52 protein-coding genes and 3 tRNA genes (1 of these 55 running past the window's edge) are annotated in these 56,372 nt (G+C 72.1%); 37 read left to right on the top strand and 18 right to left on the bottom strand.

Annotation, left to right across the window (positions count from 1 at the left end; genetic code table 11):
• From IEX22_RS12140 to IEX22_RS12120, 5 genes are all read left to right on the top strand, one after another.
• Positions 1-1,359, top strand: the 3' portion of a protein-coding gene (locus IEX22_RS12140) for an N-acyl-D-amino-acid deacylase family protein (RefSeq protein ID WP_188668671.1). Its footprint begins 309 nt before the window's first position; only the last 1,359 of its 1,668 coding nucleotides appear in the window; its start codon lies off the left edge, out of view; its stop codon occupies positions 1,357-1,359.
• Positions 1,352-2,032, top strand: coding sequence for a bifunctional 4-hydroxy-2-oxoglutarate aldolase/2-dehydro-3-deoxy-phosphogluconate aldolase (locus tag IEX22_RS12135; RefSeq protein ID WP_188668670.1), 681 nt, complete (start codon positions 1,352-1,354; stop codon positions 2,030-2,032). The genes IEX22_RS12140 and IEX22_RS12135 overlap by 8 nt, the downstream gene beginning before the upstream one ends.
• Entirely contained in the window at positions 2,032-3,423 is a 1,392-nt protein-coding gene (locus IEX22_RS12130; RefSeq protein WP_188668669.1) for a GntP family permease, read from the top strand. Before IEX22_RS12135 ends, IEX22_RS12130 begins: the two co-directional genes overlap by 1 nt.
• 73 nt (positions 3,424-3,496) lie before the next feature.
• On the top strand, positions 3,497-4,684 hold the full coding sequence (locus IEX22_RS12125; RefSeq protein ID WP_188668668.1) for an SDR family oxidoreductase: 1,188 nt from the start codon (positions 3,497-3,499) through the stop codon (positions 4,682-4,684).
• Between the two features lie 61 nt (positions 4,685-4,745).
• Positions 4,746-5,384, top strand: coding sequence for an alpha/beta hydrolase (locus IEX22_RS12120; protein ID WP_229659999.1), 639 nt, complete (start codon positions 4,746-4,748; stop codon positions 5,382-5,384).
• Between the two features lie 160 nt (positions 5,385-5,544).
• On the opposite strand, the gene IEX22_RS12115 is transcribed toward IEX22_RS12120, so the two are convergent.
• The 4 genes from IEX22_RS12115 to IEX22_RS12100 form a co-directional block, all read right to left on the bottom strand.
• The gene (locus IEX22_RS12115) at positions 5,545-6,300 is read right to left on the bottom strand and encodes a maleylpyruvate isomerase family mycothiol-dependent enzyme (RefSeq protein ID WP_188668667.1); all 756 of its coding nucleotides are present in this window, start codon (positions 6,298-6,300) and stop codon (positions 5,545-5,547) included.
• Positions 6,301-6,302: 2 nt separating this feature from the next.
• A complete protein-coding gene (locus IEX22_RS12110; RefSeq protein WP_188668666.1) occupies positions 6,303-7,145 on the bottom strand; it encodes a fumarylacetoacetate hydrolase family protein in 843 nt (280 codons plus the stop codon).
• A complete protein-coding gene (locus IEX22_RS12105; protein ID WP_188668665.1) occupies positions 7,142-8,272 on the bottom strand; it encodes a cupin domain-containing protein in 1,131 nt (376 codons plus the stop codon). The genes IEX22_RS12110 and IEX22_RS12105 overlap by 4 nt, the downstream gene beginning before the upstream one ends.
• A 193-nt stretch (positions 8,273-8,465) precedes the next feature.
• Complete coding sequence (locus IEX22_RS12100) at positions 8,466-9,248, bottom strand: IclR family transcriptional regulator (protein ID WP_229659998.1); 783 nt, start codon at positions 9,246-9,248, stop codon at positions 8,466-8,468.
• 64 nt (positions 9,249-9,312) lie between these two features.
• Here IEX22_RS12100 and IEX22_RS12095 point away from each other — a divergent pair, with 64 nt between their 5' ends.
• The 4 genes from IEX22_RS12095 (at position 9,313) to IEX22_RS12080 (ending at position 13,816) form a co-directional block, all read left to right on the top strand.
• Complete coding sequence (locus tag IEX22_RS12095; RefSeq protein WP_188668663.1) at positions 9,313-10,602, top strand: MFS transporter; 1,290 nt, start codon at positions 9,313-9,315, stop codon at positions 10,600-10,602.
• Positions 10,599-11,981 (top strand): FAD-dependent monooxygenase, encoded by a 1,383-nt coding sequence (locus IEX22_RS12090; RefSeq protein WP_188668662.1) that lies wholly within the window; start codon positions 10,599-10,601, stop codon positions 11,979-11,981. Before IEX22_RS12095 ends, IEX22_RS12090 begins: the two co-directional genes overlap by 4 nt.
• 201 nt (positions 11,982-12,182) lie before the next feature.
• The gene (locus tag IEX22_RS12085) at positions 12,183-13,064 is read left to right on the top strand and encodes a hypothetical protein (RefSeq protein ID WP_188668661.1); all 882 of its coding nucleotides are present in this window, start codon (positions 12,183-12,185) and stop codon (positions 13,062-13,064) included.
• Positions 13,061-13,816 carry an SDR family NAD(P)-dependent oxidoreductase gene (locus IEX22_RS12080; protein WP_188668660.1) on the top strand — a complete coding sequence of 252 codons (756 nt, stop codon included), beginning with the start codon at positions 13,061-13,063 and terminating at the stop codon, positions 13,814-13,816. Before IEX22_RS12085 ends, IEX22_RS12080 begins: the two co-directional genes overlap by 4 nt.
• Positions 13,817-13,938: 122 nt before the next feature.
• Here IEX22_RS12080 and IEX22_RS12075 read toward each other — a convergent pair whose 3' ends face one another.
• Entirely contained in the window at positions 13,939-15,249 is a 1,311-nt protein-coding gene (locus IEX22_RS12075) for a DUF445 domain-containing protein (protein WP_188668659.1), read from the bottom strand.
• 169 nt (positions 15,250-15,418) lie between these two features.
• Here IEX22_RS12075 and IEX22_RS12070 point away from each other — a divergent pair, with 169 nt between their 5' ends.
• The 4 genes from IEX22_RS12070 (at position 15,419) to IEX22_RS12055 (ending at position 19,897) form a co-directional block, all read left to right on the top strand.
• A complete protein-coding gene (locus IEX22_RS12070) occupies positions 15,419-15,868 on the top strand; it encodes a DUF4383 domain-containing protein (RefSeq protein ID WP_188668658.1) in 450 nt (149 codons plus the stop codon).
• 243 nt (positions 15,869-16,111) lie between these two features.
• A complete protein-coding gene (locus tag IEX22_RS12065; protein ID WP_188668657.1) occupies positions 16,112-17,002 on the top strand; it encodes a DUF4383 domain-containing protein in 891 nt (296 codons plus the stop codon).
• A 53-nt stretch (positions 17,003-17,055) separates the two neighbouring features.
• Positions 17,056-18,021: a glycerophosphodiester phosphodiesterase gene (locus IEX22_RS12060; RefSeq protein WP_229659997.1), complete on the top strand. Its 966-nt coding sequence runs from the start codon at positions 17,056-17,058 to the stop codon at positions 18,019-18,021.
• Between the two features lie 4 nt (positions 18,022-18,025).
• Positions 18,026-19,897 (top strand): glycoside hydrolase family 15 protein, encoded by a 1,872-nt coding sequence (locus IEX22_RS12055; RefSeq protein WP_188668656.1) that lies wholly within the window; start codon positions 18,026-18,028, stop codon positions 19,895-19,897.
• Positions 19,898-19,908: 11 nt separating this feature from the next.
• Here the strand turns inward: IEX22_RS12055 and IEX22_RS12050 are convergent, their stop codons facing one another.
• Positions 19,909-21,054, bottom strand: coding sequence for an acetate kinase (locus IEX22_RS12050; RefSeq protein WP_188668655.1), 1,146 nt, complete (start codon positions 21,052-21,054; stop codon positions 19,909-19,911).
• A 13-nt stretch (positions 21,055-21,067) separates the two neighbouring features.
• On the bottom strand, positions 21,068-23,167 hold the full coding sequence (gene pta, locus IEX22_RS12045) for a phosphate acetyltransferase (RefSeq protein WP_188668654.1): 2,100 nt from the start codon (positions 23,165-23,167) through the stop codon (positions 21,068-21,070).
• Positions 23,168-23,262: 95 nt separating this feature from the next.
• Here pta and IEX22_RS12040 point away from each other — a divergent pair, with 95 nt between their 5' ends.
• From IEX22_RS12040 to IEX22_RS12030, 3 genes are all read left to right on the top strand, one after another.
• The gene (locus IEX22_RS12040) at positions 23,263-23,601 is read left to right on the top strand and encodes a thiamine-binding protein (RefSeq protein WP_188668653.1); all 339 of its coding nucleotides are present in this window, start codon (positions 23,263-23,265) and stop codon (positions 23,599-23,601) included.
• Between the two features lie 45 nt (positions 23,602-23,646).
• Positions 23,647-24,504 carry a spermidine synthase gene (locus IEX22_RS12035; protein ID WP_188668652.1) on the top strand — a complete coding sequence of 286 codons (858 nt, stop codon included), beginning with the start codon at positions 23,647-23,649 and terminating at the stop codon, positions 24,502-24,504.
• 109 nt (positions 24,505-24,613) lie between these two features.
• A complete protein-coding gene (locus IEX22_RS12030) occupies positions 24,614-25,570 on the top strand; it encodes a zinc-binding dehydrogenase (protein ID WP_188668651.1) in 957 nt (318 codons plus the stop codon).
• A 43-nt stretch (positions 25,571-25,613) separates the two neighbouring features.
• Here the strand turns inward: IEX22_RS12030 and IEX22_RS12025 are convergent, their stop codons facing one another.
• Positions 25,614-26,528: a LysR family transcriptional regulator gene (locus IEX22_RS12025; protein ID WP_188668691.1), complete on the bottom strand. Its 915-nt coding sequence runs from the start codon at positions 26,526-26,528 to the stop codon at positions 25,614-25,616.
• 173 nt (positions 26,529-26,701) lie between these two features.
• On the opposite strand from IEX22_RS12025, the gene IEX22_RS12020 reads away from it, so the two are divergent.
• The 4 genes from IEX22_RS12020 to IEX22_RS12005 are packed head-to-tail and all read left to right on the top strand — an operon-like array spanning position 26,702 to position 30,342.
• Positions 26,702-28,084, top strand: a complete 1,383-nt coding sequence (locus IEX22_RS12020) for an MFS transporter (protein WP_188668650.1) — start codon at positions 26,702-26,704, stop codon at positions 28,082-28,084.
• On the top strand, positions 28,081-28,878 hold the full coding sequence (locus tag IEX22_RS12015; RefSeq protein WP_188668649.1) for a 3-hydroxybutyrate dehydrogenase: 798 nt from the start codon (positions 28,081-28,083) through the stop codon (positions 28,876-28,878). The genes IEX22_RS12020 and IEX22_RS12015 overlap by 4 nt, the downstream gene beginning before the upstream one ends.
• A gap of 50 nt (positions 28,879-28,928) precedes the next feature.
• Entirely contained in the window at positions 28,929-29,711 is a 783-nt protein-coding gene (locus tag IEX22_RS12010) for a CoA transferase subunit A (RefSeq protein ID WP_229660004.1), read from the top strand.
• A 1-nt stretch (position 29,712) separates the two neighbouring features.
• Positions 29,713-30,342, top strand: a complete 630-nt coding sequence (locus IEX22_RS12005) for a CoA transferase subunit B (RefSeq protein ID WP_188668647.1) — start codon at positions 29,713-29,715, stop codon at positions 30,340-30,342.
• A 75-nt stretch (positions 30,343-30,417) separates the two neighbouring features.
• On the opposite strand, the gene IEX22_RS12000 is transcribed toward IEX22_RS12005, so the two are convergent.
• Positions 30,418-31,923: an NCS2 family permease gene (locus tag IEX22_RS12000; protein ID WP_188668646.1), complete on the bottom strand. Its 1,506-nt coding sequence runs from the start codon at positions 31,921-31,923 to the stop codon at positions 30,418-30,420.
• A 181-nt stretch (positions 31,924-32,104) separates the two neighbouring features.
• On the opposite strand from IEX22_RS12000, the gene IEX22_RS11995 reads away from it, so the two are divergent.
• Positions 32,105-33,076 (top strand): universal stress protein, encoded by a 972-nt coding sequence (locus IEX22_RS11995; RefSeq protein ID WP_188668645.1) that lies wholly within the window; start codon positions 32,105-32,107, stop codon positions 33,074-33,076.
• Positions 33,077-33,112: 36 nt separating this feature from the next.
• On the opposite strand, the gene IEX22_RS11990 is transcribed toward IEX22_RS11995, so the two are convergent.
• From IEX22_RS11990 to IEX22_RS11970, 5 genes are all read right to left on the bottom strand, one after another.
• A complete protein-coding gene (locus IEX22_RS11990; protein ID WP_188668644.1) occupies positions 33,113-33,955 on the bottom strand; it encodes an ABC transporter permease subunit in 843 nt (280 codons plus the stop codon).
• Positions 33,952-35,118: an ABC transporter ATP-binding protein gene (locus IEX22_RS11985; RefSeq protein WP_188668643.1), complete on the bottom strand. Its 1,167-nt coding sequence runs from the start codon at positions 35,116-35,118 to the stop codon at positions 33,952-33,954. Before IEX22_RS11985 ends, IEX22_RS11990 begins: the two co-directional genes overlap by 4 nt.
• On the bottom strand, positions 35,115-35,915 hold the full coding sequence (locus tag IEX22_RS11980) for a TetR/AcrR family transcriptional regulator (RefSeq protein ID WP_229659996.1): 801 nt from the start codon (positions 35,913-35,915) through the stop codon (positions 35,115-35,117). The genes IEX22_RS11985 and IEX22_RS11980 overlap by 4 nt, the downstream gene beginning before the upstream one ends.
• Positions 35,916-36,006: 91 nt before the next feature.
• A complete protein-coding gene (locus IEX22_RS16030; RefSeq protein ID WP_188668642.1) occupies positions 36,007-37,644 on the bottom strand; it encodes a C40 family peptidase in 1,638 nt (545 codons plus the stop codon).
• Between the two features lie 252 nt (positions 37,645-37,896).
• The gene (locus tag IEX22_RS11970; RefSeq protein ID WP_188668689.1) at positions 37,897-38,250 is read right to left on the bottom strand and encodes a metallopeptidase family protein; all 354 of its coding nucleotides are present in this window, start codon (positions 38,248-38,250) and stop codon (positions 37,897-37,899) included.
• Positions 38,251-38,411: 161 nt separating this feature from the next.
• On the opposite strand from IEX22_RS11970, the gene IEX22_RS11965 reads away from it, so the two are divergent.
• The 5 genes from IEX22_RS11965 to IEX22_RS11945 all read left to right on the top strand — a co-directional run bounded on the left by IEX22_RS11965 (position 38,412) and on the right by IEX22_RS11945 (position 40,613).
• Positions 38,412-38,487, top strand: a tRNA-Glu gene (locus IEX22_RS11965).
• Positions 38,488-38,558: 71 nt separating this feature from the next.
• Positions 38,559-38,632, top strand: a tRNA-Asp gene (locus IEX22_RS11960).
• Between the two features lie 81 nt (positions 38,633-38,713).
• Positions 38,714-38,789, top strand: a tRNA-Phe gene (locus tag IEX22_RS11955).
• 103 nt (positions 38,790-38,892) lie between these two features.
• Positions 38,893-39,339 carry an RrF2 family transcriptional regulator gene (locus IEX22_RS11950; protein WP_188668641.1) on the top strand — a complete coding sequence of 149 codons (447 nt, stop codon included), beginning with the start codon at positions 38,893-38,895 and terminating at the stop codon, positions 39,337-39,339.
• A 65-nt stretch (positions 39,340-39,404) separates the two neighbouring features.
• Positions 39,405-40,613: a globin domain-containing protein gene (locus tag IEX22_RS11945; protein ID WP_188668640.1), complete on the top strand. Its 1,209-nt coding sequence runs from the start codon at positions 39,405-39,407 to the stop codon at positions 40,611-40,613.
• 94 nt (positions 40,614-40,707) lie between these two features.
• On the opposite strand, the gene IEX22_RS11940 is transcribed toward IEX22_RS11945, so the two are convergent.
• The gene (locus IEX22_RS11940; protein WP_188668639.1) at positions 40,708-41,733 is read right to left on the bottom strand and encodes an aldo/keto reductase; all 1,026 of its coding nucleotides are present in this window, start codon (positions 41,731-41,733) and stop codon (positions 40,708-40,710) included.
• A gap of 157 nt (positions 41,734-41,890) precedes the next feature.
• Here IEX22_RS11940 and IEX22_RS11935 point away from each other — a divergent pair, with 157 nt between their 5' ends.
• Positions 41,891-42,496, top strand: coding sequence for a TetR/AcrR family transcriptional regulator (locus IEX22_RS11935; protein WP_229659995.1), 606 nt, complete (start codon positions 41,891-41,893; stop codon positions 42,494-42,496).
• 86 nt (positions 42,497-42,582) lie between these two features.
• On the top strand, positions 42,583-43,026 hold the full coding sequence (locus IEX22_RS11930; protein ID WP_229659994.1) for an Asp23/Gls24 family envelope stress response protein: 444 nt from the start codon (positions 42,583-42,585) through the stop codon (positions 43,024-43,026).
• A 150-nt stretch (positions 43,027-43,176) separates the two neighbouring features.
• Here IEX22_RS11930 and IEX22_RS11925 read toward each other — a convergent pair whose 3' ends face one another.
• On the bottom strand, positions 43,177-44,865 hold the full coding sequence (locus tag IEX22_RS11925) for a glycoside hydrolase family 13 protein (RefSeq protein ID WP_229659993.1): 1,689 nt from the start codon (positions 44,863-44,865) through the stop codon (positions 43,177-43,179).
• 207 nt (positions 44,866-45,072) lie between these two features.
• Between IEX22_RS11925 and IEX22_RS11920 the strand changes: the two genes are divergently transcribed.
• The 5 genes from IEX22_RS11920 (at position 45,073) to IEX22_RS11900 (ending at position 49,896) form a co-directional block, all read left to right on the top strand.
• Positions 45,073-46,368 (top strand): ABC transporter substrate-binding protein, encoded by a 1,296-nt coding sequence (locus IEX22_RS11920; protein ID WP_188668638.1) that lies wholly within the window; start codon positions 45,073-45,075, stop codon positions 46,366-46,368.
• Positions 46,369-46,575: 207 nt separating this feature from the next.
• Positions 46,576-47,499 carry a carbohydrate ABC transporter permease gene (locus IEX22_RS11915; protein ID WP_229660002.1) on the top strand — a complete coding sequence of 308 codons (924 nt, stop codon included), beginning with the start codon at positions 46,576-46,578 and terminating at the stop codon, positions 47,497-47,499.
• Entirely contained in the window at positions 47,496-48,395 is a 900-nt protein-coding gene (locus tag IEX22_RS11910) for a carbohydrate ABC transporter permease (protein WP_188668636.1), read from the top strand. Before IEX22_RS11915 ends, IEX22_RS11910 begins: the two co-directional genes overlap by 4 nt.
• Before the next feature lie 22 nt (positions 48,396-48,417).
• Positions 48,418-48,687, top strand: a complete 270-nt coding sequence (locus IEX22_RS11905; RefSeq protein WP_188668635.1) for a hypothetical protein — start codon at positions 48,418-48,420, stop codon at positions 48,685-48,687.
• A gap of 48 nt (positions 48,688-48,735) precedes the next feature.
• Positions 48,736-49,896, top strand: coding sequence for a LacI family DNA-binding transcriptional regulator (locus tag IEX22_RS11900; protein WP_188668634.1), 1,161 nt, complete (start codon positions 48,736-48,738; stop codon positions 49,894-49,896).
• Positions 49,897-49,949: 53 nt separating this feature from the next.
• Here the strand turns inward: IEX22_RS11900 and IEX22_RS11895 are convergent, their stop codons facing one another.
• Positions 49,950-50,792 carry a DUF8083 family protein gene (locus IEX22_RS11895; RefSeq protein WP_188668633.1) on the bottom strand — a complete coding sequence of 281 codons (843 nt, stop codon included), beginning with the start codon at positions 50,790-50,792 and terminating at the stop codon, positions 49,950-49,952.
• Positions 50,793-50,813: 21 nt separating this feature from the next.
• Entirely contained in the window at positions 50,814-51,617 is an 804-nt protein-coding gene (locus IEX22_RS11890) for an exodeoxyribonuclease III (protein WP_188668632.1), read from the bottom strand.
• Positions 51,618-51,781: 164 nt separating this feature from the next.
• Between IEX22_RS11890 and IEX22_RS11885 the strand changes: the two genes are divergently transcribed.
• Genes IEX22_RS11885 through IEX22_RS11870 form a run of 4 tightly spaced genes read left to right on the top strand, consistent with a single transcriptional unit; the run spans position 51,782 to position 56,256 of the window.
• Positions 51,782-53,281, top strand: a complete 1,500-nt coding sequence (locus IEX22_RS11885) for a CoA-acylating methylmalonate-semialdehyde dehydrogenase (RefSeq protein WP_188668631.1) — start codon at positions 51,782-51,784, stop codon at positions 53,279-53,281.
• 2 nt (positions 53,282-53,283) lie between these two features.
• Positions 53,284-54,435: an enoyl-CoA hydratase/isomerase family protein gene (locus IEX22_RS11880; RefSeq protein ID WP_229659992.1), complete on the top strand. Its 1,152-nt coding sequence runs from the start codon at positions 53,284-53,286 to the stop codon at positions 54,433-54,435.
• On the top strand, positions 54,432-55,475 hold the full coding sequence (mmsB, locus tag IEX22_RS11875; protein WP_188668630.1) for a 3-hydroxyisobutyrate dehydrogenase: 1,044 nt from the start codon (positions 54,432-54,434) through the stop codon (positions 55,473-55,475). Before IEX22_RS11880 ends, mmsB begins: the two co-directional genes overlap by 4 nt.
• Before the next feature lie 4 nt (positions 55,476-55,479).
• Complete coding sequence (locus IEX22_RS11870) at positions 55,480-56,256, top strand: enoyl-CoA hydratase (protein WP_188668629.1); 777 nt, start codon at positions 55,480-55,482, stop codon at positions 56,254-56,256.
• The last annotated feature ends 116 nt before the right edge of the window (positions 56,257-56,372 follow it).

The raw sequence follows: 56,372 nt of genomic DNA, 5'->3' as shown, positions 1-56,372 counted from the left end.
CTCTCCTACGCGCCCGTCGACGACGCCACCCTGGCCGGGGTGCGCGAGAAGATCGCCGGCTGGAACGACGACCCGGACGGCTTCGACTGGTCCTGGCGCAGCGTCCGCGAGTACCTGGACCGCCTCGACCGGCCCGACGCGGACGGCGGCCGGATCGCCACGAACGCCGCCTACCTCGTGCCGCAGGGCACCGTCCGGGCCCTCGTCATGGGCTTCGACGCGGGCGACCCCACTGCCGAGCAGCTGGCCCGGATGCAGGACGTCGTGCGCACCGGAATGCTCGAGGGCGCCGTCGGCCTCTCCTCCGGCCTGACGTACACACCGGGCATGTACGCGAGCACCGCGGAACTCGGTGCGCTCTGCCGCACGGTCGCTGCGCTCGGCGGTTTTTACGTGCCGCACCACCGCTCGTACGGCAAGGGGGCGCTCGAGGCGTACGCCGAGATGATCGGGCTGAGCCGGGACACCGGCTGCGCCCTGCACCTGGCCCACGCGACGATGAACTTCGCGGAGAACGCCGGTCGCGCGCCCGACCTGCTTGCCCTGATCGACGCCGCGCTCGACGCCGGTGCCGACATCACCCTGGACACCTACCCGTACCTACCGGGGGCGACGACGCTCTCGGCGGTGCTGCCGAGCTGGTCCTCCGCCGGTGGGGTCGAGTCCACCCTGGTGCGGCTGGCCGACCCGGCTGCCCGGGACCGGATCCGGCAGGATCTCGAGGTGACCGGCTCGGACGGCTGCCACGGCGTCACCGCGGAGTGGGACACCATCGAGATCAGCGGCGTCCGGCACGCCGACCTGGAACCCTACGTCGGCCGGACCGTCGCGGCGATCGCCGCCGACGAGGGGCGGGAGCCGTTCGCCGTGTTCGCGGACATCCTGACCCGGGACCGATGCGGCACCGGCATCCTCCAGCACGTCGGCCACGAGGAGAACGTGCGGGCCATCATGGTCCACCGCGCCCACACCGGCGGCAGCGACGGCATCCTCGTCGGGGCCAAGCCGCACCCGCGGGCCTGGGGCACCTTCCCGCGCTACCTCGGTCACTACAGCCGGGACCTCGGCCTGATGGGCCTGGAGGAGACGGTCCACCACCTCACGGGCCGGCCCGCGGCACGGTTGCGGCTGGACCGCCGCGGCCTGGTCCGCGCCGGCTGGGCCGCGGACCTGGTCATCTTCGACCCCGACACCGTGGCCGACCGCGCCACCTTCGACGACCCGCGCCAGCCGGCCGCGGGCATCCACCACGTGCTGGTCAACGGCGTCGCCGCCGTCGACGACGGCCGACCCACGGGCGCCCGCGCCGGCCGCGCGCTGCGCCGCACCCCGAGAGGAACCGCACCCCGCGATGACTGATCAACCCCAGACCCCGGACCCGGGCGGCCTCACCGGCCTGCTCGCGGCGGACCGCACCCTCGCCGTCGTCCGCGCGAACCGGATCCCCGATGCGGCGGACCTGCTCGCCGCGCTCGCCGCCGGCGGCATCCGCATCCTCGAACTGACCTTCACCACCCCGGACGTGCTGAGGCACCTGCGAGTGGCCGCCGACGCCGCGGCCGCGCACGGCGCGCTCGTCGGCGCCGGCACCGTGCTGACCGCCGAGCAGGCGCGGGCCGCCGTCGAGGCGGGAGCCCGGTTCCTCGTCACCCCCGGCATCCGCCCGGAGGTGGCCGCCGTCGCCGTCGAGGCCGGCATCCCCGTCAGCCTCGGGGCGATGACCCCCACCGAGGTCGCCCGGTCCCTGGACCTCGGGTCCGAGATCGTCAAGATCTTCCCGGCCCGCACGCTCGGACCCGGTCACCTCAAGGACCTGCACGGTCCCTTCCCGGAAGCCCGGCTGCTGCCCTCGGGCGGGGTCGACGCGGGCAACGCGCGCGGCTGGCTCGACGCCGGCGCCTTCGCCGTGTGCAGCGGCACCTCCGTCGTGCCACCGGCCGCGGTCGAGGCCGCCGCCTGGACGGACATCACCGCTCGCGCCCGCGAGTTCACCACCGCCCTGACCACCCCCGCCACCGACGAGGAGAACTGATGGACGCGTTCATCACCTGGCTCCACCACGACACCGCCGGCCTGCTGCTGCTGGCCGCGGCCGGGATCGCCCTGCTGCTGTTCCTCATCATCAAGGTCAAGGTCGAGCCGTTCATCGCCCTGGTCGGCACCGGCGTCCTCGTGGCCCTGGCCGGCGGGGTGAGCATCGAACAGCTCGTCGGCACCCCCACCAAGAGCAGCGACGCCCTGATCGAGAAGGGCTTCGCCGGCATCCTCGGCCACATCACGCTCATCATCGGCCTCGGCACGGTGCTCGGCGCGATCCTCGAACGCTCCGGCGGCGCCAAGGTGCTGCTGGACCGGCTGGTGCGCATCTTCGGGGAGAAGGGCACCCCGCTGGCCATGGGCATCACCGGCTTCGTGCTCGGCATCCCGGTGTTCTTCGACATCGGCATCTTCGTGCTCGCCCCGCTGGTCTACGTCGCCGCCCGCCGCGGCGGCCGGTCCCTCGCGCTCTACGCGCTGCCGCTGCTCGCCGGCCTGTCCGTGACCCACGCGTTCCTGCCCCCGCACCCCGGACCGGTGGCCGCCGCCGGGCTGTTCGGCGTCGAGCTCGGCTGGCTGATCATCATGGGTCTGGCCTGCGGTATCCCCGCCTGGTTCGTCTCCGGCATCCTCTGGGGCACCTGGATCGGCAAGCGGGTGCACACCACCGTCCCCGAGGACATGGTCGTCGACGAGGAGACGGGGGCCACCGGCCGGGAGCCCGCGCTGGGCACCGTGCTGCTGGCGATCGGCCTTCCGATGATCCTCATCCTCGGCGGCACCTTCGGCAACGTCTTCGTGCCGGCCGGCCTCGGCCGCGACATCCTCATCTTCTTCGGCAACCCGGCGATCGCCCTGACCGTCGCGGTGCTGCTGGCGATGTGGCTGCTCGGCACCCGCCGGGGCATGGCCGCCTCCGATCTCGCCGAGCTGACGTCCAACGCACTCCGGCCGATCGGCATGATCATCCTCGTCGTCGGCGCGGGCGCCTTCTTCGGGGCGGTCCTGGCCGCGACCGGCGTCGGCAAGGCGGTGGCGGACAGCCTCGCCACGGCCGGCCTGCCGCTCATCCTCTCCGCGTACGTCATCTCCTGCGGGCTGCGGATCGCCCAGGGCTCGGCCACCGTCGCCATCGTGACCACGGGCGGCATCCTCGCGCCGTCGGTCGCCTCGGCCGGGTTCTCCCAGCCCGAGCTGGCGCTGATCGTCATCGCGATCTCGTCGGGCTCGATCATCGCCAGCCACGTCAACGACGGTGGGTTCTGGATCATCGCGAAGTACTTCAACATGTCGGTCAAGGACACCCTGAAGACGTGGACCGTGCTGGAGACGGTGCTCTCGGTGGTCGGGTTCGCCGCGGCGGGCCTGCTGTTCCTCGTCGTGTGACCGGTTCGCGCCGATCAACGCCGACCGCGGGCCGGGCAGGAATTTCCTGTCCGGCCCGCGGCCTGTACGAAGGGTGAATCCGACGAACGCGAGCCCCGACCCCACCAGCACCGACCCCACCAGCCCCGACCGAACCGGTACCGACCCGACCAGCCCCGACCCGACCAGCCCCGACCGAACCAGCACCGGCCCCGGACGGCGGACGGCCCTCGTCGTCGGTGCCAGCGGCATCACCGGCTCCGCCCTCGTGGAGCAGCTGACCGCGGACGGCTGGGAGGTCCTGGCCCTCTCCCGGCGGCCGGCCACCAGTCCGGGCGTGCGGGGCATCGCCGCCGACCTGCGGGACCCGGACAGCCTGCGGGCCGCGCTCGCTGCCGAGGCGCCGACCCATGTCTTCTTCACGGCCTGGCAGCGGATGCCCACCGAGGCCGAGAACATCGCCGTCAACGGCGGCATGGTCCGCGACCTGCTCGCCGCCCTCGCGCACGCCCCGGTGCAGCACGCCGCCCTCGTGACCGGGCTCAAGCACTACCTGGGTCCGTTCGAGGCCTACGGCGAAGGGACCATGCCGGACACGCCGTTCCACGAGGAGGAGCCCCGGCAGCCGACCCCGAACTTCTACTACGCGCAGGAGGACGAGCTGGTCGCCGCGGCCGGGCGGCAGGGCTTCACCTGGTCCGTGCACCGCTCCCACACCGTCATCGGCCACGCCGTCGGCAATGCCATGAACATCGGGCTGACGCTCGCGGTCCAGGCGACGCTCGCGAAGGAACTGGGCCTGCCGTTCGTGTTCCCGGGGAGCGAGACCCAGTGGAACGGCCTCACGGACATGACGGACGCCGGTGTCCTCGCCGAGCAGATGATCTGGGCCTCGACCGATCCGGCCGGGGCGGACGAGCCGTTCAACATCGTCAACGGGGACGTGTTCCGGTGGCGGTGGATGTGGCCGCGGCTGGCCGCTCACCTCGAGGTGCCGGCGGACCGGGTCGTCGGCTTCGCGGGCGAACCCCGGCCGCTCGAGCAGCAGATGGCCGCGTACGAGTCCGAGTGGCCCGCGATCGCGGCGAAGCACGGGCTGGTCGAGCCCGACATCTCCCGGCTGGCGTCGTGGTGGCACACGGACGCCGACCTCGGCCGCGACCTGGAGGTCGTGACCGACATGGGCAAGAGCCGGGCGGCCGGCTTCACCGGCTACCGACGCACCGAACAGGCCTTCGCAGACCTGTTCGCCCGCTACCGGGCGGACCGGCTGATCCCCTGATCGGGGGCGTCGCCGCTCGCTCGATCCGGTGACTCCCGGCGGCTCCGGCGATACTGGCGGCATGACGTCGACGATGCCGGGCGCCTTCTCCCGGCCGGAGAACGAACGCGCCGGCACCCATCTGCTGGTGATGCTGCACGGCTACGGCACCGGGGAGGAGCGGATGGAGTCCCTGTTCGCCACCCTGCCGGCCGGCGTCACCGCCGCCGCGCCGCGCGGCAGCCTGGACGTGGGCGGCGACGTCGGCTGGTACCTGCTGGACCCCGGCCTGCGCACCGACCAGGGGCAGGTGATCACCGCGGCCTCCGGCGTGCTCGCCTGGCTGGACGGCGTGCTCGCGACCGGGCCCTTCGCCAGTGTCAGCCTGTTCGGGTTCTCCCAGGGGATGGCGATGGCGACGATGCTGCTGCGACTGCGGCCCGGGCGATTCCGCTGCGTGATCGGCATCGGCGGGTTCGTCCCCGAGGTCGACCTGCTCGCCGTCACCGAGCCGCTGCCGACACGGACGCCCTATCTGTGGCAGCGCGGCACCGGCGACCGGGTGATCCACCCCGGCGCGCTGCGGTACACCCAGGAGTGGTTGGAGGAGAACACCGCGCTGACCCGGCGCGAGTTCGACGGCGTCCGGCACGTCATCACCCCGGCCATGATGATCGAGACCGACCTGTTCCTCCGGGAGCACGTGCTCGACGCGGGGTGAGACGGTGCAACGGCTACCGCGAGTGGTGCTGCTGTGACGCGAGTGTGCAGGCAATCGTCACACGGGCCCCTTCCGTACCACTCGCTGTAGCCATTGCACCGCCGGAGACGGCGACGGCCGCCCGGAACGAACCGGACGGCCGTCGAGCGGTGAGCGGGAACTAGATCCAGGCGGGCGCCGGCGCGGCGGCCGAGCCGTCCGCGAGCGTCACGCCGGACGACTCGCCGGCGGGGACGCGGCCGGAGGCCCAGCGCACCAGGTCCGGCAGCGAGCCGCCGACCTCGGCGGCCGCGCCGTCGTCGGTCGCACCGACGCGCTCGCCGTCGTGCGGGCCGCCGGTCACCGTCAGCACGTACGCGTCGCCGCGCTTGGCCCACACCCCGGTGATGTCGGTGAGCAGGCGACGCAGCACGTCGTCCGGCACATCGGTGAACCGGGCACCGTTGTCCAGGTCGATCGCGTGCAGCCACACCTCACGGGTGCGCATCCACACGGTCTCCGAGACGGGCACCGTGCGGCCCTGGGCGGTGCGGACCTGCGCGGACCACTTCGCGGCCGGCAGGTCGCGCCACTCGACGGACAGGTGCACCGCGGAGTGGTCGAACAGGTTGAGCAGGGCGATCGGCTGCAGGGTGGCCCCGAAGTCGATCTCCCGGTTCCGGTACTCCCTGTCCGGGTACATCGGGGTCTCCACCCCGGTCGCCGCCCACTCCACCAGCCGGGAGATCGCCCGGGCGTTGTAGCCGACGTGGGCGATGAGCTTGCGCCGGTTCCAGCCCGGCAGCAGGGACGGCTCGTCCATGTCCGCGTACGAGAGCTCCCCGAGCTTGCGGGCGAAGAACGCCGTGCCCCGTCGCGCGGTCAGCAGCTCGCCGCGGACCTTCTCGTCCGTGACCAGGTCGTGCCGGGCGACCATGCTCAGGCCCCCGCGGTGGCGGGCACCTGCGCGCGGGCGACGTTGACGAGCTCGCCGATGCCCTCGATGCCGGTCTTCACGGTCTGGCCGTCGGTGATGTACACCTCGGGGGTGCGGGCGCGGCCGACGCCGCCGGTGGTGCCCGTGAGGATCAGGTCGCCCGGGTTGAGGGTGATGATCTCGGAGATGTACGAGACGAGGAACTCGGGCCCGTGCACGAGGTCGCCGATCGAGCCGACCTGCATCTGCTGGCCGTCGACCTCGGTGGTGATTGCCGCGTCCGTCGCCAGCTCGTCGGGGGTGACGACGACGGGGCCGACCGGCGTGGAGGCCTCCCACATCTTGCCCTGCAGCCACTCCTTGGTGCGGAACTGGTAGGAGCGCATCGAGATGTCGTTGGCCACGGTGTACCCGGCGATGTACTCGCCGGCCTCGGCCTCGGAGACCCGGCGCGCCTTCTTGCCGATGACGACGGTCAGCTCGGCCTCCCAGTCGATCGCCGGGTCCGCCTCGGGCAGCTCGACGTCGTCGTACGGGCCGGTCAGCGTCTCGGCGAACTTCGCGAACAGGGTCGGGTACTCCGGCAGGTCGCGGCCCATCTCGGTGATGTGGGAGGCGTAGTTCAGGCCCACGCACAGCACCTTGGACGGTGCCGGGACGACGGCGGCCAGATCGGCACCCTCGACCGAGTGCTGGGCGCCCTGGGCCGCCGCGGCGATCTGCTCCCAGCCCTCCTGGGCGAACAGCTTCCCGAGGTCGGCGTACCCGTCGATCTCGACGAACACGTCCCCGTCCTGCCGGACGGCAATGGTTCCGGACGAGGTGCGCAGGGTCGCGAGCTTCACTTGCTGTCTCCTTCGATGTAGGTGCGGTTGAAGGCGAGGCGCTCGTAGATGGGGGCGTCGCCGAACGCGAAGAGGTCGAACTGGCTCTCCGCCTGGATGGACCACGCGGCCCACGACGGGACGACGATCATGTCACCCTTCTCCACCCGGTGGGTCTGCCCGTCGAGCACGAACGCGCCGGTGCCCTCGAAGACCTGGTAGACGGAGGAGCCCACCTCGCGGACGGTGCGGGTCTGCACGCCCGCGCGCAGCCGGTGGAACTCGGCGCGGATCGTCGGCATGACGTCCCCGCCCGTGGTCGGGTTGACGAAGCGGACGGCCGCGTGGCCCTGGCCGACGGTGGCCGGGTGGCCCTCGTCCTCGAGGGCGAGCTGTTCGGTCAGTGCCCGGTCCGTGTGCACCCACCGGTACGCGCCGATGGGGGAGTTCGTGGTGTTCTGCAGGCCCGAGAGCGGACGCAGACCGGGGTTGGCCCACAGCCGCTCCGAGCGGGAGATGTCCGGGGTGGCCTCGTCGGTGACGCGCTCGGTGCCGAACTCGAAGAAGCCGGCGTCCATGCCGTGCACGAACGGGATGTCCAGGCCGTCGATCCAGGCCATCGGCTGGTCGGTCTCGTTGTGGTGGCCGTGGAAGTTCCAGCCCGGGGTGAGCAGGAAGTCGCCGCGGGACATGCGCACCGGGTCGCCGTTGACGACGGTCCACACACCCTCGCCCTCGACGACGAAGCGGAACGCGTTCTGGGAGTGGCGGTGCTCCGGGGCCACCTCGTGGCCGCCCAGGTACTGGATGGCGGCCCAGAGGGTCGGCGTCGCGTAGGGCAGACCCTTCAGACCCGGGTTGGCCAGCGCGATGGCGCGCCGCTCACCGCCGCGGCCCACGGGCACGAGGTCGCCCGCACGCTCGGCGAGCGGCAGCAGGGTGTTCCAGCGCCACACGTGGGGGACGGCGGACGGGCTGGGCACCATGGGCATCAGCTCGTCGATCTGGGTCCACAGCGGGATCATGTTCTCTTTGGCCATGGTGGCGTACATCGCCTCGAGCTCGGCGGCCTCCTCGGGCGTCGGCTCGGTGGCGACCATGGCGTTGTGGGCACTCTCGTGCGTCGTGGCCTCGTCGAAGACGGACATCGTGACCTCCTGGTGGCTGGGGCAGCGGCTGCCGGGCTGCGTAGGGCTCGATGCAGCGAGAGCTCGGGGCGATGACCGGCCGACGGTGTCGGCCCTCGGCCACGTCGCTGTGGCGCGGGTCACCCGAGTCCTCTCGACTCTAGGCACACCGACGGCGAGGGGGAAAACCATTCTGCTATGTGGAACTCGGCCGTCACGCGTCCGGCTCGCCGAGGTCGGCCAGGTCCTCCTCCATGAGCCGGCGCCGCTCGAAGAGGATCCCGAGCACCGGCCGCTCCAGCAGCCGCTCGAACCGGGAGCTGGGGGCCGAGAGGTGCAGGGAGGCGACGGCGCGTCCGCCGGGTCCGCGCACCGGCACGCCGAGGGCGCTCACCCCCGGCTCGGTCGCCTCGACGTTGGCGGCGAAGCCCTTCTCCCGGATCGTCGCCAGCTCGCGCACCAGGTCCGCCAGCGCCGGTTCGTCCAGGGCGTCGCCGCTCGTCTCGGCGCCGGGCGAGGTGAACAGCCGTCGGACGGTGGCGTCGTCGAGCTCGGCCAGCAGCACCTTCCCCCCGGACGTCAGGTGTGCCGGCAGCACGGCGCCGCGCCTGTCGCCCACACGCAGCACGTTGCCGGACTCCACGGTGAACAGGAATCGGGACTTCGTGCCGCTGCGCACGCTGAGGTTGACCGTCTCCCCGGTGTCGGCGCACAGCGCCTCCATCTGCGGCGTGCACAGGACGCGCAGCCGACGGTTCCAGTTGCCGGTCACCGGCCCAGCCCCCATGGACGGCCCGGGCAGGTACTGGCGCGATTCGTCCTGCACGGCGAACCCGCGGTACACCAGCATCGCCATCAGCCGGTGCGCCGTCGACGGGGCGATCTGCAGCTCCTCGGCGGCGTCCTTGAGCCGCAGCCGGCCGTTGTCCCGCAGCAGCTGCAGCATCCGCAGCGTGTTGTCCACCGACGTCAGCGCGTAGGCGGGGCGAACCTGCAACGGGGAATTCTGCACAGCAGAATGTTATCCCGCTCTCGTCGGTGTGACGCGCACCATGGAGGACATGTCCCACACCACTCCCGCGTCGACGACGGTGTCGCACGCTCCGGCGCCGCGCACCTTCGGCCGGCGGTCCCTGGTCGCGGTGATCATCTGCTGGCTGCTCGTCGTGTTCGACGGGTACGACCTGATCGTCTACGGCACCGTGCAGAACGAGCTGATCGCCAGGACCGGCTGGGGGCTGAACGCCGCCTCCGCCGGCACGATCGGCTCTCTCGCCTTCGTCGGCATGATGATCGGCGCCGTGTTCGCCGGCCGCATGTCCGACACCTGGGGGCGCAAGCGCACCATCCTCGGCTGCGCCATCGTCTTCTCCCTGTTCACCGTGCTGTGCGCCTTCGCCCCGAATGCGCCGGTCTTCGGCGCCCTGCGGCTGCTCGCCGGCATCGGGCTCGGCGGCCTGGTGCCGACCGCCAACGCCCTGGCCGCCGAGCTGATCCCGGCGCGCTGGCGCTCGATGATGGCCACGCTCATGATGTCCGGCGTGCCGATCGGCGGCAGCATCGCCGCCCTCAGCGGTCTGGCGCTGATCCCGACCCTGGGCTGGCCGTCGATGTTCCTCGTCGCCGTCCTCGCCCTCGTCGTGCTCGTCCCGGTCGGATTCGCCGTCCTGCCCGAGACGCTGGCCTCCACGGGCCGCGGTGCGGCCGACGGTGCGGCCGAGATCGAGAAGCCCGGCTTCGGGCACCTGCTCCGTCCGCCCTACCTGGGCATGAGCGTCCTCTTCGCGATCGCCACGCTGTTCACCCTGTTCGCCTGGTACGGCCTGGGCACCCAGCTGCCGAAGATCATGGCCTCCACCGGGTTCGACCTGGGCCCGGCGCTGACCTTCACGCTCGCCCTGAACCTGGGCGCGGTCGCCGGCTCGCTACTCACGGCGTGGGCGGGGGACCGCTTCGGCGCCGTCCCCACCGGCATCGTCGCCGCCGTCCTGGCCGGCGTGTCGCTGGTCCTGCTGATCACCCACCCGTCCGCCACCGGCGTCGTCTACCTGCTGCTGGTCCTCGCCGGTGTCGGCACGCACGGAACGCAGTGCCTGATCATCGCCGCGATCGCCAGCCGCTACCCCGACCGGTTGCGCGGCACCGCGCTGGGCTGGGCGCTCGGCGTCGGCCGGATCGGGGCGGTCCTCGCCCCGCAGATCTCGGGTCTGCTGCTGGCCACCAAGGGGCTGGACCCGGCCGTCAACTTCATCGTCTTCGGCGTCGCGGCCCTGGTCGCGGCCGCCCTGCTGCTGGGGGTTCGCCGCCACCCGGTCGCCATCAACGAGAACCACGCACTGGAGGTCACGTGAGCACCAACGACGCGAACACGAACGACACGACCGGCACGGACAGGGCGAGCGAGGTCCTGGTCGTCGGCGGCGGCATCGGCGGACTCGCCGCCGCCCTGGCGATGAAGCGGAACGGCGCGGACGTCACGCTCGTCGAGCACGCCCCCGAGTTCGGGGAGGTCGGCGCGGGCCTGCAGATGGCCCCGAACGCGACCCGCGTGCTGCGCGACTGGGGCCTGCTGGACGCGGTCCTGGAGGTCGGAGTCCAGCCGAAGCACATCGTGTTCCGGGACGCGACCACCGGCGCCGAGCTGCTGCGCCAGAACGTGCGGGACGAGTTCGCGAAGCGCTACGACGCCCCGTACGTCGTCGTGCACCGCACCGACCTGCACCGGATCATCCTGGACGCGGCCGCCGAGGCCGGCGTGACCCTGCTCAACGACGTCGAGGTGACGGGGACGGAGACCGCCGGGTCCCGGGCCACCGCCACGGCGCGGGACGGGCGCACCTTCGAGGCCGACGTCGTCGTCGCCGCGGACGGCCTGCACTCGAAGCTGCGCGCACAGATCGCGGACGACAAGCCCATCCCCTCCGGCTACGTCGCCTACCGTGGCGCGCTGCCGGTCTCCGAGGTCACGTACCAGTCCGACATGGAGGACGTCGTCGTCTGGCTCGGCCCGCAGTGCCACCTGGTCCAGTACCCGCTGCGCAAGGGCGAGATGTTCAACACCGTCGCGGTGTTCCAGTCCCCGGCGTTCCTGCGGGGAGAGGAGATCTGGGGCAGCGAGGACGAACTGGAGGAGGCCTACCGGGACTGCGTGCCCGAGGTGAAGGCCGCCCTGGCCAACCTGTGGCGCGTGCGCAGCTGGCCGATGTTCGACCGGGCGCCGATCCCCACCTGGGTCGACGGCCGCACCGCCCTGCTGGGCGACTCGGCCCACCCGATGCTCCAGTACCTCGCCCAGGGTGCCTGCCAGGCGCTGGAGGACGCGCGAGTGCTGGAGCGCATCACCGCCGACTCCGTGTTCGCCGGCGACACCGCCGACAACGCGGCGTGGGACGGCGCGCTCGCCCGGTACAACGCCGTGCGCGCGCCCCGGACGGCCCGCGTGCAGCGCACCGCCCGGGTGTGGGGAGAGTCCTGGCACGTCAGCCGGCCGGTGGAGAAGCTGCTGCGCGACATGCTGTTCGCCGGCGCCGGTGCCGACGTGTACCGCTTCACCGACTGGGCCTACTCCGTCGAGGCGACCGACGCGCTGGACCCGGCCGCGGGACCGAGCGAGGCCATCGAGCGGATCGCGGCGGTCGGCGACGACAACCGTCCCGGCGCCGCCCGCGTCGTCGGCGGTGGAGCGACCGAGGAGACCCCGGCCGCGCTCAGCCACAAGGTCGCCGTCTGATCGACGGCTCCCTCACTCCGTGCCGCCCCCACACGGGCGGCCCGGCCCACGGTTCGACGGGTCTCTCGCGCGGCACACGCCCGCGGAAGGCCCGTCGTTGCCGCGTCCGGGGCGTTCGCGTTCGGCGCATCGGTGCGCCCGTCGATGCTCAGCCCGCTGAGTACAGTGGGGGCAGATCCACGTCCGCGACCAGGAGGAATCATGGCATCGGAACGACCGGCCAATCCGGCAGTGAAGTTCGTGACGAAGGCGGCCTTCGACGACGAGGGCAACCCGAAGCCGGGGCTGACCCGTGTGCTCAATCGCACCCTCGACGTCAACCGCCCCCTCGTGCTGGCCAACCTCAAGCGACTGCGCAAGAAGCACCCGGACGCCACCGCGAAGAAGCTGGCGAAGCTGCTGCAGCGCGACTACCTGGCGGCGGTGACCGTCGGCGGCGGCGGGATCGGGGCGACCGCCGTCGTGCCCGGCATCGGCACCGTCGCCTCGCTCGGCCTGTCAGCCGTCGCCACCGGCGCGTTCCTCGAGGCGAGCGCGTTCTACGCGCAGTCGATCGCCGAGTTGCACGGCGTGCACGCGAAGGACCCCGAGAAGACCAAGGCCATGGTCATGGCGATCATGCTCGGCGAGGAGGGCAGCCAGCTGATGCAGTCCTTCGCCGCGCAGGCGGCCGGTCGCGGCGGCGGACCCACGACCCGCTGGGGTCTGGCCCTGGGCGGCGGCAGCTCCACCACGCTGTCGAAGACCATCATGGCGAGCATCCGGCGCCGCTTCATCAAGCGCTACCTGCTGCGCAGCGGCGGGGCGGTCCTCGGCCGCGCCCTGCCGTTCGGCGTGGGCGCCGTGATCGGCGGCGGCGCCAACCTCGCCATGGGGCGCGCGGTGGTCAAGGCCACCGCGGACGCCTTCGGCGAGGTGCCGGACACCCTGCCCGGGGAGCTCGTCACCGACCTGCAGCGGATCGAACTCTCCTCGAAGCCGTCGGATACCGCTCCGTCCCCCGCGTCGACGCCGTCGGCCGGCACGGACGACGCGTCGGCTTCGTCGTCCGGCTCGGCCGGGGACGCGGGTACCGACCGGTGACCACGGCGCTCGTCACGGGCGCGTCCGCCGGGCTCGGGGCGGAGTTCGCGCGGCAGCTCGCCGCGGCCGGGCACGACGTCGTTCTGGTGGCCCGCGACCGGGAGCGACTCAGCGCCCTGGCCGCGGAGCTGCAGCGGGAGCACGGCGTGCGAACCGAGGTGCTGCCCGCCGACCTGGTCACCGACGACGGTCTGGCCGCGGTGCGAGAGCGCCTCGAGCAGGCCGAGAACCCCGTCACCGTGCTGGTCAACAACGCCGGGTACGGCATCCTCACCGACTTCGTCGACACGCCGCTGGCGGACGAGCAGCGACTACTGCACCTGCTCGTCGAGGTGCCCCTGGCGCTCAGCCACACCGCCATCCCGGCGCTGGCCGCGCGCGGCGGCGGCCACATCGTCAACGTCGCCTCCGTGGCCGGCTTCATTCCGCGCGGCACCTACGGCGCGGCCAAGGCGTGGCTGATCAGCTTCAGCCGGTGGGCCAACGTGAAGTACCGGCCCCGCGGCGTCGTCGTGACCGCGGTGTGTCCCGGGCTCGTACGCACCGAGTTCCACCGGCGGATGGAGCTGGACACCCGGAACATTCCCGGCGTCGCCTGGCTGGAGGCGCCGCGCGTCGTGCGCGAGGGACTGGCTGCGGCGTTCGCCGGGCGAGCCGTCGTCGTGCCGTCGAAGCGGTACCGCGCGCTGGTCTCCGCCGGTCGCCTCCTGCCGGATCGGCTGATGGCCGCGGCCGGCCGCGTCGGTCGCTGAGTCAGCGGTTCCCGCCCGACCTCTGTCGCTGAGTCAGCGGTTCCCGCCCGAAAGCGGGGCTCTCTGAGCATGGGGTTCGGCGAAACCGGCTGACTCGCGGCGGGTCGGAACGCCGCGGAGCCCTATCCGAAGACGGCGTGAGCGACGGCGAAGATCACCAGGCCCGCGAGCGAGCCGACCACGGTGCCGTTGATCCGGATGAACTGGAGGTCCTTGCCGACCTGCAGTTCGATCTTCGCGGAGGTCTCCTCGCCGTCCCAGCGCTGCACGGTGTCGGTGATGATGGACGCCGCCTCGTGCCGGTATCGATTCACCAGATAGGCCGCGGTGTCGCCGAGCCACCCGTCGACCTTGGCCGTGAGCTCGTCGTCGTCGCACAGCCGCTGACCGAACTCCGTCACCAGACCGGTGAAACGCCGCGAGAGGTCGCTGTCCGGATCGGAGACCGCGGTCAGCAGAGCGGCCTTGGCCTGCTCCCAGGCCGTGGCCGCGAAGCCGCGGACCCGCGGATCGTCGAAGGTGCTCTCCTTGATCCGGTCGACGCGAGCCATCATCGCCGGATCGTGCTGCATGTCGTCCGCGAGGCGCAGCAGGTAGTCGTCGATGGAGCGGCGCACCTTGTGCTGCGGGTCGGCCTGCACGGCCCGGACGAACTTGAGCACCTCGCTGTGCACCTTGTAACCGACGACGCCGTCGAGCATCGAGGGCACCCACGAGGGGGACCGCTCCGTGACGAGGTCGATGACGGTGCCCTGGTTGCCGTCGAGCCACTGCTCGGCCCGGTCGACCAGCATGTCGACCACCGGCCGGTGGTGCCCGTCGACGAACAGCTCGTGCGCCACCCGGCCCAGCGGCGGACCCCACGGCGGGTCGATGACGTGCCGGCGGACCATGCTCTCGATCATGCCGGCGACGTCGTCGTCCTTGAGCAGCGTCAGGGCACCACGGATGATGACGGCGCCCTCCGCCGTGACGGTCTGCGCGCCGGTGCGGCCGTCCTCGCCGGGGGTGACGAGCCATCGGCCGGCCCGACGGGAGACCTGCGCCTCGGCGAGCTTGCCCCGCACCACCGGCTCGGACAGGAAGTTCGACTCGACGAAATCGCCGAGGGAGGCCCCGATCGCGTCCTTGCGCCGCGGGATGATCGCCGTGTGGGGGATCGGCAGGCCCACCGGCCGTTTGAACAACGCGGTGACGGCGAACCAGTCGGCCAGCGCGCCGACCATGCCGCCCTCGGCCGCGGCCCGCACGTACTGCAGCCAGGGGTAGCGGCCCTGCAGGGCGAAGGCGACGACGAAGACGACGGCGAGGCCGACGAGCAGCGCGGTCGCCAGGGTCTTCATCCGGCGCAGCGCGGCCGCCCGGACGGCGTCATCACCGGACGGCGGTGCTGCCGGCTCGGTCGCGGTCGGGGCGTTGCTCGTCGTCGTCATGCCCCCATCTTCGCGCGCCCAGCCGAGCGCCGCCTGTCCATCGAGCCGAGCCGGGAAACCGTCGCGGAATCGAAACAATCAGTGTGCTGACAATCCGCTAGGGTGGGCATACCGAATACCTCGGTGAACGGGCAGCGACCGCTGCCCATCCGTCATCGGAGGAGGGGCCATGACCACCACTCACACTCGCACCGGCCGGGCGCCCGTGCAGACCGTCGCGCTGCTCGTCGGCGCCGTCTTCCTGCTCGTCGGCATCCTCGGCTTCATCCCGGGTCTCACCACCAACTACGGCGCCCTGATGTTCGGCGGCCACCACTCGGAGGCCATGCTGCTCGGGCTGTTCCAGGTGTCCATCCTGCACAACATCGTGCATCTGCTGTTCGGTGTCGCCGGGATCGCGCTGTCCCGCAGTGACGCCGGGGCCAAGAACTTCCTCGTCGGCGGCGGAGTGATCTACCTCGTGCTCTGGCTCTACGGCCTGTTCATCGGTCAGGAGTCGGCGGCCAACTTCGTCCCGCTGAACACCGCGGACAACTGGCTGCACTTCGTCCTCGGCGTCGGCATGCTCGCCCTCGGACTGCTGCTGGGACGACGGGTCGCCACGCGCCGCACCGTCTGACCACCAGCGAGCCACCACCACCGGCCGGGTGACGCACGTCGTCATCCGGCCGGTGGTGTCTGCGGCGGGTCAACCCGGGCGTGCTGACGGTGGAGACCACGTGACGAGTAGCATCGTGCCCACACCGACGGCCCCGGCGGCCGGTGAGCGCAGCACCAGGTTCCACCCGTTCCGTTCGCCATCGACCTGACCATCGATCACCGACCACACCGACGACGGTGCGGTCCGACGGAGGAGACGACCATGAGCAGCAGCGTCAATCGCCCGCCCGAGCGCGGCGACGGGGCCGACGACCCGCGCCGGATCGACCCGGCCCCCGCCGGCGGCCGGCAGGCCGACGGCCAGGACACGGGCCAGTACACGGACAGTCAATTCACGGATCGCCAGAACCTCGAGGGCCGGTTCGATGACGACACGACCGGCCGCCACGGCGGCACGGACCGCCGGGACAGCGCGGGCAGCGCCACCGCTGCCGGCCCGGGACCGCGTTCCCGTGACCGGAACGATGAGTGGAGCCGGGGTGACCGCAACGAAGATCGCGGCGGGAACCCGCGTGCCGACATCGGCAGCGCCGCACGCATCCGCGACCGTGACGCCGCCGACGAAGACCGGAGCGGCGGCCGTGATCGCGACCGCGAGGTGGACGAGAACCGGCGCCGCACGGGAACCACGGAGCGGATCGTCAAGGAGCGCACCCGCGCCAGCCGCGGCATCGCCCGCACCGCCGCCGCCGTCGTCGCCCTCGTCTTCCTCGTCGTCGGCATCCTCGGCTTCGTCCCCGGCGTCACCACCGGCGTCGACCGCCTGACGCTCGCCGGCCACGATTCGGGCGCCCTGCTGCTCGGCATCTTCCAGGTGTCGGTCCTGCACAACGTCATCCACCTGGCGTTCGGCGTCGTCGGCCTGCTGATGTCGCGCACCGCGGGCGCCGCCCGGACGTTCCTCATCGGCGGCGGCATCATCTACCTGGCGCTGTGGCTGCTCGGCCTGCTCTTCGGCCACGACACGGCCCTGAACATCGTGCCCGTCAACGATGCGGACAACTGGCTGCACCTCGGCCTCGGGGTCGTCATGGTGCTGCTCGGCCTGCTGGTGGGCCGGCGCCGGGTCGTCAGCCGCGAGATCGTCGGCTGACGGGAACCCCGGCCTCCGGTTCGCGCCCGGGTGGGGCCGCTAGAGTCGGCACCGTGAGGGAGCCGCTGACCGACCCGACGAGCAGCCCGTCGACCGATCCGACGACGACGCCGGCCGTGGCGCGCCCCGCGGTGTACGCCCATCGCGGCGCCAGCGCCCGCTGGGCCGAGCACACCCGCGCCGCCTATCTGCAGGCGCTGGAGGACGGCGCCGACGGCGTCGAGTGCGACGTGCACCTGACCCGCGACGGCCACCCGGTGCTGTGGCACGACGACACGCTGGACCGGACGTCCGACGGCACCGGCGACGTCGCCGACGTCACGCTGGCCGCCATGCGCCGGCTCGACGTGAGTTCCTGGAAGGGAGCCGCCATCCCCACTCGGTTCGGCGCCCGCTCGGAGCAGTTGCTCACCCTCGACGAGCTGATCGACCTGCTGCTGGCGCACGGCCGGCCCGTCGGCCTGGCGATCGAGCTCAAACACCCGAGCGCCGCGGGGCGCGGCCTGGAGGAGACGGTGCTCACCGCGCTGATGCGGCGGGGCCTGGACCCGGAGACCTGCCGCCTGGCCAACATCGCCGTCTCCTTCATGAGCTTCTCCGCGGAGGCGGTCAACTACCTGCTGGCCACGGTGAACAGCGATCACGTGTGCCAGCTCATCGACGAGGTGTCCATCCACGACCTGCGGACCAAGGAGCTGCTCGGCCCGGTGATGCGCGCGATCGTCACCCGGTACCTGCGGCGCCTGTTCTCCGAGGCGAACGTCGTGATCAACAACCAGCGCGTCGGACTGGTGGGGCCCGGGGTGGCCTACGTGCGGCGCCACCCCCGCCGGATCGAGCGGTGGGTCGGCTCCGGTGCGGTGCTGCGCGTGTGGACCGTCGACGACGCCGACGACGCCCGCGCCTGCCTCGACCTCGGGGTGCAGGAGCTGACCACCAACCGGCCGGCCGAGCTGTTGGCCTGGCTCCGCACCGCGCCCACCGGCCCCACCGACTCCGCCGCCGCGCCGCGAGGCTGAACGCGTGCCCACCCCCATCCGCGACTACGCGTTCCTCTCGGACCTGCACGCGGGCCTGCTCGTCTCCCGGCACGGCAGCATCGACTGGCTCGCCTTTCCCCGGTTCGACTCACCGTCGTTCTTCTCCGCCCTGCTCGGCGATCCCCACCGCAGCCGCTGGTCGCTGCGCGCGGTCGACGGCACGGTCCGCGAACGCCGTTACCTGCCGGGCACGTTCGTGCTCGAAACGGTCTGGGCGACGACGACCGGGACGGCGCGGGTCACCGAGTTCATGCCCATCGGGCAGGACGCGGGCGGCCGGCCGGCCGCCGACGTCGTCCGCCGGGTCGAGGCGCTGACCGGGACGGTCGAGTTCACCGAGGACCTCGTGATCCGGTTCGGGTACGGCCGCACGGTGCCGTGGGTGCGCCGCGTGGCCGGCCCGGACGGCACACCCGCCCTGGTGGCCATCGGCGGCCCCGAGGCGGTGGCCCTGCGTCAGCCGGACCTGCCGACCGGCTCGGACCGGCGCCACCGCGGCACCGTCCGGGTCACGGCGGACGACACCGGCGACGCCGACGAGCGGGTCGACCTGGTGTTGACCTGGTTCCGCTCCCACCTGCCGGTGCCGGAGCGCCTCGACGTCGATGCCGCGCTGGCCCACACGATCGGCTACTGGGAGCACTGGACGGAACGCGCGACGAACACGGGAGCGCATGACGCCTGGGTCCGCCGATCGCTGCTGGTGCTGCGGGCGCTCACCCACGAGGCCACCGGCGGGATCGTGGCCGCGGCGACCACCTCCCTGCCCGAGTCCCTCGGCGGCGAGCGCAACTGGGACTACCGGTTCTGCTGGCTGCGCGACGCCGCGCTGACCCTGGAGTCGATGCTCGACCACGGGTACGCGCAGGAGGCCCTGCAGTGGCGGAACTGGCTGCTGCGCGCCGTCGCCGGGGACATCGAGGACCTGCAGATCGTCTACGGCGTCGCCGGGGAACGCGACCTCGAGGAGCGGGAGCTGCCCCACCTGACCGGGTACGCCGGGTCGACCCCCGTACGCATCGGCAACGGCGCCGTCGACCAGTACCAGGCCGATGTCGTCGGCGAGGTCATGGTGGCCCTCGGCAAGCTGCGTGGCGTCGGCGTGGCCGAGGACGAGTTCTCCTGGTCCCTGCAGCGCGAGCTGCTCCGCTTCGCCGAGCGCAACCTGGACCGCAAGGACCAGGGGCTGTGGGAGATGCGCGGCGACGGGCACTGGTTCACCCACTCGCGGGTGATGATGTGGGCCGCCTTCGACCAGGGGGTGCGCGCCGTCCACGAGCACGGCATGCCGGGGCCCGCCGCTCGCTGGACGGGGATCCGCGACCGGCTGCGGGACGAGATCCTGGCCCGCGGGTTCGACGCGGCCACGAACGCGTTCGTGCAGACCTACGACGGCACCGAGGTGGACGCCTCGCTGCTGCAGCTGCCGCAGGTGGGGTTCATCGCGTACGACGACCCGCGGATGCTCGGCACCGTGGCGCGGATCGAACGTGAGCTGCGCGGTCCGGGTGGCCTCGTGCTGCGCTACCGCACCGAGCACGCCGACGACGGGCTGACCCCGGGGGAGCACCCGTTCCTGGCCTGCTCGTTCTGGTTGGTGGAGCAGCTGGCGATGACCGGCCGGAACCGGGAGGCCGTCGCCCTGATGGACGCCGTCACCGCGTGCGCCAACGACCTGCTGCTCTTCTCCGAGGAGTTCGACCCGGAGACCGGCCGGATGGTGGGCAACTTCCCGCAGGCCTTCTCGCACCTCGCCCTGATCCGGGCGTCGGACGCACTCGGCGGGTACGACCCGAACCGCGGCCGGGACGGTCAGCACCGCTGGCCGCGGTCCGTCTCCGGCCACGCGTCCTGACCGAGGTACGCCTAGCCGGTGACCAGCGCCGCCGTCGCCTCCGCGATGGCTCGCTCCTCATCGGTCGGGACCACCAGCACCGGGATGGCCGAGTCCTGCCCGCTGATCCGTCGGGCGTCCTTCGCCCGGGCGTCGTTGGCGTCCGCGTCCAGCGTCACCCCCAGCGCCCCGAGACGCCCGACCACACGGGCCCGGAAGCCGGCCGCGTTCTCCCCGATGCCGGCGGTGAACACGATGGCCCGGGCGCCGCCGACCGCCACGTGGTACGCCCCGATGTACTTGGCCAGCCGGTAGCTCGCGACGTCCAGGGCCAGCTCCGCGTTCCGGTCGCCGTCGCGCGCGGCCTCGTCCACGGCCCGCATGTCCGCCTTCCCGGAGAGCCCCTTCAAGCCGGACTCCTTGTTCAGCAGCCGGTCCATCTCCTCCGCGGTGTACTTGCCGCGCACGATCAGCTGGGTGATGACGGACGGGTCGACGTCGCCGGACCGGGTGCCCATCACGAGTCCCTCCAGCGGCGTGTAGCCCATCGACGTGTCGACGCTGACGCCGTCCCTGATGGCGGTCACCGACGCGCCGTTGCCCAGGTGCGCGATCACCGCGGCGAAGGAGCCCCGGTCGACGCCGAGGAAGGCCGCAGCGGCACCGGTGACCAGGTCGTGGCTGGTGCCGTGGAACCCGTACCGGCGCACCCCGTGCTCCGCATAGAGGGAGTCCGGCAGCGCGTACCGCCACGCGTGCTCGGGCAGGGTGCGGTGGAACGCGGTGTCGAAGACGGCGACCTGCGGCAGGTCCGGCAGCGAGTGGGTGATGGCGCGGATCCCGAGCACCGCGGCGGGGTTGTGCAGCGGGGCGAGCGGGGAGAGCCGCTCGATCTCGCGCGTGATCTCGTTGGTGATCCGCACCGGCCCGGAGAACCGCTCCCCGCCGTGCACCACCCGGTGCCCGACGGCGTCCAGGGCCCGGCCGCCCAGCTCGTCATCGAGCCGGTCGGTGAGCAGGTCGAGGGCGTGCTGGTGGTCGGGCACCTCCGCCTCGCCGATCCGCTCGATCAGGCCCGAGGTGACGACCTCGCCGCCGCCGTCGTCCCCGGCGTCGGGGACCTGCCGCACCTGGTACTTGACGGAGGACGAGCCGGAGTTCAGCACGAGCACGAGCATGGTGGCCTCTCGATCAGTCGGTGGGGGAGGTTGCGGTCCGGGTGTCGGTCTGGCCCTGGATGGCGGTGATCGCCACGGTGTTGACGATGTCCTCCACCGTGCAGCCGCGGGAGAGGTCGTTGACCGGCTTGCGCAGCCCCTGCAGCACGGGCCCGACGGCGACCGCTCCGGAGGACTGCTGCACCGCCTTGTAGGTGTTGTTGCCGGTGTTCAGGTCCGGGAAGATGAAGACGGTGGCCTGGCCCGCCACCGTGGAGCCCGGCAGTTTCGAGGCGGCGACGGAGGCGTTGACCGCGGCGTCGTACTGGATCGGTCCCTCGACGGCCAGATCCGGCCGCTGTTCCCGCACCAGCTCGGTGGCACGCCGCACAGCATCGACGGCGCCGCCCGCGCCCGAGCCGCCGGTCGAGTAGGAGAGCATCGCGACCTTGGGGTCGACGCCGAACTGGGCGGCGGTCTGCGCCGAGGCCAGGGCGATGTCGGCGAGCTGCTCCTCGTCCGGTTCCGGGTTGACCGCGCAGTCCCCGTACACGAGCACCCGGTCGGCCAGCAGCATGAAGAACACGCTGGAGACGATCCGCACGTCCGGCCGCGTCTTGACGAACTCGAGGGCCGGCCGGATGGTGTTCGCCGTCGTGTGCGCGGCGCCGGAGACCATGCCGTCCACCTCGCCGAGCTGGACCATCATGGTGCCGAAGTACGAGCCGTCCAGCATCACCTCCCGCGCCCGGGCGAGGTCGACGCCCTTGTGGGCGCGCAGCCGCGCGTATTCCTCCGCGAACCGCTCCCGCAGCTCGCTCGTGGCGGGGTCGATGACGGTCAGCCCGGTCAGGTCCACGCCCTCCCGGGCGGCGACGTCGCGCACGTCCTGCTCGGGGCCGAGCAGCGTCAGGTCGCACACGTCGCGGCGGTGCAGGATCTCCGCGGCGTGCAGGATGCGCGGGTCGGTGCCTTCGGGCAGCACGATGTGGCGGCGCTGCGAGCGGGCCCGTTCGATCAGGCCGTGCAGGAACCGCAGGGGCGTCATCTTCTCCGGCCGGGGCAGGTCGAGGCGGGCGAGCAGCTCGGAGCCGTCGACCTGCCGGTGCCACGCCCCGAGCGCGGCCGCGATCTTGCGCGGCTGCCCGGTGGCCAGGTCGCCCTGCACCTGCACCACCTGCCGGGTGGTCGTGAAGGTGTCCGCGGTGGAGAGGAAGACGGGGAACGCGGCGTGGGTGAGCAGGCGCGTGACCAGCGGGTTCGGCGTCAGCCCATTGGTCAGGACCATGGCCGAGGGCACGGGGAACTGCGGCGTCATCGCCGACGCGGTCGCGGCGAGGATGGCGTCGGACCGATCCCCGGAGACGATGACGAGGTTGCCGTCGTCGAGCACGCTGAGGAAGTTGCCGCCCTCCATGGACGCGACCTTGACACCACTGATGTCGCGGGTGGGACCCTCCGGGCCGGTGACGCGCTCCAGCTTGAGCGCCCGCTCCATCTCGACCACGGACGGCAGCCCGAGCGAGGGGATCTCCGGGATCACATAGACGGGGCGCCGGGTGCTGCCGGGGCGCACGGTCGCCATCACGGCGTCCACGTCGTCCGCGTCCACGCGGTTGACCAGCATCGCGAGGACGGACACGTTCTCGGACTGCAGGCTGCGCCGCGCGACGTCGACGGCGTCGGCGGTCTCCTCGACCGTGCGCCCCCGGCCGGAGACGACGCCGACGACGTGGCAGCCGAGGTTGTTGGCGAGCCGGCCGTTCAGGTCGAACTCGACGGCCGCGTCCTGCCCGGAGAGGTTGGTGCCCTCGACCAGGACGATGTCGCACTCCCGGGCGATCTCCCCGAACAGGGCGACCGAGCGGGCGTCGATCTCGTCCCGCTCCCCGGCGATCAGCAGGGCGCGGGCGTCCTTCGCCGTCATCCCGGCGCGGGCGGTGGCCTCCGTCAGCCCGAAGGAGGAGCGCATCAGCGCCACCATCGAGTCCTCCGCCGGGCTCGCGGCCGGGGTGATCGGCCGGAAGAACCCGATCCGGTCGGCCCGCTTGTACAGCGAGTCCGCCAGACCGAGGGAGACGAGGTTGAGGCCGGCGCCCTGCGTCATGGCGCTGACATAGATCCCGCGTGCCATGGTGCTCCTTCGCTCGATTGCCCCCATTGTTGCAGCCGATGCCGCGGCCCGGGCCGGGCGGGCGAGGGGTGGCCACCGGTGACACACTGGGACGCATGATCGTCGCCTTCTCCGTGTCCCCCGCCGGCACCCCGTCCGATCCCGCACTGCGTGCCGGTGAGGGCGACGCGTCCGTGCACACCGCCGTCGCCGAGGCCGTCCGGATCGTCCGCGAGTCCGGGCTGCCGAACCACACCAGCTCGATGTTCACCGAGATCGAGGGGGAGTGGGACGAGGTGATGGACGTCGTCAAGCGCGCCACCGAGGCCGTGGGCCGCTACGGCAGCCGGGTCTCCCTCGTGCTCAAGGCCGACATCCGGCCCGGTCACACCGGGGAGCTCACCGGCAAGGTGGAGCGGGTCGAGGGGCTGCTGGCGGACGGGTCGCCGGCGTGAGCCGAGCGGCCCGCCGCCCGACGACGCGATGACGGCCTCCCGCTGATGGCCCGCCGTCGCGGGCGCCGCGACGCCGAGGCGTCGACGAAGATCGCCGCGGACGACGTCGGACCGGTCGCCGGCGTCTACCCGATCGACACCGGCACCGCCGAACTGGTGCCCGACCCCTACCGGGACGGCGCCTGGCAGCTGCTCGTCAACGGCGTCCTCTCCTCCCACTGGGTGCCGGGCGAGCCGGCCGAGCTGGACTTCGAGTACATGCGGTGGATCGCCGCGCTGCTGCGGGACCGGTTCACCGACGGATCAGCCCCCCTGCGCCTGCTGCACCTGGGCGGGGCCGGCTGCTCGCTGGCCCGCTGGGCGAACGCCGTCTACCCGGCCAGTCGGCAGGTCGTCGTCGAGATCGACGCCGCGCTCGCCGCCCTGGTCCGCGACCGGTTCGACCTGCCGCGCGCCCCGATGCTCCGGCTGCGGGTGGGGGAGGCCCGCGCCGTCACCGAATCGCTGACCCCGGGCACGCGCGACGTCGTCATCCGGGACGTGTTCGCCGGGGCCGTGACCCCCGAACCGTTGACGACGCTCGAGTTCACCCGGGCGGTCGACGCGCTGCTCGCTGCGGGCGGCGTCTATGTCGCCAACTGCGGGGACCGCCCGGACCTCGCGCTCGCCCGTGGGGAGGCCGCGACCATCGCCGCCGTCTTCGAGCACACCGTGGCCATCGCGGACCCGCCGATGTTCAAGGGCCGCCGCTGGGGCAACATCATCCTCGCCGGCTCGCACGCCCCGCTCGAGCCGTCCCCGGCGCTGCGGCGGACGCTGCTGACCGATGCCGTGCCGGCCCAGGTGTGGGACGACGCCCAGGTGCGCCGCTTCGCGGCCGGCTCCCGCCCGCGCGTCGACTGATTCCCGGCCCGCTCGACAGATCCCACCACATCCCTAGGCTGGAAGGGCGGTCCGGCACCGACGCCGGACGCGCTGAAGACCCAGACTCGACAGAGATGAGGGTGCAGGGATGAAGGCATGGCAGTTCACCGGAACCGGGAAGCCGCTGGAACTGAACGAGGTCGAGGAGCCGCACGCCGGCCCCGGGGAGGTGGTCGTCGACGTCAAGGCCTCCGGCGTCTGCCACTCGGACGTGACCACCCTGGACGACCCGGGGTGGATGGCCCTCTTCCAGCACGGCCTGCCCCGCACCATGGGGCACGAGTCCGCCGGTGTCATCAGCGAGGTCGGCGAGGGCATGGACCACTGGACGGTCGGCGACCGCGTCGGCCTCGCGCCGGTGATGTCCGACGGCGACGCCCTCGGCTACGGCAAGTGGGACGGCGGCTTCGCCCCGAAGCTGCGCGCCACCGACGACAACCTGGTCGCGCTGCCCGACGAGGTGCCGTTCGACCTCGGGGCGATGGCCACCGACGCCGGGCTGACCGCCTACCACGCCATCATGGCGGTCGGCGGGGCGACGGAGGGGATGAAGGTCGGCGTCATCGGCCTCGGCGGCCTCGGCTACATCGGTGCCCGGTCCGCGGCGCTGTCCGGCGCGAAGGTCTACGGTGCCGAGGTCAATCCGAAGACCCGCGAGCTGAAGGACGAGATCGGTCTGGTGGACGTGGCCGAGTCGATCGACGCCTTCAAGGACGAAGGCCTCGAACTGATCGTCGACTACGCCGGGTTCGGCACGACGACGTCGGCGGCCATCGAGGCGCTCGCAGAGTACGGCACGCTCGTCCAGGTCGGCATGGGCCGGCTCGAGTCGACCATCAACACCTACCCGATCATCATCAACCAGCTCACCATCAAGGGGTCGAAGTCCGGGACGAAGGACGACCTCGCCGGCATCTACGAGTTGATGCGGTCGGGTCAGCTGACCCCGCCGATGAACCACATCACCCAGGCGGACATCCCCGACGCGATCGACAAGCTCCGCGCCGGCGGCGTGATCGGCCGCTTCATCGCCATGTACGACTGACCGCGACCGGCTCGACGGCGTCCCCGGCCGGCCGACCGCGCCGTCACTGCGCCAGCAGCACGTCCCGCATCCGGTCCACCTGCGCGCGGAGTTCGGTCACGAAGGCCGCGACGGCCGGCTGCCGCAGCGCCTCCCGGCGGCTGACCAGCCAGTACCCGAGCGTCTCGGAGACCTCGGCCGGGAACAGCCGGACCAGGTCGTCGTGCCGGTCGGCGATGAAGCACGGCAGCAGCCCCAACCCGGCACCGCCACGGGTCGCCTCCACGTGCACGAACACGTTGGTCGACGTCAGCGCGTCCCGCATGGCCGGCAGGATCCGCGGGGCGGCGTCCAGGGGGTCCACGCTGAGCATCGAGTCGATGAAGTAGACCAGCGGGGCGCCCGTCAGCTCCGCGACCGTCTCCGGTGTCCCGTGCTCCGCCAGCCAGGCCCGGGACGCGTAGAGGCCGAGCCGGTAGTCGGCGAGCCACAGCGCCTCCGCCCGGCGCACCTCCGGCTTGCCCACCACGACCTCCAGGTCCAGGCCGGTCCGGTGCTGCAGGGCGCGGCGCGTGGTGGTGACCACCTCGAGGGAGATGCCGGGGTGCCGTCGACGCAGCCGGGTGACCGCGGGCGGGACGACGAGGGCGCTGAAGCCGTCCGTCGCACTGATCCGGATCACCGCGCTCAGCGCCGGCGCCTCGCGGGTGCCGCGCAGCCGGGCGACGGCGGCCTCGACCTGTTCGGCCTCCGCCAGCGCGGACCGGCCCAGCTCGGTCAGCTCCCACCCCGAGGGCGAACGCGCGAGCAGCCGGCCGCCGAGCCGTCGCTCCAGTGCCGCCACCCGACGGGACACCGTCGTGTGGTTCATGCCCAGGTCGTCGGCGGCGGTGACGTACGTCCCGGACCGGGCGACGGCAAGGAAGACGAGCAGGTCATCTGCAATCGGGAGAGGCGTGGGTCCGGCGACGGCGGTCATGATCTGCATTCTTGCAGATCCTCTGTGCCCGGCTGGTCATTGCCCCGCGCCCCGGTCGTCTCCCTACACTGCTGGTCAGTCGGTGGTGTGGATCACACCGGCCGCCCCCTCCGGAGAACCCGGCCCGGGCCACCCTCGCACCGGCGTCGATGGCGATGTCGACAGGAGTACACATGAGCACCCAGAGCAACCTGGCGGATGCGTCCGCCCGGCGCGACCCCAACCCGGACCGGCGGGACCTCCGGCGCGTCGTCGCCGCCTCGATGGCGGGCACCGTCGTGGAGTGGTACGAGTTCTTCCTCTATGCCTCGGCCGCCGCCCTCGTCTTCAACAAGACCTTCTTCCCCCAGGGCACCAGCGAGATCGACGGCTTCATCCAGATCATGCTCACCTACGCGGTGGGCTTCATCGCCCGGCCGCTCGGCGGCATCGTCTTCGGCCACTTCGGGGACAAGTTCGGGCGCAAGCACCTGCTCCAGCTCTCCATCATCCTGGTCGGCGTCTCGACCTTCCTGATGGGCTGCCTGCCCGACTTCTCGGTGATCGGCTACGCCGCGCCCGTGCTGCTGGTCGTGCTGCGCTTCCTGCAGGGCTTCGCCGTCGGCGGCGAGTGGGGTGGCGCCGTCCTGCTGGTCGCCGAGCACGCGCCCAACCGGCGCCGCGGCTTCTGGGCCGCGTGGCCGCAGGCCGCCGTGCCCGGTGGCAACCTGCTCGCCACCCTCGTGCTGTGGATCCTCTCGTCCACGCTCACCAGCGCCCAGTTCCTCGGCTGGGGCTGGCGGATCGCGTTCTGGCTCTCGGCCGTCATCGTCGTCATCGGCTACTACATCCGCACTCGGATCACGGACGCCCCGATCTTCCAGGAGGTCCAGAGCGAGGTCGAGGAGTCGAAGGCCCAGTCCTACGGCGTCGCCGAGGTGTTCCGCCGCTACCCCAAGGGCGTGTTCGGTGCCATGGGCCTGCGGCTGGCCGAGAACATCATGTACTACCTGGTGGTCACGTTCTCCCTCTTCTACCTGACGCAGCTGAAGGTCAACACCGCCGAGATCCTCGGGCTGATGTTCATCGCCCACGCCATCCACTTCATCACCGTGCCGGTGTGGGGCGGGCTGACCGACCGCGTGGGTCGGCGCCCGGTGTACGCCGTCGGTGCCGTCCTCTCGGCCACCTGGGGGTTCTTCGCCTTCCCCATGTTCGACACCCGCAGCACCTTCGTCATCCTCGCCGCCATCGTGATCGGCCTGCTGTTCCACGGCCTGATGTACGCCGGCCAGCCGGCCATCATGGCCGAGATGTTCCCGACCCGGATGCGCTACTCCGGCGTCTCGCTGGGCTACCAGGTGACGTCGCTGATCGCCGGTTCGCTGGCGCCGACCATCGGCGCGTGGCTGCTCAAGGACTTCCACTCCTCGGTGCCGATCGCGATCTATCTCGCGATCGCCTGCGTCATCACCCTCGCCGCCGTCGCGTGGATCAAGGAGACGCGGGGCATCTCCCTGCACGACGTCGACGACGAGGACCGGGAGCGCCTGCTGGCCGAGAAGGGAACCGTGTGAGCACCACCGACCACCCCACCACCGCCCTCGCGCCCGCCGCGGCCGCCGACCTGACCGGGCGCACCGCCCTGGTCACCGGCGCCGCGAGCGGGATCGGCGCCGCCATCGCCCGCGCCCTGGCCGGCCAGGGCGCCCACGTCATCGCCGCCGACCGGGACGACGCCGGCGCCCGGGAGGTGGCCGACGCGACGGGCGGCACGCCCTGGACCGTCGACCTGGCCGACCTCGACGCCCTCGCCCGGCCGCCGGCGGACGGCGCGATCGACATCCTCGTCAACAACGCCGGCATCCAGCGGGTCAGTCCGATCGAGGAGTTCGACCCCGCCGACTTCCGGCGGATCATCACCCTCATGCTCGAGTCCCCGTTCATGCTGATCCGCGCGGCGCTGCCGCACATGTACGCGCGGGGCTGGGGCCGGATCCTGAACATCTCCTCGGTGCACGGCCTGCGGGCGTCGGCCTACAAGAGCGCGTACGTCGCCGCCAAGCACGGGCTCGAGGGACTCTCCAAGGTCACCGCCCTGGAGGGTGGCCCGCACGGCGTGACCAGCAACTGCATCAACCCGGCCTACGTGAACACGCCGCTCGTGCAGCACCAGATCGCCGACCAGGCGAAGCTGCACGGCCTGGCCGAGAACGAGGTGGTCGAGAAGATCATGCTCACCGAGAGCAGCATCAAGCGGCTGGTGGAGCCCGACGAGGTGGCATCGTTGGCGCTGTGGCTGGTCTCCGAGCACGCGGGGATGGTGACCGGCGCCTCGTACACGATGGACGGCGGATGGAGCGCACGGTGAGCCAGACCAGCACGAGTGAGGAGTCGCTCACCCAGCGACCCGGCAGCAAGGTGGTCGGCACGGTGGAGGAGGCCGTCGCGGGCATCGGCGACGGCGCCCTCCTCGCCGTCGGCGGCTTCGGCCTCTGCGGCGTGCCGCAGGTGCTCATCGACGGAGTGCTCGCCTCCGGAGCCACCGACCTGGCCATCGCGTCCAACAACTGCGGCGTCGACGAAGCGGGACTCGGCGTGCTGCTGATGGCCGGCCGGATCCGCAAGATGTTCTCCTCCTACGTGGGCGAGAACAAGGAGTTCGCCCGTCAGTTCCTCTCCGGCGAGCTCGAGGTCGAGCTGATGCCGCAGGGCACGCTGGCGGAGAAACTGCGCGCCGGCGGCTCCGGCATCGCGGCGTTCTTCACCCAGGCCGGCGTCGGCACGCAGATCGCCGAGGGCGGGCTGCCCCGCAAGTACGACGCCGACGGCGGCATCGCCGTCGCCTCGCCGACGAAGGAGGTGCGCGAGTTCGACCACGGCGGCAACACCACGGAGTTCGTGCTCGAGGAGGCGATCGTCGCGGACTTCGCCCTCGTGCACGCGCTGAAGGCGGACGTCTACGGCAACCTCGTGTTCAACAAGGCGGCCCGGAACTTCAACCCGCTGGCGGCGATGGCGGGGAAGGTGTGCATCGTCCAGGCCGAGGAGGTCGTCGGGCCGGGTGAGCTGGACCCCGACGAGATCCACCTGCCGGGCGTCTACGTGCACCGGATCCTGCCGGTCGGCACCGACATCGCCAAGCCGATCGAGAAGCGCACGGTGACTGCCGCGGACACGGACGCGCGCGAAGGAGGGAACTGAGATGGCCTGGACTCGCGAGCAGATGGCGGCCCGCGCGGCGGAGGAGCTGCCCGACGGCGCGTTCGTCAACCTCGGCATCGGGCTGCCGACGCTGGTGCCGAACTACATCCCCGAGGGCCGGTTCATCATGTTCCAGTCCGAGAACGGCATCCTCGGCGTCGGGCCCTACCCCACCGAGGACGCCGTCGACCCCGACCTGATCAACGCCGGCAAGGAGACCGTGACGACCCTGCCGGGCGCCTCGTTCTTCGACTCGGCGGTCAGCTTCGGCATGATCCGCGGCGGCAAGATCGACGTCGCCATCCTCGGCGGCATGCAGGTCTCCGCCACCGGTGACCTGGCGAACTGGATGATCCCCGGCAAGATGGTCAAGGGCATGGGCGGCGCCATGGACCTGGTGCACGGCGCCAAGCACCGGATCGTGCTGATGGACCACTGCGCCAAGGACGGCTCCCCGAAGATCCTGACGGAGTGCGACCTGCCGCTGACCGGCGCGAAGGTCGTCAACCGGATCATCACCGACCTCGGAGTGCTCGACGTCACCGACGACGGGCTGGCGCTGGTCGAGCTGGCCCCGGACGTCACGGCGGAGCAGATCCGGCAGCGGACGGGCGCCCCCGTCACCGACTGAAACCAGCTCGCCGAACGCGACAGGTCCCGGTTCCCCGCGGGGAACCGGGACCTGCCGCGCGTGGGCCGTGCCTCGTCAGGAGATGCCGGCCACCTGCTGGATCGCGCCGACGGCGAAGAACAGGACGAACGCCCCGGCCACCACGTACATCAGCGGGTGCACGTCCCGGCCGCGGCCCTGCACCAGCCGGATCAGCGTGTAGGTGACGAAACCGGCGCCCAGGCCGTTGGCGATGGAGTAGGTGAACGGCATCAGGGCGAAGGTGAGGAACGCGGGCAGCGCGATCCCGACGTCCGTCCAGTCGATCCGCCCCACCTGGGAGGCCATCATGAAGCCGACGACGACGAGGGCCGGGGCCACCGCCTCGAACGGCACCAGGTAGATCAGCGGCGTCAGGAACATGGCGAGCAGGAACAGCACCCCGGTGACGACGTTGGCGAACCCGGTGCGGGCGCCCTCGCCGATGCCGGCGCCCGACTCGACGAAGATCTGGTTGGACGAGACCGAGGCGCCGCCACCGGCCACCGCACCGAGCGCGTCGACCATCAGCACCCGGTTCACCCGCGGCAGGTTGCCGCGCTCGTCGGTCAGGCCTGCCTCGTTGCCCAGACCCACCATGGTGCCCATCGCGTCGAAGAAGATGCTGAGCAGGATGACGAAGGCCAGCAGCAGGGCCGAGACGCCGCCCAGGTGCGCGAACGAGCCGAAGAGGCTGACGTTGCCGATCAGGCTCAGATCCGGAGCGGACCACGCGGGCATTGACGGGACCACCAGGGACCAGCCCTGCTGGTTCGGTGGGGTGTCCGGGCCGAGGAACGTCGGCCCGATGTGGAACACGGCCTCGAGGATGTTGGCCAGCACCGTGGCCGCGATGATGCCGATCAGGATCGCGCCGCGCACCTTGCGCACCACCAGGGCGATGGTCAGCGCCAGGCCGAAGAGGAACACCAGGGTCGGCCAGCCGACGAGCTTGCCGTCGAAGCCGAGCCCGACCGGGACGGTGGTGCCCGCGGCGTCCGGGACACGCCGCACGAACCCGGCGTTGACCAGCCCGATCAGGGCGATGAACAGGCCGATACCGACGACGATCGCCGTCTTCAGGCCCTCGGGCACCGCCCGGAACACCGCCTCCCGGAACCCGGTGGCGACGAGGATGAGCATCGCCAGGCCGGCCAGGACGACGAGGCCCATCATGTCCGGCCAGGTCATGCCAGGGTGGGTGGCGACGGTGATGGAGACCAGCGCGTTGACGCCCAGGCCCGTCGCGATGGCGAACGGGTACCGGGCCCACAGCCCCATCAGCAGCGTCATGATGCCGGCCACGAGGGCGGTGACCGCCGCGACCCGGGGAATGCCGAGCATGGTGCCGGCCGAGTCCGGGCCGGCGAGGATCAGCGGGTTCAGCACGACGATGTAGCTCATCGCGAAGAAGGTGGCCAGCCCGCCGCGGACCTCGCGGGAGACGGTCGAGCCGCGCTCGGTGATGTGGAAGAACCGGTCGAAGCGGCCGCGGGGCCGCACCGTCGTACCGGTGCCCGCGCCGGTTCCGCTGCCGGCCGGTGCCGGTGAATGTCCGCTCATGCTGGTGGTCCTCCGCCCGTGCCGAGTGCTCATGAATCGTAACCGTTCGATCACGGCGGAGATCGGTCCTGCCGGACGAGCGTGACGAACACCTCACGGCGCGGTGGAGCGACGGTACCCTCGGACCAGGAGCACGACCGTCGAGCGGGCGGTCGAGCGGATCACGGAGAGCGAGGATGCCATGACCGACCAGCCCCGAACCGGTACCCCCGAGCCCACGCCCGGGCTCGACCCCTCCGACCCCCTGCCGGTCGTCGTCGGCATCGACGGATCCGACCACAGCCTCGCCGCCCTGGCGTGGGCCGTCGGGGAGGCGCGGAGCAGACGGGCGCCCCTGGTCGCGGTGACCGCCTACAGCGTGCCGATCTTCGCCGCCTCCGGGATGGACGGCGGGTACGCCACCATCGACGACACCATCATCCGCGACGGCGCCGCGGCCGTGCTCGACTCCGCCCTCCAGGGAGCGGACACCGACGGGATCGAGGTGCACCCCGTGGTCGAGTCCGGCGACGCGGCCGGAGTGCTGCTCTCCTGGTCGGACCGGGCGCAGCTCGTCGTCGTCGGCTCCCGCGGGCGCGGCGGCTTCGTCGGCCGCCTGCTCGGTTCGACCAGCGGTGCCCTGCCGGCCCACGCCCACTGCCCGATCGTCACCGTCCCGCCCGCCGGGAAGCGGGCGCAGCGGGTGGAGGACGTCATCGTCTCCGCCGTCGACGGATCCGAGCACGCCCGGATGGCCGTCATCGTCGCCGCGGAGGAGGCGCAGCGCGCGGGGCTGCCGCTGCGGCTGCTGTGCGCGCTGCCGCCGATCACCGCCTCGATGGCCTGGGTGCCGGCCCCGCTGGACCGGGACGGCATGCGACAGGACGTGCACGAGCAGATGGAGGCCGGCACCCGCTGGCTCGCCCACCACTTCCCGGACCTGGACATCTCCTTCGAGATCCTCGACGGCGTCCCCGTGGACGTCGTCGTGGAGGCGTCCGCCTCGGCGACGCTCGTGGTGCTGGGCACCCGCGGCCGCGGCGGGTTCGCCGGCATGCTGCTGGGCTCGACCAGCCGTGGGGTGCAGGCGCACGCCCGTGGCCCGGTGATGGTCGTTCCGGACCGGGACGACCCCCGCCTGGCGGACCGCCCGTCCTACGGTCCGATGGCCTGACCGGCGGGTGTCACCGTCCGGTCGATCCGGCGGGCCTCAACGCCCGACGTCCCGGCGGCTGAACACGGCCACGGCCAGCCCGACGAGCAGGGCGCACGCCACCACCAGGGCCAGCACCACTGCGCCGTCGGCGCCGTTGGCCAGCGGATTCTGCCCGTACACCGCGTGGTACGGCGAGAACGCGTGCAGACCCTGCAGGTCCTCCGACTGGTTGCCCAGGGCGTTGAACACGTACCCCAGGACCGCGACGGCGGTGCCCGCGCCGATGCCCCACACGCGTCGTCCGGTGACCGCGCCCGCGACCAGCGCCGTCGTGCCGGTCAGCAGGGCCAGCAGGCCGAACTCGAGGCAGGTCCCCGCGAGGTGGCCGACGTCCAGGCCGAGCTGTGACGGCCCGTTGAGGACGAGCACGGTCACGAACACCACCAGCACCAGCACGGCGATCCGCACCACCAGGGCGGCGAAGCGCTCGAGCACCACCTGCGGGCGGGTCACGCCGTGGGCGAGCGTGAGTTCCAGTTGACCGGACTCCTCGTCACCGCCGACCGCCGCGGCACCCCACGCGATCACGGCGATCGTCGTCAGCACGAAGCCCATCAGCCCGAAGAAGGTGGACTGCGCGTAACCGGGCCCGGAGCCGATCTGGTCGTAGTTCAGGGTGCGGACCAGCTCCTTCGGCAGCGACGAGATCAGCTGCTGCATCTGCTGACCGCCGCCGATCGACGGATACAGCGGGAGGTAGAGGCACAGCGCCGCGACCAGCCCGACGCACCAGCCGGCGACCGAGCGCCAGCTGCTCTCCAGGGCCACCACGAACAGCGGCAGCACCTGACGGCCGCTCCCGCGGGCGTCCGCCCGGCTCAGTTCTCCCGTGCTCATCGTCCCGCCTCCGTCGTCTCGTGCTCGGTCGCCGGCCGCACCGTGCTGGACGGCGACGGGTCGAGCAGGTCCGGGCCCCGGTGGTCCGAGCCGCGCTGTTCGGGCCCGTGTTGATCAGGCCCGTAGAGCCGCAGCACCGCGTCCTGCAGGTCCGGCTCCTCGAGCACCAGGTCCGTCACGGGCAGTCCGGCCAGCGCGTGCAGCAGCGGCTGCACCGGACCGCCCGCCTCCGCCTCGACGTCGACCACGCCGTCCCGGGGGTGCAGCACGACGGACGTCAGGCCGGCATCCGCGAGCGCATCGTCCAGCGCCCGCCCGTCGCCGTCCCGCACCTGCAGCCGCACCCGGCGCACCGCCGAGCGGCGCAGGTGCTCGACACCGGCGACCTCGACGACGACCCCGTCCCGCAGGATGACGACGGCGTCGGCCGCTTCCTGGATCTCGCTGATCACGTGGGAGGAGAGCAGGACGGTGCGCCCCTCGTCCCGGGCCTGCCGGACCATGGCGAGGAACTCCCGCTGGATCAGCGGGTCGAGGCCGCTGGTCGGCTCGTCGAGGACCAGCACCTCCGGGTCGTGCATGAACGCCTGGATCAGGCCGAGCTTCTGCTTGTTGCCCTTCGAGAGCTTGCGCACCGGACGGTCCAGGTCCAGCCGCAGGCGGTCGGCGAGGTCCGCGATCCGACCGCGCGGGACCGGCCCGGAGACCGCGGCGTAGTGCGAGAGCAGGCGGCGCCCGCTGATCCGGCCCTGCAGGATCAGCTCGCCGGGGAGGTACCCGACGCGTCGGCGCAGCGCCGGCCCGCCGGTGCGGCTGTCCGTGCCGGCGAGGCTCGTCCGCCCGGAGGTGGGCCGGATGATGTCGAGCAGGATCCGCATCGTCGTCGTCTTGCCGGCGCCGTTCGGTCCGATCAGTCCGTACACGCTTCCGCGCGGCACGGCGAAGTCGACCTGCCGCAGGGCGTCGTGGCGGCCGAACCGCTTGGTCAGGCCGACCGCCTCGATGGCGTCGCCACCGACCGCGCCCGAGGCCGGTCCGGTGCCGGTGGCCGCCTGGGTGACGGCGGTCGTCGGGTGTGCGATGGCGGAGACGGGTCCGGCTCCGTCCGCACGGATGGTCTGCGCCGCGCCCGTCGGGTCGGGGGCGGCATGCTTGCCGTTCATCGTTGCTCTCCTGAGGTCGTCGCCGGCGCACCGGGACGGGTGCGCCCCTGGGGCGGGGCGGCAGCCGGGGACACGCGCGTGCCGCCGCGGCCGTCCACCCGCGAGGGTCGTCCGGGCGGCCCGGCGTCGGTGACGTCGGCGGGGTCGGCCGTCGCGGCGGCCGATTCCTGGGCCAGTCGCAGCACGGTGTCGTCGGTGTAGAAACCCGTCGTGTAGAGCTGAAGGGCCGGCATGCTGATCCGTCGCAGCAGGTCGGGTCCGTCGGGGTCGACGCCGAGGCTGCGGGCCAGGTGGGCGGGCGCGAGCAGCAGGCCGAGGCTGCCGGCGGCGATGTACACGGCCATCGCCCGGGGATCGGCCACGTCCTGGACGGAGCCGTCCGCGATGCCGGCCACCACGTACCGTTCGGTCTCGTCGATCATGGTGTCGACGAACTGGGCCCCCGTCGCCGTCCCCTCCATGATCGCGCGGGCCATGTAGTCCATCGGCAGCCGGTACCGGTCGGGATCGGCCTGGAACTGGGCCAGCACGGTGCGCAGGCCCTCGGTGGTGGCCTCGGCGCGGGCCTGACCGACGAACCAGCCGAGGACGTGCTCGTCGCACGCCTGCCGGAGCCCTTCCTTGCTGCCGAAGTGGTGGATGAGCAGGGCGGCACTGACGCCGGCGTCGCCGGCGATCGCCCGCACGGTCGTGCGGTGGAACCCGTCGCGGGCGAACCGGGTGACGGCGGCGTCGCGGATCCTCGCCCGGGTGGTGAGGTCGTCGTCGGCACCGGCGGCCGCGTGCATTGAACGCATGTTCAGCATGCTAAACACCTGTTCAACGAACGGCAAGACCGTCGGCGAGCCGATCGCGGGGTGGGTGGTGCGGTGTCTCCGGTGGGGAGCGTCAGTACCGGGCGGCGTAGCCGTAGGGCACCATGCCCGCCAGCTGGCTCAGGTCGTTGACCATGATCCCCTCGGTCGGGTTGAGCGCGTGCACGACCTTGTTGTTCCCCAGGTAGATGGCGATGTGGTAGAAACCCGGTCCGCTGCCGAACACCAGCAGGTCACCGTAGCGGGCCTGGGCGAGCGGGACCCGAGTCGGTGCGGCCCAGAACTGGTCGGTGCCGCCGCGGGGGACGTCGACGCCGGCGGCGCGGAACGCCTGCTGGACCAGCCCGGAGCAGTCGAACCCGACCGGCCCGTTGCCGCCCCACACGTACGTGCCCCCCACCTTCGAGAGCGCGTACTCGACCATGATGCGGGTCGTGTCCGCCGACGCTCCGGGCGCGGGCGCGGGATCCGGCGCGGGCTCCGGATCGGGCTGAGGAGCCGGAGCCGGAGCGGGGGCCACCGGCTCGGGTGCAGGTGCAGGTGCAGGTGCGGGTGCGGGTGCCGGAGCGGGCGCCACCGGTTCCGGAGCGGGCGTTCTGGTGGGTGCAGGTGCAGGTGCAGGTGCAGGTGCAGGTGCGGGAGCCCTGGTCGGCGCGGGCGCCGGCACCACCGCGGGCTCCGGCGTCGGCCGCGCGGTCGGCTGCTCCGTCGGCCGGTCGGCAGGTGTCGTGGTGGTCCGCGTCGTGGCGGGTGGTGCCGACCCGATGACGGCCGGGACGACAGCCGACGGGGACGGGGTCGGTGAGGGTGCGGTGGGGGCCGGCGTGGGCACCGGTGACGCCGGCGGCGTCGGGGGTGCCTGCGCGCGCGAAGCGGCCAGGGCGGCCGCCAGCGCCGCCTGCTGCCGCGCCCGCTCGAGCCCGGCCACGCGCGTCCGCTCGAGGTCGACGGTGGTGTTGCGCAGCTGCGCCAGTTGGACGATCAGGACCGTGCGCTGGCGAGCCTGCTCGGTGGCCTGGGCCTGTTGGGAGTCCGCGGCGGACTGCGCTCCGGTTCGTGCGGCGTCGGCTGCCGCGGAGGCATCCGCGGCCGCGCGGCGAGCGTCGTCGGCAGTCGCCCGCAGGGAGGCGGCCGAGCGAGCGGCACGGGTCGCGGTCTCGATGGTCCGCGTGCGGCGCTCGGCGAGCACGGCGGCGGTCGCGGCCTTCTCCAGATCGGCGACGGTGCCCCGCCCGGCCAGCAGGCCGGCGCCGGTCGGGCTGATCCCGGCGGTGCGGTACATGGTGCTGGCGAGACGCCCGGCGTCCGTGCGGGCGGAGCGGAGGGAGCCGGCGGCGTCGTCGGCAGCGGCCGTGGCGGCATCCGCCGCACGCTGGCGCTCCTGGCTGACCTGCAGGGCGGTCGTGTACCGATCCGCGGCCTGCAACGCCGTCACCAGAGCCGTCGCCGCGTCGGCCCGGGCGACGTCGAGCCGTCCCTCGATGCGACGCACCTGAACCGCGGTGGCGACCTCGTCCCCCTTCGCCCGGGCGATGTCCGCGGCACTGGGGAGGTCGTCGGTGGCGGGGGTGGCCGTGGCCGCATCGTCGGACGGTCGAGGCGCCGGGACGGCGGACGCCGGGGCGATCCCGGCCGTGAGCAGCAGCAGGCCCGCGGCGGCGCCGGCGACGGCGCGCGCCAGCGTGGCGGTGCGACGGGGTGCAGTGATCATGGGGTCCTCGATGCCGGTGACGACGGGGCATCGGCCGACGAGGAACCCGGGGGTCGTGACGGTCCTCGGACCACGACCTCCCCCGGAGCGCTCACGCGCTCCTGGACGTCCTGGTGGCTGACACCAGCAACGACAATAGGAACTCAGATATCACTTTGGCAACAGTTTCCCCATCAATAACATAAACAACATGCGTGTCATTTGCCGGGCAGGTCAGGCGGCGTGTCGCGCGATTGCCGGGAGATCGTCGTCTCAGCCCCAGCCGAGTTCCTCGAGCCGGTCGTCGTCGATACCGAAATGATGCGCGACCTCGTGCACCACCGTCGTGCGGATCTCGGCCACGACGTCGTCGGGCGTGCCCGCCAGCGCCAGGATCGGTCGACGGTAGATCGTGATGCGGTCCGGAAGTGAGCCCGCATCCCACCAGCTGTCCCGCTCGGTCAGCGGCGTGCCCTCGTAGAGGCCGAGCAGTCCGGCGTCCTCCGTGTCCTCGGGCTCCTCGGCGACGAACACGGCGACGTTGGACATCGCGGCGCGCAGGTCGTCCGGAATGTCCCGCAAGGCCATCCGCACGGCCAGATCGAAGTCCTCCTCGGACAGCTCCATCACCGGTCCATTCTCGCCCCCGGGCGACGGGTGCCGCGTCGAGCCCGCTGGCCGGTCCGTTTTGGCGGAACGGGCGCCGTCCCCTATGCTGATGGAGGTCCACAACGGGATGCCTCGCCGACGGGGAGTTCCTCCTCGCGCAGGATCCGTGCCGTGCCCGGGCCCCCATCGTCTAGTGGCCTAGGACACCGCCCTTTCACGGCGGCGACACGGGTTCGAATCCCGTTGGGGGTACCACGGAGATCCGGTGGATCTCCGTGCCCACCGGCTGGGGTAGGATGATGGTTCTGCCTCGGTGGGTACACCAAGGCCCTGTAGCGCAGTTGGTTAGCGCGCCGCCCTGTCACGGCGGAGGTCGCGGGTTCAAGTCCCGTCAGGGTCGCTCAGGCGGCGTCGGTCAGTGAGGAATCGCTGGGTCGGGGCCGTCGCGGCATATCGTCCGCGGTTCGCCGCGGCGTGGCCGGGCTCTGTAGCTCAGTTGGTAGAGCGTTCGACTGAAAATCGAAAGGTCACCGGATCGACGCCGGTCGGAGCCACCATCGTCGAGAAGCCCCCGGAATCGTCCGGGGGCTTCCGTCGTCTCCGGGCCCTCGGTGCCGCTCGGGACGCTGGCCGCAGGCACCCGTCGCGAGGAGGGTGAGCGTGCGCATCTCGGGTTTCAGTGACGTCTGCCTGCGGTCGATGATGCGCCTGGGTCTCGCCGGGGAGACGGGGATGACCAGCCGCGATCTCGCGCAGGCCATCCACGTCCCGTACACCCACGTGACCAAGGCCGTCGTCCGGCTGCGCGAGCTCGGTCTCGTCAACACCAGCCGCGGGCGCGGGGGAGGACTGCGCCTGACGGATGCCGCGGCGGAGGTGACCGTGGGATGGCTGATGCGGCGCCTCGAGCCGCGGCCGGACCCGATCGACTGCGACAACCCCGCCGCGCCCTGCCCGCTCCGGCAGGCCTGCAACCTGCGCACCGCGCTGCGGCGGGCGCAGGAGGAGTTCCTCCGGTCCCTCGACGGCGTCAGGATCGCCGATCTGTTCGCGCCGCCGACGTCGGGCCTGCTGCTCGAGATCGATCCCGGCTCGCCCGTCGGATGAGAGTCGGCGGATAACTTGTATCTATGATGCAAGTTATCCGCTGAACCCGCGACCGAGGAGCCTCCATGCTGTCGGACCACGCACGCCCCGTCATCGAAGCCACCCTGCCCGTGGTCGGTGAGAACATCGTCGAGATCGCCTCGCGCTTCTACCGCCACATGTTCGAGAACCATCCGGAACTGCTCGACGGGATCTTCAACCGCGGCAACCAGGCCGAAGGGGCGCAGCAGCAGGCCCTCGCGGGTTCGGTGGCGGCCTTCGCGTCCTTCCTCGTCAACCGGCCGGGCGAGCTGCCCGACCACCTGCTCAACCGGATCGCGCACAAGCACACGTCGCTGGGCATCTCGCCGGATCAGTACCAGATCGTGCACGACAACCTGATGTGGGCGATCGTCGACGTCCTCGGCGATGCCGTCACCCCCGAGGTGGCAGCGGCGTGGGACGAGGTGTACTGGCTGATGGCGAACGTCCTGATCAATCAGGAGCGTGGCCTCTACAGTGCCCGCGGGGTCCGGCCGAGCACCGTCTGGCGCGAGTGGGAGGTCGAGCAGCGGATCCAGGAGACCGACGACGTCGTCACCTTCATCGTCAAGCGGGTCGACGACCGGCTGGTCAAGGCGTCCCTGCCGGGGCAGTACGTCACCGTCAAGGCGCTGATGCCGGACGGGGTGCACCAGCCACGGCAGTACAGCCTCACCGCCGCCGACGACGGGGAGCACCGGCAGTTCTCGGTCAAGCGGGTGACCGGCGGTGGCAAGCCCGCCGGGGAGGTCTCCACCCTGCTGCACGACGACGTGGCGGTGGGTGATCGGCTCACGCTGTCCCTGCCGTACGGCGACGTCGTGCTCGACGACTCGGGCCGTCCGGTGGTCTTCGCCAGTGCGGGCGTGGGCATCACCCCGATGGCGGGCATGCTCTCCCACCTGGTGAAGGCGCACTCGGGACTGCCGATCACGGTGCTGCACGCCGACGCGCGGGAGCAGTCGTTCGCCCTGCGCAGCCAGGTGGACCGCGACGTCGCCGCCCTGCCGAACGCCAGCCTGCACCTCTGGTACGAGGACGGCCCCGAGAGCACCCTCGCGGCCGCATCCGTGCACGCGGGCTTCATGTCCGTGGACGACGTGGACCTGCCCGACGGGGCCGTCTACTACCTCTGCGGGCCGCTGCCGTTCATGCAGGCGCTCCGCAGTGCCCTGCTCGAGCGGGGCGTCCCGGCCGCGGACATCCAGTACGAGGTGTTCGGCCCGGACCTGTGGCAGGCCGACGTGGCCTGAGCCGGTTCGACGGCCCCGCCGTCGCCGCGACCGGGCCGGCGGTGTCCGGGCGGTGTTCCCTGCGGCCGGTGGCGACTCGGGATCGAGGGCCGGGTCAGCCTGCCGATCGCTGCTCGGCGGGCCGCCGACGCCGGGTGGCGTCGGCGACCTCGGGTCCCCGGTAGACCATGTCCATGGCGCCGATGCTCTCGCCGGGGGGCACGATCCGGTCGATGCGATCGAGCACCTCGTCCGAGAGTGCGAGGTCCATCCCGGCCAGGGTGTCGTCCAGTTGCTCCATCGTGCGCGGCCCGGCGATGGCGGAGGTGACGCCGGGATGGGCGATCGCGAACGCCATGGCCAGGTGCGTCAGCGCCACGCCGAGGTCATCGGCGAGGGTCACGAGCTCCTCCACGGCGGCGAGCCGGCGCTCGTCCCGGAAGTGGCGCATGCCGGTGCGGGTCGAACGGAAGTTGTCGTTCGCCTGCCCGGCGCGGTACCGCCCGGTCAGTGTCCCGCCCGCGAGGGGGCTGTAGACGAGGGTGCCCATGCCGTAGCGCTGGGTGACCGGCAGGATCTCCCGCTCGATCTCCCGGTCGAGGATCGAGTAGTTCGGCTGCTCGGTGCGGAACCGCTCGAAACCGCGGCGCTCGGACACCCCCTGCGCCTCGACGATCTCCGACCCGCGCATCGACGACGAGCCGATGGCGTGGACCTTGCCCTGCCGGACGAGGTCGGTCAGCGCGGAGAGGGTCTCGTCGATGTCCGTGTCGGGATCCGGGCGGTGCAGCTGGTACAGGTCGATGTGGTCGGTCTGCAGGCGGCGCAGTGATCGTTCCACGGCCTGCATGATCCAGCGTCGCGACGCACCGCGGTGGTTGACGTCGTCGTCCACGGGCCCCCAGAACTTGGTGGCGAGGACGACCTCGTCGCGGCGTCCCTTCAGGGCGATGCCGACGACCTCTTCGGAATCGCCGTAGCGATCGGCGGTGTCGACGACGTTGATGCCGGCGTCGAGGGCCCGCCGCACGATGGCGACGCCCTGGTCGCGGTCCGGATTGCCGAGCGAGCCGAGCATCATCGCGCCGAGGGCGTAGGGCGTGACCTTGATGCCGGTGCGGCCGAGGGTGCGGTACTGCATGGTCTGCTCCTGGTGGTGGGGTCGTGCGGGATGTCGTGGGGGGTGTCGTGCGGCCTGCTGGTGACCGTCGCTGACGGCGACCAGGATTCGGAACGATGTTCCGCTTCGGTGTTCGCTACTGTAGGTGGAACAACGTTCCGGCACAAGGGAGGCTCCGATGCCCGCGGTCTCGCGCACCACCGACGACGGCGCGGTCGAGCGTCGCCGCATGCGCGCCGATGCCCGGGGGAACGCCGATGCCCTCGTCGAGGCGGCGACGGCGGTGTTCGCGGAGGCGGGCGTCACCGCGCCGGTGCGCGCGATCGCCGAACGCGCGGGTGTCGGCGTCGGGACCCTCTACCGGCACTTCCCGCTGCGGTCCGACCTCATCTCGGCGGTGTTCCGGCGCGAGCTCGACGCGTGCGTCGACGCGGCGGAGGAGATGGAGACCGCACTGGCCCCGGGCGAGGCGCTCGACGCGTGGGTCATGCGCTTCACCGGATTCGTCGCGACCAAGCAGGGCCTCGCCGCCGCCCTGCACTCGGGGGACACGGCGTACGAGCCCCTCGCCGCGGCCTTCGCGACGCGCCTCGTGCCCACTCTCGAGCGGCTGCTCGCCGCCGCGCTGGACGCCGGGGACATCACCCGGCACGTCGACGCCGAGGATTTCCTCGCCGCCGTCGCGAACCTCTGCCACGGAGGCGGCCCGGCGTCGCGTGCGTCCGGCCGCGAGGCCCGCATGGTGCGCCTGCTCCTGGCGGGACTGCGGAGCCCGGCCGACTGACGGATCGGGTGGGTGCCGGTCTCGCTTCCGCCGCCCGGTCGATACGCTGGGGCCAGCCGACATCCGCACCGAACCGGAGGAGAACCGTGACCTCGCTCGAGAGCCGCGCGACCGCGCCGGCCGTTCCGCACCGGGACCGCCACGACGAGGACATGGCCGGCACGACGCAGATCGCCGACGCGGCCGCGGCGCGGATCGCCGCACTCGCCGCCCGCCGTGTCCCCGGGGTGCACACCCTGGGCGCCGGAACGCCCCGGGCGATCGGCGCGATCCGCGAGGCGGTCGGCGCCGACGACACCCGCAGCGGGGTCCGGGTCGAGCTGGGCAGCCGGCAGATCGCGGTCGACATCGTGCTCGTCGCCGAGTTCGGCGAGCCGCTGCGGGAGACGGCGGAGCTGGTGCGCGCCGCGGTGCACCACGACGTCGAGCGGCTCGTCGGCCTGCAGGTCACCGAGGTCAACGTCGAGATCGCCGACGTGCACGTGCCGGACCGCCACCTCGCCCGGGCGGAACGCCCCGACCTCGTCTGAACCCCGCAGCGGCTGCGGCTGCTCCTGCCCGGCGGCGTGTCCGGGGACCGGATCGGTCGAGACCGCCGGACGGGGACCCACCCTTCATCGAGCGGCAACGACGAACGGCCGGCACCCGCGAGGGCGCCGGCCGTTCGTCGTGACGAGGCCTCAGGCCAGGCGCAGCCAGGCCGCCGTGTCGGGAGCCAGGGCGCCGCCGTCGACGGCGTCCGGGACGCTCGCCAACAGCAGCTCGGCGCCGGTCGGCAGCTCGAAGGCGCGGTCCGAGGCGTTGAGCACCACGAGCACTCCCTCGGTCGTGAACGCGAGGATGCCCTCGCCCGGCGCGTGCACGTCGGCCCACGCCATCGTGCCGGTGCCGAGCCGCAGCTCCCGTCGCAGGGCGATCAGCTGCCGGTAGAGCTCGAGCGTGGAGCCGGGGACACCGTCCTGGACGTCGACCGCGTGCTCGGCGAACGCGGCCGGTTGCGGCAGCCAGCTCGCCCCGGTGGGGGAGAAGCCGTAGGCCGGTGCGGCCGCCTCCCAGGGCAGCGGGACACGGCAGCCGTCGCGCCCGACATCGGCCCCGCCGCTGCGCACGAACGTGGGATCCTCACGGACCTCGGCGGGCAGCTCGGTCGCCTCCGGCAGCCCCAGCTCCTCGCCCTGGTACAGGTAGGCGGAGCCGGGCAGCGCCAGCATGGCCAGGGTCGCGGCGCGGGCACGCCGCAGGCCGATCCCCGCGTCGGGCTGCTCGTCGGCGGGGCCGATGCCGGCCGAGCGGCCGGTGGGATCGGTCAGGCCGAAGCGGCTGGCGTGGCGGACGACGTCGTGGTTGGACAGCACCCACGTGGTGGGGGCGCCGACCGCCTCGTTGGCGCTCATCACGCTGTCGACGGCCCGGGCCATGCCGGCGGCATCCCAGCCCTCGATCAGGAACTCGAAGTTGAACGCCTGCTGCATCTCGTCGGGGCGGACGTACTTCGCCAGTCGCGGCGCCGGTTCGACCCACGCCTCGGCGACCATCATGCGGTCGCCGTCGTACTCGGCGAGGATGTCGTTCCAGTGCCGGTAGATCTCGTGCACGCCGTCCTGGTCGAACATCGGCGCGGGCACGTGCTCCTCGACGGGGTCGGCGCCCTCGGCCCGGGTGGTGCCCTCGACCATGGCGGTGTGGCCGTCCCAGTCCGGCAGGTCCGGGTGCTTGACCAGGCCGTGCGCCACGTCCACCCGGAAGCCGGCGACTCCGCGGTCCAGCCAGAACCGGAGCACGTCGTCGAACTCGGCGACGACCTCGGGGTTGTGCCAGTTCAGGTCCGGCTGGGTCACGTCGAACAGGTGCAGGTACCACTGGCCGTCCGGCACCCGGGTCCAGCCGGGTCCACCGAACACCGAGGTCCAGTTGTTGGGCGGCTCCGACCCGTCGGGCCCGCGGCCGTCGCGGAAGACGTAGCGGTCACGCTCGGGCGAACCCGGGGCCGCGGCGAGGGCCTGCTGGAACCACACGTGCTCGTTCGAGGTGTGGTTGGGCACCAGGTCCACGACGGTACGGATGCCCAGGGAGTCCGCCTTCTCGCGGAGGGCGTCGAAGTCGGCGAGCGTGCCGAACCGGGGATCCACCTCCCGGTAGTCGGCGACGTCGTAGCCCGCGTCGTGCTGCGGTGAGAGGTAGAAGGGGGAGAGCCACAGCGCGTCGACGCCGAGCGAGGCCAGGTGGTCCAGCCGGGCCGTGATGCCGGGCAGGTCGCCCATGCCGTCCCCGTCCGCGTCGGCGAAGGACCGGGGGTACACCTGATAGATGACGGCGTCGGCCCACCAGGGGGTGGTCCGGGTGTCGGCCGGGGCGGGTTCGAGGGTCACGGGTTCCTCTCCAGGGGGTGGCGGGCCCGGTCGGAGGTGTCTCCGTCGGGGGACCGGTCGCGGGACGGCCGATAACGATTCGGCGCCACCCACTCTCTCATGGGCGTAAGCGCTTGCGAAGGGCGTCGCCGCATTACTACTATGACGCAGGTCACGGGAGGCTCCGGGCCTGTCCGTTCGTGGCACGTCTCAACGAGGAGAACCGGCATGGGAATGCGGAAGAAGATCGTCCCCCTGGCGATGGCGAGTGCGCTGGCGCTCTCGCTGGCGGCCTGCGGGGGCGGGGGGTCCAGCTCCGGCGGGGGCGGCCAGCAGCAGAACAGCGACGCGGCCGCCAACATGGAGGGGCGCGGCCCCATCACCTACGTGCAGGGCAAAGACAACTCCAACGTCGTCAAACCGATGATCGCCAAGTGGAACGCGGCGCATCCGAACGAGAAGGTCACCTTCAAGGAGCAGTCGGACAACGCCGACCAGCAGCACGACGACCTGGTGCAGAACTTCCAGGCCAAGAACGCCAACTACGACGTCGTCAGCGTCGACGTGGTCTGGACCGCGGAGTTCGCGGCCAAGGGCTGGCTGCAGCCGCTGAAGGACTCGATGTCGCTGGACACGTCCAAGATGATCCCGTCGACCGTCAAGGCGGCGACCTACAACAACACGCTCTACGCCGCCCCGCAGTCCTCGGACGGCGGCATCCTCTGGTACCGCAAGGACCTGGTGCCCACGCCGCCGAAGACGTGGGACGAGATGATGGGGATGTGTGACATCGCCAAGAAGAACAACATCGGCTGCTACGCCGGCCAGGCCGCCAAGTACGAGGGCCTGACCGTCAACGCGTCCGAGGCGATCAATTCGGCCGGCGGCAAGATCCTGGACGACAGCGGCAAGCCCGCGGTCAACTCGGACGAGGCGAAGAAGGGCCTGCAGAACCTGGCCGACGCCTACAAGAACGGCAACATGCCCAAGGAGGCGATCACGTTCCAGGAGGAGCAGTCGCGCGCCGCCTTCCAGAACGGCAACCTGCTGTTCCTGCGCAACTGGCCGTACATCTACAACCTGCTCAAGGGTGAGGGTTCGAAGGTCGCGGACAAGTTCGGGATGGCGCCGCTGCCCGGCAAGGACGGCCCCGGTGCCTCCTCGCTCGGCGGGCACAGCTCGGCGATCAGCGTCTACTCGAAGAACAAGGCCACGGCCAAGGACTTCCTGACCTTCGTGACCAGCGAGGAGCAGCAGAAGGCGTTCGCCGTCAACGGCTCGCTGGCCCCGGTGCTCGGCTCGCTGTACACGGATGCCGCCGTGGTCAAGGAGCTGCCGTACCTGCCGGTGCTGAAGACCTCCATCGACAACGCCGTGCCGCGCCCGGTGACCCCGTTCTACCCCGCGGTGACGAAGGCGATCCAGGACAACGCCTACGCCGCGATCAAGGGTGAGAAGGATGTCAGCACCGCGGTGGACGACATGAACAAGGCACTGACGGCCGCGACCGCCGGCTCCCAGTGATCGGACGCCGGGGGCGGGCACGGCTGACCGGTCCCGCCCCCGGCCCTTTCTCCCATCATCACTCCGCGCGCGGGCCCGGCCTGTGCGCACAGGAAAGGAGGGACCATGTCGACGGCTGTCAACGAAACCGATCTGAACGGCGGCGGCACGGCGCCCCAACCGCTCGAGGAGGAGCGGGCGGAGAAGACCCAGGGGCGCCAGGCGGCGATGCTGCTGGCCCCCACCCTCATCCTGCTGGCGATCGTCATCCTCTATCCGGTCATCAGCGCGATCACCCTGTCCTTCCAGAAGGACCAGGGCCTCGACCCCGCGACCGGCCTCTTCGTGGAGGGTGGTCCCGCCGGCTTCAGCAACTACACCGCGTGGCTGCTGCAGCAGTGCCCCGCGGGCGCCGGCGCCTTCACCTGCCCGGACGGCAGCATCGGTGGCCAGTTCTGGACGGCCACCGGCGTCACGTTCCTCTTCACGATCGTCACCGTGACCCTGGAGACCGTGCTCGGCTTCTGGATGGCGACGATCATGGCCCGCAAGTTCAAGGGCCGGGGCCTGCTGCGGGCCGCCGTGCTCGTGCCGTGGGCTATCCCCACCGCCGTCACCGCGAAGCTGTGGTACTTCATCTTCGCCTCGGACGGCATCCTCAACCATCTGATCGGGCAGACCATCCTGTGGACCGGCAGCGAGTGGCCGGCCCGGTGGGCGATCATCATCGCGGACACGTGGAAGACGACGCCGTTCATGGCGCTGCTCATCCTGGCGGGCCTGCAGTTGATCCCGGCCGAGGTGTACGAGGCCGCGAAGGTCGACGGCACCACCGCCTGGCAGCGATTCGTGCAGATCACCCTGCCGCTGGTGAAGCCGGCGCTGATGGTGGCGATCCTGTTCCGCGTGCTGGACGCGCTGCGCATGTACGACCTGCCGGCCATCCTGACCGGGGGAGCGAACGGCACCACGACGCTGTCCATCCTCGTGATCCAGCAGATGCGGGCGGGCGTCAACAGCGCCGCCGCCCTGTCGACGATCACGTTCCTCATCATCTTCCTGGTGGCCTTCATCTTCGTGAAGTTCCTGGGAGCCAACGTCGTCGAGGGCGCGGGCCCGAAGCGCCGGAAGCGGAAGAAGGTGGCAGCATGACCGCCGTCGCGGGCCCCGTGGCCGGAGAGGCCGCCCAGGCCGAGATCCCCAACAACGCCGCCAGCCGGCGCGACCGGTGGGCGAACATCCGCACCTACATCAGTGCGGTGATCATCCTGGTCTGGTGCCTGGCGCCGTTCTACTGGATGGTCGTCACGGCCTTCCGGGACGTGAACTTCACGTTCGACAACACGCCCTGGCCCACCCACGTGACCCTGGACAACTTCCGGGCCGCGTTCGACGAGAGCACCGGCAACCACTTCCTGCTGGCGCTGGGCAACAGCCTGCTCGTCTCGACGGTGACCACGGTGATCTCGCTGATCGTCGGGGTGTTCGCCGCGTACGCGCTCGCCCGGCTGAACTTCCGCGGCAAGTTCCTCATCCTCGGCTTCATCCTGGGCGCCTCGATGTTCCCGGGTGTCGCCCTGGTGACGCCGTTGTTCCAGCTGTTCACCAAGATCGAGTGGATCGGCACCTACCAGGCGCTGATCATCCCGAGCATCTCGTTCGTGCTGCCCCTGACCGTGTACACGCTGACGTCCTTCTTCCGCGAGATGCCGTGGGAGCTGGAGGAGGCGGCACGGATGGACGGGTGCACCCCGGGTGAGGCGTTCCGGAAGGTGATCATGCCGCTCGCGGCGCCGGCGGTGTTCACCACAGCCATCCTGGCGTTCATCTCGGCCTGGAACGAGTTCCTCATCGCGAGCCAGCTCTCCAACGAGGCGACCCGGACCGTCACGGTCGCGATCGCCTACTTCGCCGGGGCGATCCCCCGCCAGGAGCCGTACACCACGGTCATGGCGGCCGGCACGATCGTGACCATCCCGCTGGTCATCCTCGTGCTGATCTTCCAGCGGCGGATCGTCGACGGCCTCACGGCCGGCGGCGTGAAGTAACCCGGACGGCGGCCCGAACGACGTGCGGTACGAGGACGGCGACGACGAGGACGAGCTCGACGCGGAGGACCAGCTGCGTCGGGTGCGGATCGCCGAGCACCTGGAAGCGGTGATCGGTTTCCTCGCCTTCGCCGTCCTCGCCGTCGCCGCGATCGGCGTTTACACCTCGACGACCGGCCAGTTCGCCTGGTCGTGGTTCGCCGGCGCCGTCGCGCTCGCGATCGTCGTCGTGTTGCTCTGGCGGCTGCGCCGCCGGCTCCCGCGGGTCGAGGCCAGGCGCCGTACGTACTGACACCGTCCCGCCCCCGCTTTCTCGGTCTCACGCAGAAGGTCCTGTCTCATGCCCAGCATCGACGAGGTCGCGGCGCGCGCGGGGGTCTCCACCGCGACCGTCTCGCGCGCGCTCCGCGGCCGCTCCGGCGTCTCGCCGCATACCCGGGATCGCGTCCTGGCCATCGCCGACGCCATGGGGTACGTCGCCTCGTCCTCGGCCGCCGGCTTGGCGACCGGGCGCAACATGGCCATCGGCGTCCTCGTGCCGGTGGTCCACCGCTGGTTCTTCGCCAGCGCGATCGAGGGCGTGGACCGGCAGTTGCGTTCCCGCGGCTACGACCTCGATCTCTACAGCCTGGGCGGGGCGGGCACCAACCGCGACCGGGTCTTCCACCGGTCGATGCTGCGCAAGCGGATCGATGCGCTGGTGGTGCTCTGCATGGCGTTGACCGACGAGGAGCTGGCGGCACTGCACGCGCTGGAGCAGCCCGTGATCGTCGTCGGCGGCCCCGTGGACGGGTGCCGGCACGTCAGCATCGACGATCGGGCCGCGGTGCGGGACGCGACCGAGCATCTGATCGGGCTCGGCCACCAGCGCATCGTGCACCTGGCCGGTGGTGGCTCGTTCGGCATCGACTTCTCCGTGCCGCGGCTCCGCGCCGCGGGATTCCGCGACGCCATGGGCGCGGCCGGGCTGCCGGTCGGTGCCGCGTCCACGGTGTTCGGCGACTACGCGGCGGACAGGTCCAAGGATGCGGTGGCCCGGGTGCTCGCGGCCGACCCGCGCCAACGGCCCACCGGCATCGTCGCCTCGTCGGACGAGATGGCCTTCGGCGCCCTCCTGGCCGCCGCCGAGGCCGGGTTGCGGGTCCCGGAAGACCTGTCCGTGATCGGCGTCGACGACCACGAGTTCGCCGAGGTCTTCGGCCTCACGACCATCCGTCAGGATCCGATCGCGGCCGGCGAGCGTGCGGCCACGCTGTTGCTGGCCGCGCTGGAGGGCGACGAGGGAGATCTCACCGCGCAGCCGGCACCCGAGCCGCACGAGCTGGTGATCCGGCGCAGCACCGGCCCGGCGCCCCTGCTCGCCGCCGCCGGCCGGGGGAGCCGGTCCGGGCGGGCGTCCGCGGGGCGCGTCGGTGCGACGGGTGCCGGGGCACACGCGGCGCCCTCCGGTTCCCGCTCGCTCGGCGCGGGCACGGCCCGGCCCCGGGTGCAGCCGGCATGAGCCCGGGGCCGGACGATGTCCGGCCCCGAGTGTGACCCGCCCCTTGCGGAGGGTCAGGAGGCCCGGGCGAGCTGTTTGATCGGCAGCCAGCGGCCGGCGAGGCGCCGATACGCGGCGGCCGCCCCGGTCATGTCCGCCTCGGCCAGACACTCGATGCCCAGCCGCAGGTCGGAGGGGGAGTCGTCGGGGTAGACGGCCTCCGCGACCTGGCCGTAGTCCAGGGCCACGGCGGCGCCGTCGTCGAACCCGTCGAGCCACTCACCGAGATCGCCCAGTTCGGTGAGCAGGTCCATCTCGGGAACGACGGCGGCCAGGCTGCTCGCCGCGAACCGGACCCGGTCGCGAGCCTCACCGATAGCCGTGCAGAGCCGGCAGTTCTTGATCCGGTCGCCCGACCGGAACACCTGGACCGGGTCCTCGTCGCTGAACAACGCGAACCAGGCCAGGGGCACGCCCCAGGTCGCGGTGCGGGTGTGCAGGCGGTCGGTCCCGTCGGAGGTGCGCAGGTCGTCGAGGTGCCGCTCCAGCGCCTCCCCCGGCACGACCAGTTCAGCCAGATCGGTGGAGACGGCGTTGCTCAGCTTCTCGGCGGCCAGCAGTGCGCGCACGCCGAGCTGGCCGGGGTTGAACAACCGGTGCGTGGTGCCGGCGCCGTCCGTGACGTCGAGCGCCCGGACGTGCTCCGGGCCCACCGGGAACGGCTGGTAGCGCGGCTCGCAGGCGCGGGCCAGGGAGGCGAGCATGTCCTGCCGGTCGGCGGTGGAGGGATCCTCGGCCGCACCGATCAGGCCGTGCGGCTCGAAGGCGTGCAACGGCTCGTACACCCGCAGGTGCGACTGGAAGGGCAGCCCGGCGGCGACGTCGTACGTCCCGCCGATCGCCACGATGCCGACCATGACGTCAGCGTAGACCCGCGGTCAGGCCAGCTCCACCACCACGGGGGCGTGGTCCGACGCGCCCTTGCCCTTGCGTTCCTGCCGGTCGATGGAGGCGCCGGTGACCCGGGCGGCCAGGGCCGGGGAGGCCAGGACGAAGTCGATCCGCATGCCCTCGCGGCGGGGGAAGCGCAGCTGCTTGTAGTCCCAGTAGGTGTAGACGCCGGGACCGGGCGTGTACGGGCGCACGACGTCGGCGAACCCGGCCTCCTCGAACGCGTGGAACGCGGCCCGCTCCGGCGCGCTGACATGGGTGGCCTGCTCGCGTTCGAACAGGTCGATGTCCCACACGTCCTCGTCCCGCGGGGCCACGTTCCAGTCGCCGACCAGGGCCACCTGGGCGTCGGGATCGGTGGCCAGCCAGCTCGCCGCCTGGTCCTTGAGCACCCCGAGCCAGTCGATCTTGTACTGCATGTGCGGGTCGTTCCGGTCGCGGCCGTTGGGCACGTACAGGCTCCACACCCGCACTCCGCCGCACGTCGCCGCGATCGCCCGGGACTCCTGCACGGCGTCCGCCTCCTCCTTGCCGAAGGTGGGCTGCCCTTCGAAGGTGCGCTCGACGTCCTCGAGGCCCACGCGGGAGGCGATCGCCACCCCGTTCCACTGGCTGACGCCGAAGTGGGCGACGTCGTAGCCGAGGCGCTCGAACAGGTCCCAGGGGAAGTTCTCGTCCTTGCACTTGGTCTCCTGGATGGCGAGCACATCCACGTCGGAGCGGTCCAGCCAGGCCTCCACGCGGTCGGCGCGGGCACGCAGGGAGTTGACGTTCCAGGTCGCGATCCTCACCGATCCAACCTACCAAGCCCGACGTCGGCCCCGTGCTGGCCCCGGCCCGCCCGCTGGCCATTTACTAGGATGTCCGAGTATTCTCGGCAGGAGACGTGGATCACATCCGGCTCGGATCCGAGCGGCGGTCCACGGCCCTCGGTACCCGACGCGAAGGAGCTCCGGTGACCCGCGATCTCACCCACTACAGCGGCGGCGCCCACCGGGCCGGTACGTCCGGCCGGTTCGGCGACGTCCACGACCCGGCCACCGGCCAGATCACCTCCCGGGTGCCGCTGGCCGACGGCGGCGAGGTGGCCGACATCGTCGGCGTCGCCGCCGCGGCCCAGCCGGCGTGGGCGGCCACCAACCCGCAGCGCCGGGCCCGCATCCTGCTGCGCTTCGTCGACCTGGTCAACGAGCACGTCGACGAGCTCGCCGCCCTGCTCTCCGCCGAGCACGGCAAGACGCTGGCCGACGCGAAGGGCGACATCGCCCGTGGCATCGAGGTGGTCGAGTTCTGCGCGGCCGCCCCGCACCTGCTCAAGGGCGAGTTCTCGGACAGCGTGGGCACCGGGATCGACGTGCACTCGCTGCGCCAGCCCCTCGGCGTCGTCGCCGGCATCACGCCGTTCAACTTCCCCGCCATGATCCCGCTGTGGAAGGCCGGTCCCGCGCTCGCCGCCGGCAACGCGTTCGTGCTCAAGCCCTCGGAGCGGGACCCCTCCGTGCCGCTGCGGCTGGCCGAGCTGCTCACCGAGGCCGGCCTGCCGGACGGGATCTTCAGCGTGGTCAACGGCGACAAGGTCGCGGTCGACGCGCTGCTGGACGACCCGCGGATCAAGGCGGTCGGCTTCGTCGGGTCCACCCCGATCGCGCAGAGCATCTACGCCCACGCGGCGGCCAACGGCAAGCGCGCCCAGTGCTTCGGCGGCGCCAAGAACCACATGATCATCCTCCCGGACGCGGATCTGGACATGGCCGTGGACGCCCTGATCGGTGCCGGCTACGGCTCGGCCGGGGAACGGTGCATGGCGATCTCCGTCGCCGTGCCGGTGGGAGAGCAGACGGCGGACGCGCTCGTCGCCCGGCTCAAGGAACGGATCGACGGTCTGCGCCTGGGCGAGGCCACCGACCCCGAGGCGGACTTCGGGCCCGTCGTCAGCGCCGCGGCGAAGGAGCGCATCGAGGCGGCCATCGCCACCGGCATCGAGGAGGGCGCCGAGCTGGTGGCCGACGGCCGCGGCCGCACCGTCGACGGCTACCCCGGCGGGTTCTGGGTGGGGCCGACCCTGTTCGACCGCGTCCGGCCCGAGATGGCGCTCTACCGCGAGGAGATCTTCGGCCCGGTGCTCTCCGTGGTCCGGGCCGCGGACTACGAGGAGGCCCTGCGGCTGCCGACCGAGCACGAGTACGGCAACGGCGTGGCGATCTTTACCCGCGACGGCGACGCCGCCCGCGACTTCGCGTCCCGGGTGGAGGTGGGCATGGTCGGCATCAACGTGCCGATCCCGGTGCCCATCGCCTACTACACGTTCGGCGGCTGGAAGGCGTCCGGCTTCGGCGACCTCAACCAGCACGGCGCCGACGCGTTCCGCTTCTACACCCGCACCAAGACGGTGACCACGCGGTGGCCGTCGGGCATCCGCGCGGGCGCCAGCTTCGTCATGCCCGAGGGCAGCTGACGGTGGCGGATTCCGCAACCGGACCCGTCGAGCCGCCCGTCCTCACCGAGGTCCGCGGCAGGCTCGGCGTCCTCACCCTGAACCGGCCGCGTGCGGTCAACGCGTTGACGGCCGAGATGGTCGAGGCGATGCTCGCGGCGCTGACGGCCTGGCGCGACGACGACGCGATCGAGACGGTCCTGGTCCGCGGCGCGGGGGAGCGCGGCCTGTGCGCGGGCGGCGACATCGTCGCCATCTACCGGGACATGACCGCGGACGGTGCCGGTTCGACGAGTCAGGACGGCCGGCGGGACACCACCGCGAGCGAGCGGTTCTGGGCGCGGGAGTACCTGCTGAACGCGATCATCGCGGCGTACCCCAAGCCGTACGTCGCGTTCATGGACGGGCTGGTCCTCGGCGGCGGCATCGGGATCTCCGCGCACGGCAGCCACCGGCTGGTCACCGAGCGCACCCGCAGCGGCATGCCGGAGACGACCATCGGCTTCGCCCCCGACGTCGGCGGCACGTGGCTGCTCTCCCGGACCGACGGCGGCGCGGGCCTGCACGCGGCGCTGACCGGCGCCCACCTGGACGCCGCGGACGCGCTGCACCTGGGCCTCGCGGACCGCCTCGTGGCCGCCGCCGACCTGGACGCGATCGAGGCGGCACTCGAGACCGAGCCCGCCGACGACGTCGTCGCCCGGTTCGCCGTCGCCGACGTCCCGCCGTCGGCCCTGGCCGCCGCCGCGGCGTGGATCGACGACGCGTACGGCCGGCAGACCGTGCCGGAGATCGTCGCCCGGCTGGACGAGCTGGGCGGCGCCGGCAACGAGGACGCCGCGGCGGCAGCGGCGACCATCCGGGAGAAGTCGCCGACCTCGCTGTGCGTGACCCTCGAGGGCGTACGCCGGGCCCGCGGCGCGACGCGGCTCCAGGAGGCCCTGGTGAACGAGTACCGCGTGGGCCTGCGCCTGCTGCAGGGCCACGACTTCCCGGAGGGCGTGCGAGCCCAGGTCATCGACAAGGACCGTGATCCGCACTGGGACCCTCCGACCCTGGCGGCCGTCGACCCGGCCGTCGTGGCGGCCTGTTTCGCGCCGCTGGAGCACGACCTGGACCTGGACGGGCTCGACGGCACCGCCCAGCACGAGACGGCAACGAAGGGTGCATCATGACCGACACGACGCCGACCCCGTCGGCCGCGACCGGGCCGGCGCCCGCCAAGGCCGGCCGCATCGCCTTCCTCGGCCTCGGGCACATGGGCCTGCCCATGGCCGCCAACCTGGTGGCCGCCGGCTACGACGTCGCCGGGTACGACGTCGTGCCCGCCGCCGTCGACGCCGCGCGCGCCGCCGGCATCCCCACCGCCGAGAGCGCGCTCGACGCCGCCGCGGGTGCGCGGATCGTCCTCACCATGTTCCCCAGCGGCGCGCACCTGCTGCGGGCCTACCTCGGCGGTCCGGCGGAGCCCGGGCTGCTCGCCCAGGCCGACCCGGGCACCCTGTTCCTGGACTGCTCGACCATCACCGTCGAGGAGTCGCGCGAGGCCGCCGACGCCGCCCTCGCCGCCGGGCACCGCAGCGCGGACGCCCCCGTCTCCGGCGGCGTCGTCGGCGCCGAGGCCGGCACCCTGACGTTCATGGTCGGCGCGGACGAGGCGGATCTGCCGCAGCTGATGCCGCTGCTGGAGGTGATGGGGCGGAAGATCGTGCACTGCGGCGGCCACGGCGCCGGCCAGGCCGCGAAGATCTGCAACAACATGATCCTCGGCGCGAGCATGATCGTCTCCTCCGAGGCGTTCGTGCTCGGCGAGAAGCTCGGCCTGTCCCACCAGGCGCTCTTCGACGTCATCTCCACGGCGTCGGGGCAGTGCTGGGCCGTGACGACGAACTGCCCCGTGCCCGGACCGGTGCCGACCAGCCCCGCCAATCGCGACTACCGGCCCGGGTTCGCCGGTGCCCTGATGGCCAAGGACCTCGGCCTGGCCCTCGCGGCCCTGCAGAGCACCGGCGTCGCCGCCGAGATCGGCCCTGCCGCGGCCGCCATCTACCAGCGGTACGCCGCGGGCGAGGGCGCCACTCGGGACTTCTCCGGCATCATCACCGACATCCGGCACGCGTCCGCGGGTGGGCCGGCTGCTGCCGGAGACGGCACTGCGGGAGATGGCCCGGCCGGAGATGACGCTGTGGCCGCCGACGACTCCGTGGGAGGGTGAGGACATGAGCGACGACGCGACCGTGCTGGTCGAGACCCGGGGCCGGGTCGGCCTCATCACGTTGAACCGGCCGAAGGCGCTCAATGCCCTGAACAAGGCCACGATGGACGAGCTGGTCGCCGCCGTGACGGCCTTCGACGCCGACCCCGGCATCGGCGCCGTCGTCATCACCGGCTCGGAGCGCGCCTTCGCGGCCGGTGCGGACATCAAGGAGATGGCGTCCCAGTCCTACATGGACATGTACGCCGCGGACTGGTTCCGGCACTGGGAGGACCTGACCCGGCTGCGCATCCCGCTCGTCGCCGCCGTCTCCGGCTACGCCCTCGGCGGCGGCTGCGAGCTGGCGATGATGTGCGACCTGATCATCGCCGCGGACACCGCCCGCTTCGGCCAGCCCGAGATCTCCCTCGGGGTGCTCCCCGGCATGGGCGGCACCCAGCGTCTCACGCGCGCCGTCGGGAAGGCGCTCGCGATGGACATGATCCTCACCGGGCGGCAGATCGACGCCGAGGAGGCGCTGCGTGCCGGCCTCGTCTCGCGCGTCGTGCCCGCCGACCGGGTGCTGGAGGAGGCCCTCGAGGCGGCCGGCACCATCGCGGCCACGTCGAAGCCCGTCGCGATGCTGGCCAAGGAGGCCGTCGGCACCGCGTTCGAGACCGGCGTGACGCACGGGGTGCAGATCGAGCGCCGCCTGTTCCACTCCGCCTTCGCCACGGAGGACCAGAAGGAGGGCATGGCCGCCTTCGTCGAGAAGCGGACGCCCGACTTCCACCACCGCTGACCCCGCCCCCCTGGCCCCCTCGCCAGCTCGTCAATAGCGGGCTGGGGCCTTGCGGCCCGCGTGGAGCGGGAGAAACATGTGGGTTGGGTCGCCTGTCGACGTCGGACATCCATGGT

The sequence above is a fragment of the Tersicoccus solisilvae genome, assembly GCF_014643255.1.
GTDB classification, from domain to species: Bacteria; Actinomycetota; Actinomycetes; order Actinomycetales; family Micrococcaceae; genus Tersicoccus; species Tersicoccus solisilvae.
Note: the sequence above shows the minus strand (reverse complement) of the source record. Positions and strands in the feature narration are given on the sequence as shown.

Bases quoted from the DNA above. Each gene is read 5' to 3' on its own strand.
- IEX22_RS12135 (WP_188668670.1), top strand. From the start codon at position 1,352: ATGACTGATCAACCCCAGACCCCGGACCCGGGCGGCCTCACCGGCCTG.
- IEX22_RS12130 (WP_188668669.1), top strand. From the start codon at position 2,032: ATGGACGCGTTCATCACCTGGCTCCACCACGACACCGCCGGCCTGCTG.
- IEX22_RS12120 (WP_229659999.1), top strand. From the start codon at position 4,746: ATGACGTCGACGATGCCGGGCGCCTTCTCCCGGCCGGAGAACGAACGC.
- IEX22_RS12115 (WP_188668667.1), bottom strand. From the start codon at position 6,300: ATGGTCGCCCGGCACGACCTGGTCACGGACGAGAAGGTCCGCGGCGAG.
- IEX22_RS12105 (WP_188668665.1), bottom strand. From the start codon at position 8,272: ATGTCCGTCTTCGACGAGGCCACGACGCACGAGAGTGCCCACAACGCC.
- IEX22_RS12095 (WP_188668663.1), top strand. From the start codon at position 9,313: ATGTCCCACACCACTCCCGCGTCGACGACGGTGTCGCACGCTCCGGCG.
- IEX22_RS12085 (WP_188668661.1), top strand. From the start codon at position 12,183: ATGGCATCGGAACGACCGGCCAATCCGGCAGTGAAGTTCGTGACGAAG.
- IEX22_RS12075 (WP_188668659.1), bottom strand. From the start codon at position 15,249: ATGACGACGACGAGCAACGCCCCGACCGCGACCGAGCCGGCAGCACCG.
- IEX22_RS12070 (WP_188668658.1), top strand. From the start codon at position 15,419: ATGACCACCACTCACACTCGCACCGGCCGGGCGCCCGTGCAGACCGTC.
- IEX22_RS12065 (WP_188668657.1), top strand. From the start codon at position 16,112: ATGAGCAGCAGCGTCAATCGCCCGCCCGAGCGCGGCGACGGGGCCGAC.
- IEX22_RS12050 (WP_188668655.1), bottom strand. From the start codon at position 21,054: ATGCTCGTGCTCGTGCTGAACTCCGGCTCGTCCTCCGTCAAGTACCAG.
- pta (WP_188668654.1), bottom strand. From the start codon at position 23,167: ATGGCACGCGGGATCTATGTCAGCGCCATGACGCAGGGCGCCGGCCTC.
- IEX22_RS12040 (WP_188668653.1), top strand. From the start codon at position 23,263: ATGATCGTCGCCTTCTCCGTGTCCCCCGCCGGCACCCCGTCCGATCCC.
- IEX22_RS12035 (WP_188668652.1), top strand. From the start codon at position 23,647: ATGGCCCGCCGTCGCGGGCGCCGCGACGCCGAGGCGTCGACGAAGATC.
- IEX22_RS12030 (WP_188668651.1), top strand. From the start codon at position 24,614: ATGAAGGCATGGCAGTTCACCGGAACCGGGAAGCCGCTGGAACTGAAC.
- IEX22_RS12025 (WP_188668691.1), bottom strand. From the start codon at position 26,528: ATGACCGCCGTCGCCGGACCCACGCCTCTCCCGATTGCAGATGACCTG.
- IEX22_RS12020 (WP_188668650.1), top strand. From the start codon at position 26,702: ATGAGCACCCAGAGCAACCTGGCGGATGCGTCCGCCCGGCGCGACCCC.
- IEX22_RS12005 (WP_188668647.1), top strand. From the start codon at position 29,713: ATGGCCTGGACTCGCGAGCAGATGGCGGCCCGCGCGGCGGAGGAGCTG.
- IEX22_RS12000 (WP_188668646.1), bottom strand. From the start codon at position 31,923: ATGAGCGGACATTCACCGGCACCGGCCGGCAGCGGAACCGGCGCGGGC.
- IEX22_RS11995 (WP_188668645.1), top strand. From the start codon at position 32,105: ATGACCGACCAGCCCCGAACCGGTACCCCCGAGCCCACGCCCGGGCTC.
- IEX22_RS11990 (WP_188668644.1), bottom strand. From the start codon at position 33,955: ATGAGCACGGGAGAACTGAGCCGGGCGGACGCCCGCGGGAGCGGCCGT.
- IEX22_RS11985 (WP_188668643.1), bottom strand. From the start codon at position 35,118: ATGAACGGCAAGCATGCCGCCCCCGACCCGACGGGCGCGGCGCAGACC.
- IEX22_RS11980 (WP_229659996.1), bottom strand. From the start codon at position 35,915: ATGCGTTCAATGCACGCGGCCGCCGGTGCCGACGACGACCTCACCACC.
- IEX22_RS16030 (WP_188668642.1), bottom strand. From the start codon at position 37,644: ATGATCACTGCACCCCGTCGCACCGCCACGCTGGCGCGCGCCGTCGCC.
- IEX22_RS11970 (WP_188668689.1), bottom strand. From the start codon at position 38,250: ATGGAGCTGTCCGAGGAGGACTTCGATCTGGCCGTGCGGATGGCCTTG.
- IEX22_RS11945 (WP_188668640.1), top strand. From the start codon at position 39,405: ATGCTGTCGGACCACGCACGCCCCGTCATCGAAGCCACCCTGCCCGTG.
- IEX22_RS11940 (WP_188668639.1), bottom strand. From the start codon at position 41,733: ATGCAGTACCGCACCCTCGGCCGCACCGGCATCAAGGTCACGCCCTAC.
- IEX22_RS11935 (WP_229659995.1), top strand. From the start codon at position 41,891: ATGCCCGCGGTCTCGCGCACCACCGACGACGGCGCGGTCGAGCGTCGC.
- IEX22_RS11920 (WP_188668638.1), top strand. From the start codon at position 45,073: ATGGGAATGCGGAAGAAGATCGTCCCCCTGGCGATGGCGAGTGCGCTG.
- IEX22_RS11915 (WP_229660002.1), top strand. From the start codon at position 46,576: ATGCTGCTGGCCCCCACCCTCATCCTGCTGGCGATCGTCATCCTCTAT.
- IEX22_RS11910 (WP_188668636.1), top strand. From the start codon at position 47,496: ATGACCGCCGTCGCGGGCCCCGTGGCCGGAGAGGCCGCCCAGGCCGAG.
- IEX22_RS11900 (WP_188668634.1), top strand. From the start codon at position 48,736: ATGCCCAGCATCGACGAGGTCGCGGCGCGCGCGGGGGTCTCCACCGCG.
- IEX22_RS11895 (WP_188668633.1), bottom strand. From the start codon at position 50,792: ATGGTCGGCATCGTGGCGATCGGCGGGACGTACGACGTCGCCGCCGGG.
- mmsB (WP_188668630.1), top strand. From the start codon at position 54,432: ATGACCGACACGACGCCGACCCCGTCGGCCGCGACCGGGCCGGCGCCC.
- IEX22_RS11870 (WP_188668629.1), top strand. From the start codon at position 55,480: ATGAGCGACGACGCGACCGTGCTGGTCGAGACCCGGGGCCGGGTCGGC.